Annotated in this window: 53 protein-coding genes, 4 tRNA genes and 1 riboswitch (2 of these 58 cut by a window edge); of the genes, 29 read left to right on the plus strand and 28 right to left on the minus strand. The window is 62.2% G+C overall.

Features of this window, described 5'->3' with window-relative positions; translation table 11 throughout:
- The 5 genes in view from D1820_RS00305 to thiC are tightly spaced (at most 23 nt apart) and all read right to left on the minus strand, a layout consistent with a single transcriptional unit that may run on beyond the window.
- A protein-coding gene (locus tag D1820_RS00305) for a thiamine phosphate synthase (RefSeq protein ID WP_118067496.1) crosses the window boundary here: on the minus strand, positions 1-546 show its 5' portion. 48 nt of this gene lie to the left of the window's left edge; the window shows 546 of its 594 coding nt (coding positions 1-546); its start codon is at positions 544-546; the stop codon falls past the left edge of the window.
- A 23-nt stretch (positions 547-569) separates the two neighbouring features.
- Complete coding sequence (locus D1820_RS00310) at positions 570-1,337, minus strand: thiazole synthase (protein ID WP_118067497.1); 768 nt, start codon at positions 1,335-1,337, stop codon at positions 570-572.
- A gap of 3 nt (positions 1,338-1,340) precedes the next feature.
- Positions 1,341-1,538 (minus strand): sulfur carrier protein ThiS, encoded by a 198-nt coding sequence (thiS, locus tag D1820_RS00315; RefSeq protein ID WP_040174277.1) that lies wholly within the window; start codon positions 1,536-1,538, stop codon positions 1,341-1,343.
- On the minus strand, positions 1,516-2,481 hold the full coding sequence (locus D1820_RS00320; RefSeq protein WP_118067498.1) for an FAD-dependent oxidoreductase: 966 nt from the start codon (positions 2,479-2,481) through the stop codon (positions 1,516-1,518). Before D1820_RS00320 ends, thiS begins: the two co-directional genes overlap by 23 nt.
- Positions 2,478-4,286: a phosphomethylpyrimidine synthase ThiC gene (gene thiC, locus D1820_RS00325; protein WP_118067499.1), complete on the minus strand. Its 1,809-nt coding sequence runs from the start codon at positions 4,284-4,286 to the stop codon at positions 2,478-2,480. Before thiC ends, D1820_RS00320 begins: the two co-directional genes overlap by 4 nt.
- Before the next feature lie 122 nt (positions 4,287-4,408).
- Positions 4,409-4,538, minus strand: a riboswitch (TPP riboswitch).
- A 209-nt stretch (positions 4,539-4,747) separates the two neighbouring features.
- Between thiC and bioB the strand changes: the two genes are divergently transcribed.
- The 7 genes from bioB to D1820_RS00360 all read left to right on the plus strand — a co-directional run bounded on the left by bioB (position 4,748) and on the right by D1820_RS00360 (position 10,851).
- A complete protein-coding gene (gene bioB, locus D1820_RS00330) occupies positions 4,748-5,725 on the plus strand; it encodes a biotin synthase BioB (RefSeq protein WP_118067500.1) in 978 nt (325 codons plus the stop codon).
- Positions 5,725-6,864, plus strand: coding sequence for an 8-amino-7-oxononanoate synthase (locus D1820_RS00335; RefSeq protein ID WP_118067501.1), 1,140 nt, complete (start codon positions 5,725-5,727; stop codon positions 6,862-6,864). The genes bioB and D1820_RS00335 overlap by 1 nt, the downstream gene beginning before the upstream one ends.
- Positions 6,861-7,502: a dethiobiotin synthase gene (gene bioD, locus D1820_RS00340; RefSeq protein WP_118067502.1), complete on the plus strand. Its 642-nt coding sequence runs from the start codon at positions 6,861-6,863 to the stop codon at positions 7,500-7,502. The genes D1820_RS00335 and bioD overlap by 4 nt, the downstream gene beginning before the upstream one ends.
- Positions 7,499-8,812, plus strand: a complete 1,314-nt coding sequence (bioA, locus tag D1820_RS00345) for an adenosylmethionine--8-amino-7-oxononanoate transaminase (RefSeq protein WP_118067503.1) — start codon at positions 7,499-7,501, stop codon at positions 8,810-8,812. Before bioD ends, bioA begins: the two co-directional genes overlap by 4 nt.
- Positions 8,813-9,433: a pimeloyl-ACP methyl esterase BioG family protein gene (locus D1820_RS00350; RefSeq protein WP_118067504.1), complete on the plus strand. Its 621-nt coding sequence runs from the start codon at positions 8,813-8,815 to the stop codon at positions 9,431-9,433.
- Positions 9,430-10,218, plus strand: a complete 789-nt coding sequence (locus D1820_RS00355; protein WP_118067505.1) for a methyltransferase — start codon at positions 9,430-9,432, stop codon at positions 10,216-10,218. The genes D1820_RS00350 and D1820_RS00355 overlap by 4 nt, the downstream gene beginning before the upstream one ends.
- Positions 10,219-10,323: 105 nt before the next feature.
- The gene (locus D1820_RS00360; RefSeq protein ID WP_118067506.1) at positions 10,324-10,851 is read left to right on the plus strand and encodes a DUF2478 domain-containing protein; all 528 of its coding nucleotides are present in this window, start codon (positions 10,324-10,326) and stop codon (positions 10,849-10,851) included.
- Between the two features lie 226 nt (positions 10,852-11,077).
- On the opposite strand, the gene D1820_RS19000 is transcribed toward D1820_RS00360, so the two are convergent.
- A tRNA-Tyr gene (locus D1820_RS19000) sits at positions 11,078-11,161 on the minus strand.
- 120 nt (positions 11,162-11,281) lie between these two features.
- On the opposite strand from D1820_RS19000, the gene rlmB reads away from it, so the two are divergent.
- The 3 genes from rlmB to D1820_RS00375 all read left to right on the plus strand — a co-directional run bounded on the left by rlmB (position 11,282) and on the right by D1820_RS00375 (position 13,663).
- On the plus strand, positions 11,282-12,058 hold the full coding sequence (gene rlmB / locus D1820_RS00365; protein WP_118069931.1) for a 23S rRNA (guanosine(2251)-2'-O)-methyltransferase RlmB: 777 nt from the start codon (positions 11,282-11,284) through the stop codon (positions 12,056-12,058).
- Positions 12,059-12,254: 196 nt separating this feature from the next.
- On the plus strand, positions 12,255-12,818 hold the full coding sequence (locus D1820_RS00370) for a YHS domain-containing (seleno)protein (protein ID WP_254683338.1): 564 nt from the start codon (positions 12,255-12,257) through the stop codon (positions 12,816-12,818).
- 371 nt (positions 12,819-13,189) lie between these two features.
- Positions 13,190-13,663: a CoA-binding protein gene (locus tag D1820_RS00375; RefSeq protein WP_118067507.1), complete on the plus strand. Its 474-nt coding sequence runs from the start codon at positions 13,190-13,192 to the stop codon at positions 13,661-13,663.
- A gap of 45 nt (positions 13,664-13,708) precedes the next feature.
- Here D1820_RS00375 and D1820_RS00380 read toward each other — a convergent pair whose 3' ends face one another.
- The 3 genes from D1820_RS00380 to D1820_RS00390 are packed head-to-tail and all read right to left on the minus strand — an operon-like array spanning position 13,709 to position 15,301.
- Entirely contained in the window at positions 13,709-14,026 is a 318-nt protein-coding gene (locus tag D1820_RS00380; RefSeq protein ID WP_014874045.1) for a phosphoribosyl-ATP diphosphatase, read from the minus strand.
- Positions 14,023-14,784 (minus strand): imidazole glycerol phosphate synthase subunit HisF, encoded by a 762-nt coding sequence (gene hisF, locus D1820_RS00385; RefSeq protein WP_040174253.1) that lies wholly within the window; start codon positions 14,782-14,784, stop codon positions 14,023-14,025. The genes D1820_RS00380 and hisF overlap by 4 nt, the downstream gene beginning before the upstream one ends.
- Before the next feature lie 34 nt (positions 14,785-14,818).
- Positions 14,819-15,301, minus strand: a complete 483-nt coding sequence (locus tag D1820_RS00390; protein ID WP_118067508.1) for a DUF2867 domain-containing protein — start codon at positions 15,299-15,301, stop codon at positions 14,819-14,821.
- Positions 15,302-15,571: 270 nt separating this feature from the next.
- On the opposite strand from D1820_RS00390, the gene D1820_RS00395 reads away from it, so the two are divergent.
- A complete protein-coding gene (locus D1820_RS00395) occupies positions 15,572-16,018 on the plus strand; it encodes a DUF302 domain-containing protein (RefSeq protein ID WP_118067509.1) in 447 nt (148 codons plus the stop codon).
- A 94-nt stretch (positions 16,019-16,112) separates the two neighbouring features.
- Here the strand turns inward: D1820_RS00395 and hisA are convergent, their stop codons facing one another.
- Positions 16,113-16,835 (minus strand): 1-(5-phosphoribosyl)-5-[(5-phosphoribosylamino)methylideneamino]imidazole-4-carboxamide isomerase, encoded by a 723-nt coding sequence (gene hisA / locus D1820_RS00400; protein ID WP_096870899.1) that lies wholly within the window; start codon positions 16,833-16,835, stop codon positions 16,113-16,115.
- Positions 16,836-16,967: 132 nt separating this feature from the next.
- Here hisA and D1820_RS00405 point away from each other — a divergent pair, with 132 nt between their 5' ends.
- On the plus strand, positions 16,968-17,354 hold the full coding sequence (locus tag D1820_RS00405; protein WP_014874050.1) for a DUF2147 domain-containing protein: 387 nt from the start codon (positions 16,968-16,970) through the stop codon (positions 17,352-17,354).
- Positions 17,355-17,457: 103 nt separating this feature from the next.
- On the opposite strand, the gene D1820_RS00410 is transcribed toward D1820_RS00405, so the two are convergent.
- Positions 17,458-17,709 (minus strand): WGR domain-containing protein, encoded by a 252-nt coding sequence (locus tag D1820_RS00410; RefSeq protein ID WP_014874051.1) that lies wholly within the window; start codon positions 17,707-17,709, stop codon positions 17,458-17,460.
- A gap of 176 nt (positions 17,710-17,885) precedes the next feature.
- Positions 17,886-18,422 (minus strand): peroxiredoxin-like family protein, encoded by a 537-nt coding sequence (locus tag D1820_RS00415; protein WP_014874052.1) that lies wholly within the window; start codon positions 18,420-18,422, stop codon positions 17,886-17,888.
- Between the two features lie 101 nt (positions 18,423-18,523).
- Between D1820_RS00415 and D1820_RS00420 the strand changes: the two genes are divergently transcribed.
- A complete protein-coding gene (locus tag D1820_RS00420; RefSeq protein WP_014874053.1) occupies positions 18,524-19,255 on the plus strand; it encodes an AraC family transcriptional regulator in 732 nt (243 codons plus the stop codon).
- A gap of 98 nt (positions 19,256-19,353) precedes the next feature.
- On the opposite strand, the gene hisH is transcribed toward D1820_RS00420, so the two are convergent.
- Together hisH and hisB are read right to left on the minus strand one after the other, a co-directional pair.
- Positions 19,354-19,992, minus strand: a complete 639-nt coding sequence (gene hisH / locus D1820_RS00425; protein WP_118067510.1) for an imidazole glycerol phosphate synthase subunit HisH — start codon at positions 19,990-19,992, stop codon at positions 19,354-19,356.
- Position 19,993: 1 nt separating this feature from the next.
- Positions 19,994-20,581 (minus strand): imidazoleglycerol-phosphate dehydratase HisB, encoded by a 588-nt coding sequence (gene hisB, locus D1820_RS00430; protein ID WP_118069935.1) that lies wholly within the window; start codon positions 20,579-20,581, stop codon positions 19,994-19,996.
- A gap of 202 nt (positions 20,582-20,783) precedes the next feature.
- On the opposite strand from hisB, the gene D1820_RS00435 reads away from it, so the two are divergent.
- Complete coding sequence (locus D1820_RS00435) at positions 20,784-21,023, plus strand: Lrp/AsnC family transcriptional regulator (RefSeq protein WP_040174309.1); 240 nt, start codon at positions 20,784-20,786, stop codon at positions 21,021-21,023.
- 413 nt (positions 21,024-21,436) lie between these two features.
- Here D1820_RS00435 and D1820_RS00440 read toward each other — a convergent pair whose 3' ends face one another.
- From D1820_RS00440 to D1820_RS00465, 6 genes are all read right to left on the minus strand, one after another.
- Positions 21,437-22,789 carry an aminotransferase gene (locus D1820_RS00440; protein WP_118067511.1) on the minus strand — a complete coding sequence of 451 codons (1,353 nt, stop codon included), beginning with the start codon at positions 22,787-22,789 and terminating at the stop codon, positions 21,437-21,439.
- Positions 22,790-23,002: 213 nt separating this feature from the next.
- Positions 23,003-23,077, minus strand: a tRNA-Gly gene (locus D1820_RS00445).
- Between the two features lie 215 nt (positions 23,078-23,292).
- Positions 23,293-23,367 (minus strand) — tRNA-Gly (locus D1820_RS00450).
- Positions 23,368-23,434: 67 nt separating this feature from the next.
- Positions 23,435-24,346: a NaeI family type II restriction endonuclease gene (locus D1820_RS00455; protein ID WP_118067512.1), complete on the minus strand. Its 912-nt coding sequence runs from the start codon at positions 24,344-24,346 to the stop codon at positions 23,435-23,437.
- Between the two features lie 112 nt (positions 24,347-24,458).
- Positions 24,459-25,433, minus strand: a complete 975-nt coding sequence (locus D1820_RS00460; protein WP_118067513.1) for a DNA cytosine methyltransferase — start codon at positions 25,431-25,433, stop codon at positions 24,459-24,461.
- A gap of 156 nt (positions 25,434-25,589) precedes the next feature.
- Positions 25,590-25,664, minus strand: a tRNA-Gly gene (locus D1820_RS00465).
- A gap of 235 nt (positions 25,665-25,899) precedes the next feature.
- On the opposite strand from D1820_RS00465, the gene D1820_RS00470 reads away from it, so the two are divergent.
- The gene (locus D1820_RS00470) at positions 25,900-26,106 is read left to right on the plus strand and encodes a hypothetical protein (RefSeq protein WP_040174307.1); all 207 of its coding nucleotides are present in this window, start codon (positions 25,900-25,902) and stop codon (positions 26,104-26,106) included.
- Positions 26,107-26,222: 116 nt separating this feature from the next.
- On the opposite strand, the gene D1820_RS00475 is transcribed toward D1820_RS00470, so the two are convergent.
- The 3 genes from D1820_RS00475 to D1820_RS00485 all read right to left on the minus strand — a co-directional run bounded on the left by D1820_RS00475 (position 26,223) and on the right by D1820_RS00485 (position 33,310).
- Positions 26,223-29,663, minus strand: coding sequence for a pyruvate carboxylase (locus D1820_RS00475; protein ID WP_118067514.1), 3,441 nt, complete (start codon positions 29,661-29,663; stop codon positions 26,223-26,225).
- A gap of 126 nt (positions 29,664-29,789) precedes the next feature.
- Entirely contained in the window at positions 29,790-30,995 is a 1,206-nt protein-coding gene (locus tag D1820_RS00480; protein WP_118067515.1) for an alpha-hydroxy acid oxidase, read from the minus strand.
- Between the two features lie 521 nt (positions 30,996-31,516).
- Positions 31,517-33,310 (minus strand): sensor domain-containing diguanylate cyclase, encoded by a 1,794-nt coding sequence (locus D1820_RS00485; RefSeq protein WP_118067516.1) that lies wholly within the window; start codon positions 33,308-33,310, stop codon positions 31,517-31,519.
- A gap of 234 nt (positions 33,311-33,544) precedes the next feature.
- Between D1820_RS00485 and D1820_RS00490 the strand changes: the two genes are divergently transcribed.
- Complete coding sequence (locus tag D1820_RS00490) at positions 33,545-35,908, plus strand: ATP-dependent helicase (RefSeq protein WP_118069937.1); 2,364 nt, start codon at positions 33,545-33,547, stop codon at positions 35,906-35,908.
- Positions 35,909-36,263: 355 nt separating this feature from the next.
- On the opposite strand, the gene D1820_RS00495 is transcribed toward D1820_RS00490, so the two are convergent.
- Positions 36,264-36,482 carry a DUF1127 domain-containing protein gene (locus tag D1820_RS00495; protein WP_014874065.1) on the minus strand — a complete coding sequence of 73 codons (219 nt, stop codon included), beginning with the start codon at positions 36,480-36,482 and terminating at the stop codon, positions 36,264-36,266.
- Positions 36,483-36,801: 319 nt separating this feature from the next.
- On the opposite strand from D1820_RS00495, the gene D1820_RS00500 reads away from it, so the two are divergent.
- The 8 genes from D1820_RS00500 (at position 36,802) to mraY (ending at position 46,350) form a co-directional block, all read left to right on the plus strand.
- The gene (locus D1820_RS00500; protein WP_118069939.1) at positions 36,802-37,872 is read left to right on the plus strand and encodes an Mrp/NBP35 family ATP-binding protein; all 1,071 of its coding nucleotides are present in this window, start codon (positions 36,802-36,804) and stop codon (positions 37,870-37,872) included.
- A gap of 825 nt (positions 37,873-38,697) precedes the next feature.
- Positions 38,698-39,165 carry a division/cell wall cluster transcriptional repressor MraZ gene (mraZ, locus tag D1820_RS00505; RefSeq protein ID WP_254683339.1) on the plus strand — a complete coding sequence of 156 codons (468 nt, stop codon included), beginning with the start codon at positions 38,698-38,700 and terminating at the stop codon, positions 39,163-39,165.
- Positions 39,166-39,168: 3 nt separating this feature from the next.
- Entirely contained in the window at positions 39,169-40,176 is a 1,008-nt protein-coding gene (gene rsmH, locus D1820_RS00510) for a 16S rRNA (cytosine(1402)-N(4))-methyltransferase RsmH (RefSeq protein ID WP_118067518.1), read from the plus strand.
- Positions 40,173-40,547 (plus strand): cell division protein FtsL, encoded by a 375-nt coding sequence (locus D1820_RS00515; RefSeq protein WP_096870910.1) that lies wholly within the window; start codon positions 40,173-40,175, stop codon positions 40,545-40,547. Before rsmH ends, D1820_RS00515 begins: the two co-directional genes overlap by 4 nt.
- Positions 40,544-42,331 (plus strand): penicillin-binding protein 2, encoded by a 1,788-nt coding sequence (locus D1820_RS00520; protein WP_118067519.1) that lies wholly within the window; start codon positions 40,544-40,546, stop codon positions 42,329-42,331. Before D1820_RS00515 ends, D1820_RS00520 begins: the two co-directional genes overlap by 4 nt.
- Before the next feature lie 15 nt (positions 42,332-42,346).
- Positions 42,347-43,831 (plus strand): UDP-N-acetylmuramoyl-L-alanyl-D-glutamate--2,6-diaminopimelate ligase, encoded by a 1,485-nt coding sequence (locus tag D1820_RS00525; RefSeq protein ID WP_118067520.1) that lies wholly within the window; start codon positions 42,347-42,349, stop codon positions 43,829-43,831.
- On the plus strand, positions 43,828-45,240 hold the full coding sequence (murF, locus tag D1820_RS00530) for a UDP-N-acetylmuramoyl-tripeptide--D-alanyl-D-alanine ligase (RefSeq protein ID WP_118067521.1): 1,413 nt from the start codon (positions 43,828-43,830) through the stop codon (positions 45,238-45,240). Before D1820_RS00525 ends, murF begins: the two co-directional genes overlap by 4 nt.
- Positions 45,241-45,267: 27 nt before the next feature.
- Positions 45,268-46,350, plus strand: a complete 1,083-nt coding sequence (mraY, locus tag D1820_RS00535) for a phospho-N-acetylmuramoyl-pentapeptide-transferase (protein WP_024097922.1) — start codon at positions 45,268-45,270, stop codon at positions 46,348-46,350.
- 316 nt (positions 46,351-46,666) lie between these two features.
- On the opposite strand, the gene D1820_RS00540 is transcribed toward mraY, so the two are convergent.
- Positions 46,667-47,581, minus strand: a complete 915-nt coding sequence (locus D1820_RS00540; RefSeq protein ID WP_118067522.1) for a glutaminase — start codon at positions 47,579-47,581, stop codon at positions 46,667-46,669.
- Between the two features lie 129 nt (positions 47,582-47,710).
- On the opposite strand from D1820_RS00540, the gene murD reads away from it, so the two are divergent.
- Complete coding sequence (murD, locus tag D1820_RS00545) at positions 47,711-49,108, plus strand: UDP-N-acetylmuramoyl-L-alanine--D-glutamate ligase (protein ID WP_118067523.1); 1,398 nt, start codon at positions 47,711-47,713, stop codon at positions 49,106-49,108.
- A 3-nt stretch (positions 49,109-49,111) separates the two neighbouring features.
- Here the strand turns inward: murD and D1820_RS00550 are convergent, their stop codons facing one another.
- From D1820_RS00550 to D1820_RS00560, 3 genes are all read right to left on the minus strand, one after another.
- Positions 49,112-49,555, minus strand: a complete 444-nt coding sequence (locus D1820_RS00550) for a MarR family winged helix-turn-helix transcriptional regulator (protein ID WP_118067524.1) — start codon at positions 49,553-49,555, stop codon at positions 49,112-49,114.
- A gap of 4 nt (positions 49,556-49,559) precedes the next feature.
- The gene (locus tag D1820_RS00555) at positions 49,560-49,853 is read right to left on the minus strand and encodes a putative quinol monooxygenase (protein WP_096868483.1); all 294 of its coding nucleotides are present in this window, start codon (positions 49,851-49,853) and stop codon (positions 49,560-49,562) included.
- An 81-nt stretch (positions 49,854-49,934) separates the two neighbouring features.
- The gene (locus D1820_RS00560; RefSeq protein WP_118067525.1) at positions 49,935-51,116 is read right to left on the minus strand and encodes an NAD(P)/FAD-dependent oxidoreductase; all 1,182 of its coding nucleotides are present in this window, start codon (positions 51,114-51,116) and stop codon (positions 49,935-49,937) included.
- Between the two features lie 132 nt (positions 51,117-51,248).
- On the opposite strand from D1820_RS00560, the gene ftsW reads away from it, so the two are divergent.
- The 4 genes in view from ftsW to D1820_RS00580 are tightly spaced (at most 58 nt apart) and all read left to right on the plus strand, a layout consistent with a single transcriptional unit that may run on beyond the window.
- Positions 51,249-52,460 (plus strand): putative lipid II flippase FtsW, encoded by a 1,212-nt coding sequence (gene ftsW / locus D1820_RS00565; protein ID WP_052463923.1) that lies wholly within the window; start codon positions 51,249-51,251, stop codon positions 52,458-52,460.
- A 19-nt stretch (positions 52,461-52,479) separates the two neighbouring features.
- A complete protein-coding gene (locus D1820_RS00570) occupies positions 52,480-53,577 on the plus strand; it encodes a UDP-N-acetylglucosamine--N-acetylmuramyl-(pentapeptide) pyrophosphoryl-undecaprenol N-acetylglucosamine transferase (RefSeq protein ID WP_118067526.1) in 1,098 nt (365 codons plus the stop codon).
- Entirely contained in the window at positions 53,574-54,971 is a 1,398-nt protein-coding gene (gene murC / locus D1820_RS00575; RefSeq protein WP_118067527.1) for a UDP-N-acetylmuramate--L-alanine ligase, read from the plus strand. Before D1820_RS00570 ends, murC begins: the two co-directional genes overlap by 4 nt.
- Positions 54,972-55,029: 58 nt before the next feature.
- Positions 55,030-55,124, plus strand: the 5' end (the start) of a protein-coding gene (locus D1820_RS00580) for a DUF2484 family protein (RefSeq protein WP_024097913.1). 160 nt of this gene lie beyond the right edge of the window; the window shows 95 of its 255 coding nt (coding positions 1-95); the start codon lies at positions 55,030-55,032; its stop codon lies beyond the right edge, outside the window.

Genomic DNA, 55,124 nt, shown 5'->3' on the forward strand with positions numbered 1-55,124 from the left:
AGGGGCCTGCTGGATATCGGTGACCACCGCGGCGCTGTCTGCGCCCGCAGCAAAGACACCCGGCAGGCGTTCGGGCGTCAGCCCGCCAATGGCGACCAGAGGTGTGTCGCCCGCCATTTCCTTCCAGCGCCGCAGGCGATCCAATCCTTGTGGCGCCCATTTCATCTTCTTCAGCAGGGTTTCATACACCGGGCCAAGGGCGATATAGTCCGGCTCGAACGCCAAGGCGCGCTCCAGTTCCGCCTCGTCATGGGTCGACAGGCCAAATTGCACGCCCTTGCGGCGCAGCGCGGCAAAATCGGCGCTGTCCATGTCTTCCTGCCCCAGATGGACAGATCGGCAATTCAGGTCCAGCGCGGCCTGCCAATGGTCATTGACCACCAGCTGTGCGCCATGCACCGCACAGAAATCCCGCGCCCGCGCGATCTGGCGGCGGATCTCCTGCTCTGGCAGGCCCTTCAGCCGCAGCTGCACCAGTCGGACCCCATGCGGCACCAGCAGTTCCAGTTGGCTGACATGGCCAACGATCAGGTAAAAACGCTCCATTGTCGTCTCCAAATTGAGGGGGCTCAGCTCAGCGCGGCGAGGCCAAGAACAGGGGTGGAGGGCACGGCCATATCGCGGCGTTCCATCGGGTCAGCCAGATACCCTTCACGGCCGGCCTCAATCGCGAGTGCGATGGCACGGGCCATGCCGACAGGGTCTCCGGCCTTTGCCACTGCGGTATTCAGCAGCACCGCATCCATTCCCAGTTCCATTGCCTGAGTGGCATCAGAGGGGCGGCCGATGCCCGCATCGACGATCAACGGAATATCGGGAAAATGCGCCCGCATTGCGCGCAGCGCATCGGGGTTGCGCAGGCCCTGACCGGATCCAATCGGCGCGCCCCAGGGCATCAATACCTCGCAGCCTGCCTCCAGCAGCTTTTCACCCACCACCAGATCATCGGTCGTGTAGGGAAACACCTGAAACCCGTCATCAGACAGCACGCGCGCGGCCTCCACCAGCGCAAACACATCCGGCTGCAGCGTGTCGGAGTGGCCGATCACCTCCAGTTTGATCCACGGGGTGTCAAACAGTTCGCGCGCCATATGGGCGGTGGTCACGGCCTCCTGCACAGAATGGCACCCGGCTGTGTTGGGTAGGATGCGACAGTTCAATGTCCGCAGCTGATCCCAAAACCCGGCACCGGTGCCTTCCGCCGTTTCCCGCCGCAGCGACACTGTGATGATCTCGCTGGCGCTGCTTTTGATTGCCGCGTTCAGAACGCTGGGTGAGGGGTATTGCGCGGTCCCCAGCAACAGGCGTGAGGTGATGTCCTGACCATAGAGTTGCATGGTTCAGCCCCCTTGCATCGGCGTGAGGATCTCCAGCCGATCCCCCTCCGCCAGTTGAGTTTTGGGGCGGGCAGCGCGGGCCACGAAGTGTCCGTTGACGGCGGTTGCAACTGCGGACTGGGCATAGCCGAGCTGGTGCAGCGCCTCGTCGAGAGTGCCCGCGCGGACCTCATGCGGTTTAGCGTTGACGGTGATTTTCATCCTGTGTCTCCGGTCTCAGGCGGTTTGCCACCTGCTGCGCCATGGCGGGCGCCAGCAGAAATCCGTGGCGGTACAGCCCATTGAGGAAAAGCGTCCCGCCGTCCTGATTAAGGCGGGGCAGATTATCGGGGAAGGCGGGGCGCAGACCTGCGCCGGTTTCCACCACGCTGGCCTCGGCAAACCCGGGGTGCAGGGTGAAGGCGGCGTTCAGCAACTCACTGAGGGAACGCAGGGTGATTGCGCGCGTCGATGTGCTCTCAATCATCGTGCCACCGATCATGAACAGGCTGTCGCCCCGCGGCACAAGGTAGAGCGGCAGGCGCGGATGGAGCAGCCGTAGCGTGCGACTGATCTCCACCTCCGGGCAATGCAGGATCGCCATCTCGCCGCGCACGGGGCGCAGATCTGGCAGTTGTCCTGCGGCGGCGATGCCCCTGCAATCCAGATCAACAGAGCCGGGGGCATCCGTGCCAAGGCAGATTTTCGCCCCCAGCGCGGCGGCCGCAGCCGCCAGATCCCGGATTGCGCGACGCGGGTCCAGATGCGCCTCCTGTTCGAAGAATAGACCTTGCGCAAAGCGCCCTGTGAGGGCTGGTTCCAGTGCCGCGATCTCTGCCCCGTCCACCCCCCGATAGCCGGTCGTGCGACGGGCAAAGCGGGTCAGCTCTGCCCGGTCGCGGGCGGGCGCCACCACCAGCGTGCCGCGCCTGTGAACGGCTGTGACCTTGGCCCACCAGTCGATGGCGCGGCCACCGAGGGTGATCACCTCCTCCTCGGCGCTTTCGCGTTCACACCAGGGCGCCAGCATGCCGCCTGCATAGCGCGAAACACTGCCCGCGCCGATCTCTGTCGCGCGCTCATAGACCCGCACCGCCGCCCCGCGCTGCGCCAGTTCATAGGCGCAGGCGAGGCCCGCGAGGCCTGCGCCTGCGATGGTGATCATTCCGCCGGTTCCGCAGCCTCGGGCGCTGGCACATAGAGTTCGCCGCCTTCGCGAAACTTGGCGGCCATCGCCTCCATGCCTTCCTTCTGCGCCTCGGCGCGGATGTCGTGGCTGATCCGCATTGAGCAGAACTTCGGACCGCACATGGAGCAGAAATGCGCCACCTTATGCGCCTGCTTGGGCAGGGTCTGGTCGTGGAACTCGCGCGCAGTATCCGGATCCAGCGAGAGGTTGAACTGATCCTCCCAGCGGAACTCGAACCGCGCGCGGCTGAGGGCGTCGTCACGGCGCTGCGCCCCCGGCAGACCCTTGGCGAGGTCGGCCGCATGGGCGGCGATCTTATAGGTGATCACGCCTGTTTTCACGTCGTCGCGATCCGGCAGGCCGAGATGTTCCTTGGGCGTCACGTAGCAGAGCATGGCACAGCCGAACCAGCCGATCATCGCCGCCCCGATACCGCTGGTGATGTGGTCATAGCCCGGCGCAATGTCAGTGGTCAGCGGCCCCAGCGTATAGAACGGCGCCTCGTGGCAGCACTCCAACTGCTTGTCCATGTTCTCCTTGATCTTGTGCATGGCGACATGGCCCGGCCCTTCGATCATCACCTGGCAATCCTTGGCCCAGGCGATCTTGGTCAACTCGCCCAGGGTTTCCAACTCGGCAAACTGCGCCTCGTCATTGGCGTCCGCAATCGAGCCGGGGCGCAGCCCGTCGCCCAAGGAGAACGAAACATCATACTGGCGGCAGATGTCGCAGATCTCCTCGAAATGTTCATAGAGGAAGCTCTCCTTGTGGTGATGCAGGCACCACTTGGCCATGATCGAGCCGCCGCGTGACACGATCCCGGTCACCCGCTCCACCGTCATCGGCACCATATGCAGCCGCACGCCGGCATGGATCGTGAAGTAATCCACGCCCTGTTCCGCCTGTTCGATCAGCGTGTCGCGGAATACCTCCCAGGTCAGGTCCTCAGCGATGCCGTTCACCTTCTCCAGCGCCTGATAGATCGGCACGGTGCCGATCGGGACGGGGGAATTGCGCACGATCCATTCGCGGGTGTTGTGGATGTTGCGCCCCGTCGACAGATCCATCACCGTGTCGGCGCCCCAGCGGATCGCCCAGACCAGTTTGTCCACTTCCTCCTCCATCGAGGAGGTGACCGCGGAGGTGCCCATATTGGCGTTGATCTTCACCAGAAAATTGCGACCGATGATCATTGGTTCAATTTCGGGGTGGTTGATGTTGGCGGGGATGATGGCGCGGCCTGCCGCGATTTCGGACCGGACAAACTCCGGCGTCACATAGTCGGGGATATTGGCGCCCCAGTCATGGCCGTCGCGGTGACAGGGGGACAGGTCGCGCAGCTGATTTTCGCGGATCGCAACATATTCCATCTCCGGCGTGATGATGCCGGCGCGCGCATAGGCCAGCTGGGTCGGCGCTGTGCCGTCCTTGCCGCGCAAGGGGGCGGGCTTCACCGGGAATTCCGGCGTCAGCCGGTCGCCCTCGACAAACCCGTTGTCCTCCGGCTTCACATCGCGGCCTTGATAGCTTTCGACGTCGCCGCGGGCTTCGATCCACTGACGGCGCATTTGTGGCAGACCTTCGCGAATATCGGTCAGCACATCCGGGTCGGTATAGGGGCCAGAGCTGTCATAGACCGGCAGCGGCGCCTCGCCTGCGGTGGGGTGGGTGGCGATTTCGCGCATGGGCACGCGGATGTCCGGGTGGACTTCGCCGCTGACATAGATCTTGCGCGATGCAGGCAATGCGCCCGTGGTGATTTTCGGGTTGGGGACGTTCATTATGGTGCTCCTCGAAGCCTAGACTTGGAAAAGACACCAGATGAGGTTTGGCTCGGGAAACAGAGGGCGTAGGGCCCCCTTGTTCAGTCATCGCAAGACATCCGGGAGTGTACAAGTCCCGCAACCATGCGCGCCTAGCTTCCTACGCCAGTATCAACTGGGTCAGGTTCAAAGGGTCGCGCCGCCGGTTCGGGAATGCCCCGCACCTAAACGCCTCTCAGTCCCCTTGGCGGGACTCCCCTGCGTGCTTTAGGGGTAGGGGAGATGGGGTCTCTCCGTCAATATGTTATTTTATAGATTATTTTTAGTGTTTTATTTTAGGGTGTTGTGAGGGTTTTGGTTGGAGGTCTGAGCGAATTCGCCGCAGCGCAGCTTTGCACTTGATCGCTGCACGTCAAGTTATCTATAAAACACCAACGCCATCCGCGTATGGCCATCAGGTAGAGAGAACAGGAGACAGCATGCTGGACGCTGCACCCATCCGCACCGATTGGACCCGCGAGGAAGCGGAGGCAATTTACAACACGCCTTTCATGGATCTGCTGTTTCAGGCGCATTCGGTGCATCGGCAGTATTTCGACCCCAATCAGGTGCAGAAATCCAAGCTTCTCAGCATCAAGACCGGCGGCTGCGCCGAGGACTGTGCCTATTGCTCCCAGTCGGCGCGCAACGGCGCGCAGCTGTCGGCCTCAAAGCTGATCGAGGTGCAGCGGGTGATTGCCGAGGCGCGCAAGGCCAAGGAAGGCGGCGCCACGCGCTATTGCATGGGCGCCGCCTGGCGCTCGCCCAAGGACCGTGACATGGCCGCATTGGAGGCGATGGTGCAGGGGGTCAAGGATCTCGGGATGGAGACCTGCATGACCCTGGGCATGCTGGAGGAAGACCAGGTGTTCCGCCTGCGCGACGCCGGTCTGGATTACTACAACCACAACATCGACACCTCGGAGCGCTACTACTCCGAGATCATCACCACCCGCACATTCGCTGACCGGATCGACACCCTGAACCGGGTGCGTGAGGCGGGCATCAAGGTCTGCTCCGGCGGTATTGTCGGCATGGGCGAACAGCAGCTGGACCGCATCGACATGATGCTGGCGCTGGCCACGCTGGAGGTGCATCCGGATTCGGTGCCCGTGAACATGCTGATCCCGATTGCCGATACGCCGCTGGCCAATGTCGAGAAGCTGGATCCGATTGAATTTGTCCGCTCGGTGGCGCTGGCCCGCATCCTGATGCCGAAATCCCACGTGCGCCTGTCCGCAGGCCGCACCGATATGTCGGACGAGATGCAGGCGATGTGCTTCTTTGCCGGCGCCAACTCGATCTTTGTGGGTGACACGCTGCTGACCGCGGACAACCCGGAAGAGGACAAGGACCAGCAGCTGTTCGACCGTCTGGGCATCACCGCAATGGCGGTGGGATGTGACGGCAGCCGCTGATGGCGGGCGCCTTCCCGAGGCATGAGACATCGCTGGAAGCGCTGCGCAATCGCGGGCGCTACCGGCAGCTGATGCCGCGGGACGGGCATGACTTTGCCTCCAACGACTACCTTGGGCTGGCGGGCAGCGATGTGCTGCGCGCCGCCGCCGCCGATGCGCTGGCGCGTGGCGTTCCGGTGGGGGCAGGCGGGTCGCGCCTTTTGCGCGGCAATGATGCAGAGCATCAGCTGCTGGAGGCTGAAGCTGCGGCGTTTTTCGGGACTGAGGCCACGCTGTTTATGGGCGGCGGCTTCAACGCCAATCAGGCGATTTTCTCCACCCTTCCACAGCATGGCGACCTGGTGCTGTATGATGCTCTGATCCATGCCAGTACCCATGACGGGATGCGGCTGGGCCGGGCAGAGACGCGCAGCTTTGCCCATGGCGATGCGGAAGACGCTTCGCGGGTGCTGTCGGACTGGCGCGCCGCTGGTGGCACCGGCCAGGTCTGGATTGCGGTTGAGGCGGTCTATTCGATGGACGGCGACCTCGCGCCGCTGGATGCGCTGATGGCGCTGTGTGATACGGACGGCGCGGTGCTGGTGGTGGATGAGGCGCATTCCACAGGTGTGTTTGGCGATTTGGGGCGCGGGCTGGCGCACGACTTTGCCCACCGGCCGAATGTCCTGTCCTTGCACACCTGCGGCAAGGCGCTGGGGGCCTCAGGCGCGCTGATCTGCGGTCCGAGTGTGCTGATTGAGACGCTGATCAACAAGGCACGCGGGTTTATCTTTGCAACCGCACCTTCGCCGCTGAACGCCGCTCTGGTGCGGGCGGCCCTGCAGGAGCTGCAGCAGAACCCGACCCGTCGCGAACAGGCATGGCAGGGGATCACCCATGCCCAAGGCGAGGCCAAACGCCTCTGCGGGCTGGACGGGTTCCAAAGCCAGATCTTGCCCGTGATCATTGGCGACGACAAGCGCACCATGGCACTGGCCTCGGCCATGCAGGCGCAGGGCTATGATATTCGCGGTATCCGCCCGCCGACGGTGCCGCGCGGTACCTCGCGGCTGCGGCTGTCGATCACGTTGAATACGGCGGCAGGGGTCATCACCCAGATGTTCGAAGACCTCGCCCGGGAAATGGAGACTACCCCATGAGCGCGCTGATCGTCACCGGGACCGATACCGGCATCGGCAAGACCGTTTTTTCGGCGGGCTTGGTGCAGGCGTTGGGTGGAACCTATTGGAAGCCGGTGCAATCGGGGCTGGAAGAGGAAACCGACAGCCAGATCGTCTCCCGCCTGTCGGGCCGTCCGGTGCTGCCTGAAGGGTATCTGCTGCAACTGCCAGCCTCGCCGCATCTATCGGCGGAGGCCGAGGGCGTGGAGATCGACCCCGATACGCTGGCCTTGCCGCAAGTGGACGGCGTGCTGGTGGCCGAAGGGGCCGGCGGGCTGATGGTGCCCTTGAACCGCAAGGATCTGTACCTTGATCTGTTCGCCCGCTGGGGCGCGCCGGTGATCCTCTGCGCGCGGACGCAGCTGGGAACTATCAATCACACGCTGTTGTCACTGAAAGCGCTGCGCGATGCGGGCTGCTCGGTGGTTGGCGTGGCCTTCGTCGGCGATGCGGAGCCTGCGGTGGAAGAAACCATCTGCCAGTTCGGTCAGGTGGCGCATCTGGGCCGTCTGCCGGTACTGGGCGAGCTGACCTCTGACGCGCTGGCCGTGGCCTTTCAGGCCAGTATCCGGGTGGACCTGATCACGGAGGCCCTGGCCCAAGGAGATATGGTATGAGCGCTGCTGATCTCACCCAGCTGGAGTTCGACCAGCAGCACCTCTGGCACCCTTACACCAATGTCGCCAGACCCGGCCCGACCTTTGTGGTTAAGGAAAGCGAGGGCGTCCACATCACGCTCGACGATGGCACCCGGCTGATCGACGCTATGTCCTCGTGGTGGTGCATGATGCATGGGCATAAAAACCCGGCGATCACATCGGCTATCCACTCCCAGCTCGACACCCTGCCGCATGTGATGTTCGGCGGGCTGACGCACGATCCGGCCATCGACCTGGGCCGCAAGCTGCTGGAGATCACCCCCGACAGCCTAACGCGGATCTTCTACTGCGATAGCGGGTCGGTCTCGGTCGAGGTGGCGATGAAAATGGCGGTGCAATACCAGCACGCCATCGGCCAGCCTGAGCGCAAAGAGTTTGCCACCATCCGCTCCGGTTATCACGGCGACACCTGGAAGGCGATGAGCGTCTGCGACCCGGACACCGGCATGCATCACCTGTTTCAGGGCGCGCTGAGCGTGCAGCATTTCGTTTCGCGCCCGCCCATCCGTATCAATGAAGAATGGGTGGAGGACCCGACGCTGAACGGGCTGGGTGAGCTGCGCAGCGTGCTGGAGGTCGGGCGGGACAAGATCGCTGCCTTTATTCTGGAACCCGTGGTGCAGGGTACCGGCGGCATGTATTTCTACCACCCGGAATACCTGAACCAAGCCCGTGCCTTGTGCGATGAGCTGGGTGTCCTGCTGATTTTCGACGAGATCGCCACTGGGTTCGGCCGCACCGGTGAGTTGTTTGCCACCAATTTCTGCACGGTCCAACCGGATATCATCTGCCTCGGCAAGGGGCTGACCGGCGGCCATATCTCATTCGCCTGCACCATGACCAATGACCGCGTCGCGGAGGGCATCGGTGGCGGCAACCCGGGCATCTTCATGCATGGGCCGACCTATATGGCCAATCCGCTGGCCTGTGCGGCGGCCAAGGCCTCGCTGGATTTGCTGACCGGGCAGGCCCCCGAAACTCAAGACTGGCGCGGCACCGTGTCTGCGATTGCAGAGCAGATGCAGGCGGAACTGGCCCCGGCCCGCGATCTGCCCAATGTGGCGGATGTGCGGGTGCTGGGCGCGATTGGCGTTATCGAGATGAAACACGCGGTGTCTGCGGATGAGGCCCACGCCCGTGCGCATGAGATGGGCGTGTTTCTGCGTCCCTTTGGCAAGAACATCTATACCATGCCGCCGTTCATCACCTCGCCGGATCAGCTGAGCCGGATCACCGCAGGCATGCTGCGGCTGGCGCGGGAGTTGTAAATGGACTTCCGCTGGCTCAAACAGAACAATGCAGCCGAGGCCATCGTGGTCTTTGGCGGCTGGGCTGTGGGGCCGGATGTGTTTGATCATCTCACAGGCCCTCAGGACATCCTTTTCGTCAGCGATTACCGCAGCCTTGATGCAGACCTTCCCGATATGTCGGGTTACGACCATATCACCCTTCTGGCGTGGTCCTTTGGCGTTGCAGCCTATGCCCATTGGCAGGAGGGGCGCACCGATCCCTTTGACCGCAAGGTTGCAGTCAACGGAACCCTTGCGCCAGTGGACGCAGGGCACGGTATCCCGCCAGACGTGATGGACAAAACGGCGGAAGGGCTGAGCGAGGCGAGCTTTGCCCAGTTCCTGCGCCGGACCTTCAATGCGCCGCAACCCCCCAGGGTGATCGACATCGAGGCCCGCCGCGCTGAACTGCATGCGGTTGCTGTGCGCGGCGCGGCCCCCGCCGTGGCCTTCGATCAGATCTGGATCGCGGGGCGGGATCGAATTTTCCCGCCTGCCAATCAGCACCGGGCCTGGGAAGGTGCTCCACTTCGGGAACTGCCCACAGCGGCCCATGCCCCCTTTGATCACTTCGACAGCTGGCAGGTCCTGATCTCATGAAAGACCTGACACCCCCAGCTGTTGATGCCGCCCGCGTGGCGCGCGCCTTTCGCCGGGGGCTGGGCAGCTATCACGGTGCGGCGTCTGCGCAGGCGCAGATTGCAGCCGAGCTTTCGGCGCTTTTGGCCAAACACGTGGGTCAGACACCGCTTTCGCATCTGTTTGAATTTGGGGCCGGGACTGGCCATCTGACCGATGCGCTGCTGCGGGATCTCTCGGTCTCGCGCCTCACGCTCAACGATCTGCTGCCTGAGGCGGAGGCCGGTTTGCAGCCGATCCTGAAGGCACGGGGGAAATCCGCAAGTTTCCTGCCAGGGCGAATTGAGGACATCTGCCTGCCCGAGCCGCTAGACCTGATCGCAGCGGCCTCTGTTGTGCAGTGGGTCAGCGACCTGCCAGGCCTGCTGCGCCGATTTGAGGCCGCGCTGTGCCCCGGTGGCTGGCTTGCGCTCTCCGGTTTCGGCTCGGCACATTTTCACGAATTGGTCGCACTCGGCTCTGATGCAGCAGCCCCAAACTATATGGACCACCACCAATGGGCGGGGGTGCTGCCTCAGGGTCTACGGCTGATCGAACTGCGACAGGCGCCGATTGTCCTCAGGTTTGACACTCCGCGGGCGGTGCTGCGCCATCTGCGGGACACCGGTGTGAACGGCCAGTCGCGCGGTGGCTGGAGCCGTGGCAGGCTTCGGGCGTTTGAAGACGGTTATTGCAGCCGTTTTTCCCATCAAGGCGGTGTACGTCTCACCTATGATCCGGTGCTGATGCTGGCGCGGCGCGTCTGAACAGCACTGCGGCCAAAGTCGCAGGCTGCGCGACGATTGCGCCTCTGGCAGTTGCGCGGCTTTGGCGCTAGCCTGTGGCCGGAAATCACCAAATAAGAGGCCACAATGCATCTGTCCTACGTCATGACCCAGGAGCGCGGTGCCACCGACAAGCTGCTCAGTGCATTGGCAGAGCGGTTGCAGGCCGATGGGCTGCGACTGGCCGGGATCGTCCAGACCAACACCGAATGCTATGACAACGCGCTGTGCGACATGGATGTGCGCGTCCTGCCTGCGGGCGAGACCATCCGTATTTCGCAATCTCTCGGCCCAGAGGCGCGGGGATGCCGTCTCAACCCGGAGGCGTTGGAGCGCGCGGTGGGGCAGGTCACGGCAGCGCTGGGGCAGGACCCAGCACCGCAGGTTCTACTGGTGAACAAATTCGGCAAACACGAGGCGGACGGGCGCGGAATGCGCCCTGTCATCGGCGAGGCGCTGGCGCGCGGAGCGGTGGTAGTTTCTGGCGTCAACCGGATGAATGTTGAGGCGTTTCAGAACTTCTCTGACGGGCTGGCGCAGGAGGCTGAACCAGATCTTGATGCGCTCGTAAACTGGGTCCACTCCGCCGTTGAAGAGGCCGCGAAAGAGAGCTGATAATCCCTGTAGTCGCACAGCTGATCTAACAAACCGGTGGGAGATATCACGCCGGTTTGTTTGGCGTACCTGCCGCCGATGATATCAGAGAGCGGAGTGTATAGGCGCAGAGGTGGTCTGTGCGAGAAGTCGGGAATAATGATATAAATCAGCTGGTTAGATTAAGATATTCGCCCGGCGGCAAGTGCCACCATCTTCTTGCTTCATGCTGCTGAAAGAGAGAAGATGGTGGGCGACCCTGGAATCGAACCAGGCGTGCGTCTCCGCGAGGGAGTTACAGTCCCCTGCCACACCTTGCGGCCTGTCGCCCACAATCAGTTGCATGTTGCACCTGATGTGGAGGCGTGATTACAAGCAGGCCAAAGGGGCGTCAACCGGAAAAACGCAAGTTTTTCACACGGGTCCTGATTTCTTTCTGCTGGAGAGCAATATGTCCAAAAAACCCAAGTGGGTCGTCGAAAAAGAGCAGGCCAAAAAGGCGGCTTCTGCGGAAACCGTATGGCTGTTTGGCCTGCATGCGGTGCGCGATGCGCTGCTCAATCCTGAGCGTGAAAAACTGCGCCTCATGGTGACCCAGAACGCCGAGGCAAAACTGGCCGACGCCATTGCCCGGTCGGGGGTTGAGGCGGAGGTGATTGACCCGCGCAAATTCAACCCGCCGATTGACAAGCAGTCGGTCCATCAGGGCGCCGTTCTCGAAGTGAAGCCGCTGAACTGGGGCGGGCTGGACGAGAACTGCATCGGCGCGGAGGTCCCGCGCGTGTTGCTGCTGGACCGGGTGACAGATCCCCACAACGTTGGCGCAATCCTGCGCTCGGCAGAGGTGCTGGGCGCCAGCGCGGTCATCGGCACACGACACAACTCCGCGCCAGAGACCGGCGCGCTTGCCAAAACCGCCAGCGGTGCGCTGGAGCGTCAACCTTATCTGCGGATGCGCAACCTTGCGGACACGATCGTCGAACTGCAACGGATGGGCTTTCTGGTGCTGGGCCTTGATGGCGAGGCGGAGCAAACCATCGAAACGGTTCTGGACGGGCGCAAGGGCGATCCTGTGGCATTGGTCCTCGGGGCAGAGGGGCCGGGCCTGCGTCAAAAGACGAAGGAAACTGTGGATCATCTGGTCAAGATTGATGCTGCCGGTGGCTTTGGGTCGCTGAATGTCTCCAATGCGGCGGCGATTGCGCTCTACGCCTCGCTGCCTCGCTAATTGGTGCCAGCGATCCCGATCAGGCCTGTGAGGCGCTCTCGTGACAATGTCAGCGCGCCCTCACAGGCCTATCACAAATGCGTATCCTCTCTTTGCAGACGCCGGTCTGCCGGGCAGACTTGTCGTGATACTGTCGCGGGCATTTAATCGTCTGCGCGCCAAGATTGACCAACTCGACGAAGGACCCCGCCTGCCCGTGACCCGCCGCCCTGCCATGCCCAGTCCGCAATCCCACCCGATCCCGACGCCGCGCATTCCGCGCCTGCGGGAAGGGAAAGTCCGGCATCTGGGTGATGTTGTTAGGTCGATGATGGCCGTGCTGGCGGTCGGCAGTGTGGTCGCACTGGCGGCGACGCTGACGCCTGAGACAGCCCGCGCTGACCCGGCGCTGGTCTCCGCGCCAAAGGGCGTGGCCGCAGGTGGCCATGATGTGGTGGCGTTTTTTCAGGATGGGACGGCTGTGCTGGGCCAGCAGACTCATGCGATCCTGTGGCATGGGGCCGTCTGGCGCTTTGCCTCCTCGCAGAATCAGGAGCGGTTTGAGCTGAACCCCCGTGCCTATGCGCCCCGGTTTGGGGGCTATTGTGCCTATGCGCTCTCCAAAGGGTATCTGGCGCCCGGCAATCCGTCGCTTTGGGTGATTGCAGACGGTCGGCTTTATCTGCTGAACAATCCCAGCGCGCTGGCCGCCTGGCAGGCCGAGCGGCAAGCGCTGATCGCCGCCGCAGAAGGGCGGTGGCCCAAAATCCTGCGGAAGTGACCAGCAGGCACCGCCTCTTGCCTGAGTTGCGAAAGCCCCGCGACAGGTCCCTATGTGACTGGCCGCGCGAGAGAAATGTCACGAATTTGAGAGGTTCCCTTTCAAATTCGACAACCCACCCCATATTATTAACAGACTGCGAACTGGAACCTTCGCAGATCTTTTTCACTGTCCCTCGTTCCATACCTTGCGCCCGGGCCTGATCCCGGGCGCTTTTTTCTTGCGCTGCAGGGGGCGTGCGATTTCTGACAGGGGAAGAAGCACGCAATTGACCTTGCACCCAATGCATCAGGCGATACGGTCAGGATTGACGCAACGCTCATTCGACGAATTTGGCGGGGCGATGTGAGACCAGTGCAGACGGGGGAGCGATGCCACCAGACTATACCGACCAGCATCTGAAAGATGTGCTGACACGCACCAAGACCATCGCGGTGGTTGGCGTCTCCACGAATTCGGTCCGTCCCAGCTACTATGTGGCGCGGTATCTCGGCCTCAAGGGCTATCGCGTGCTGCCGGTGAACCCGGGCCATGCGGGAAAGTCCCTGTTTGGTCAGACCATTCACGCCAGCCTGAGTGATATTCAGGAGCCGGTCGATATGGTCGACATCTTTCGCCGCTCCGAGGCGGTGCCCGCCATCGTGGAGGAGGCGCTGGAGGTCTGCGAAGGGGTGCGGACGATCTGGATGCAGATCGGCGTAGAGCATGCCGAGGCCGCCGCAAAAGCGGAGGCGCGTGGTGTCACAGTGATCCAGAACCGCTGTCCGAAGATCGAATACCAGCGCCTGTTCGGAGAGCTGCGCATGGGTGGATTTGCCACCGGGATCATTTCCTCGAAGCTCTGAGGCGGCTGGTCAAATCAGTGCTCCCGCCAGCGCCAGATCCTTATGTCAGCCCTTGGGTCGCGCGGCCTTCTCAGCAATGCCACTCAGACCCTGACGATCTGCCAGCACCTGAAGCACATCATCCAGCGCCACATCACGCGCCGCCAGCATCACCAGAAAATGATAAAGCACATCCGCCCCCTCGGAGGCGAGGCCGGTCTTGTTGTCCTTCACCGCCTCAATGATGGCTTCAATGGCCTCCTCGCCGAATTTCTCGGCACATTTTTCTGGCCCCTTGGCAAGCAGTTTGGCGGTCCAGCTGCTGTCCGGATCAGCCCCCTTGCGGGACAGAATGGTGGTCTCAAGATCGTGCAGCAGGGTCATGTCAGCCTCATCGGGATGCCAGCAGCGGCCATATGTTGCTTGGCTTCCTGCACAGTGAATTCACCAAAGTGAAAGATGGAGGCCGCCAGAACCGCGCTGGCACCGCCCTTGGTGACGCCCTCCACCAAATGGTCCAGCGTGCCGACACCACCAGAGGCAATCACCGGCACATCGACGGCATCGGATATCGCGCGGGTCAGCGGCAGGTTGAAACCTGATTTGGTGCCGTCACGGTCCATTGAGGTCAGCAGGATTTCTCCCGCACCTTTGGCCACCACGAGCCGGGCGAATTCAACCGCATCAATTCCGGTTTCGCGGCGACCGCCATGGGTGAAGATCTCCCATTTTCCGGGCGCCACCGTCTTGGCGTCAATGGCGCAGACGATGCACTGGCTGCCGAACTGATCCGCAGCCTCGCGAATGACATCCGGATTGGCCACTGCTGCGGAATTGAACGAGACCTTATCGGCCCCGGCCAGGAGCAAGGCACGCACGTCTTCTTTTGTGCGGACCCCACCGCCCACGGTGAGCGGTACGAAACATTGCTCCGCCGTGCGCCGCACCATATCAAACATGGTGCCACGGTTTTCATGGGTCGCGTGGATGTCGAGAAAGCAGATCTCATCCGCGCCGGCCGCATCATAGGCCTTGGCGGCCTCAACAGGATCGCCAGCGTCGCGCAGGCCAACGAAATTTACACCTTTGACCACGCGGCCATCAGCCACGTCGAGACAGGGGATAATGCGGGTTTTCAGCATGGAGGATCCCTTTGCCGCTGCGGATGGGCCTGTCTTACTGCGCGGGTGGTTGGGATGCAATCACGGGGCTGTGCCGCGCGATGCGGCGCATGCTGTCCCGGACAATCAGGATGTGAAACGGCATCACCAGCGCCAGATAGATCCGCCCCAGCAGGTTATGCCGGTGTACCCAGGTGGCCATATAAATCTGCCCGTCATGGCGTAAAACGGTGATGCGGAAATCCAGATGACTGTCATCGGCACCCAGGATCAATTCGCGGCTGTCCTCAAAGGTGACGGGAAAGATCGCGCCTTCGCCGGTGTCACTCACCTCGGTTTTTAATCCCAGCGGGCGCACAATCGCGTTGCGCAGGCGCAAAAGCGCGGAGGCCCATCCCGGCATCGACAGGCCAATATCGGCAGCCTCCCGCGGGGACAATGGGCTTTCAACCGCATAGCCGTCGATGAAATCGCCGGGCGAGACCATCTGCCACAAACGGGCACTGTCGGGAAGGCGGGTCTTGCGGACGCGGGGCATGGGCTGAGTTCCGTTTCTGTCTTCGCACCGGAGAGATCAACGGCACTATTGCGGCGCAATAAACGTCAATTTGCGACAGATGGGAAGCGGGCGCGGTGCCGCAGGGGGCGCGGCACCTGCCTCGGCGCCATTTCTGACTGGGTTTGCTGTGGTCAAATGATCGGACCCGGCCCTGTGGCATGGGTTTGCCGATGCCAAAGATGTGAATTGTACACAGGGCTGTGCTGGCTTGTTCTTAGCGCAGTCATTCCCCAATTCGGAGCTGCCGTTATGATCAAATCCCTTGCCCTTGCCGGAGCCATTGCTGTTATGTCTGCCCTTCCTGCCGCTGCTGACCTGATCAAAATACCAAGCCAGAAACCCGTGGCCGAAACCATGGATGCGCTGCAGGCCGCCGTTGAGGGGGCAGGCGCCACGGTGTTTGCCCGTGTGGATCACGCCGCTGGGGCGCAGAAAGTGGATCTGTCGCTTGGTGACGCGCAGCTGCTGATCTTTGGCAATCCGAAACTGGGCACCCCGGTGATGCAGGCGGATCCGCGCGCGGGGTTGTTCCTGCCCCTGAAAATCCTCGCGTATCAGGACGCGGAGGGGCAGGTCTGGCTGACCTATGAAGATCCGGCCGAGATGCTCTCAGGGTTGGATGTTCCGGCCGATGCGGAGGCCGTGGCCAAGATGCAGGGCGCGCTTGGCAAGCTGACGGGTGCCGCGGTCAAATAACGCCGGCGGTTTCAGCACAGGCGGAGGGGGCGCTGCCCCCTCTGGGCCTCTGGTCCCTTCACCCCGGGGATAGTTCCAGCCAGAAGAGGGGCGATCAGCTCTTGAGGATCTTCAGCGCCTCGCCGAGATCAATCGCGCCATCATAGAGCGCGCGACCGGAGATGGCGCCGTTCAAAGGCGCGCCGCAGGATTTGAGCGCCCGCAGATCGTCCAGCGAAGAAACACCGCCCGAGGCAATTACCGGAATGCTCACGGCATCGGCCAGCGCGGCTGTGGCCTCAACGTTCGGACCTTTCATGGCACCATCGCGCAGAATATCAGTGTAGATGATCGCGGCCACACCGGCATCCTCAAAGGATTTTGCTAGATCGGTCACCATGACATCGGTCTCTTCGGCCCAGCCCTTGGTGGCAACGCGGCCATTGCGGGCATCAATGCCGACGGCGACCTTGCCGGGGAAGGCGCGCGCCGCTTCGCGGACCAGATCGGGGTTCTCCACCGCAACGGTGCCGAGGATCACCCGCGCCAGACCTTTGTCGATCCAACGCTCGATGGTGGCCATGTCGCGAATGCCGCCGCCCAGCTGGGCCGGGACCTTGCAGCGCTTCAGGATCTCTTCGACCGGGGCCGCGTTGACCGGCTCACCCGCAAAGGCCCCGTTCAGATCCACTAGATGCAGCCAATCACAGCCTGCCTCGACAAACTCCAGCGCCTGCGCTGCCGGGTCGTCGTTGAAGACGGTGGTCTTTTCCATATCGCCATGCAACAGGCGAACGGCCTGGCCATCCTTGAGGTCGATTGCGGGGTAGAGGATCATCCGGCCGGTCCTTCATAAAACTAAGCTGGCCTCTTTTGCACAAGGCCGCGCCGGATTGCAACGCGACCCGAGGTCAAGCTTGCCTGAATTGCCCCTTGGCGGCCAGACTGGATGCAAAAGGGAGGATGACACATGAAAAAACTGGCACTTGGTATCGCCTGTGCATTGGGACTGGCGGGCATGGCCTCAGCGGATCCGGTGCTGGGCACCTGGAAAACCCAGCCTGATGACGGCTCATATGCCCATGTCACCATGGCGCCCTGTGGCGCAGCCGTTTGCGGCAAGATCAGCCGGACGTTCAATGCTGAGGGGGAGTATAAATCGCCCAATATCGGCAAAACGCTGGTGATTGACATGGTGGCGAATGGCGATGGGTCTTACGCGGGCAAGGTCTGGCGCCCCTCCAACAACAAGATCTATACAGGCAAGATGAACCTGTCCGGCAAATCGCTGGCCTTGCGGGGCTGCGTGGCAGGCGGTCTGATCTGCTCCAAACAGACCTGGAGCCGGGTGAAGTAAGCGCGCTTTTCAAGATCACACGAGATGATCGGGACATCAGGGGCGGCGACATCAGGTCGGCGCCCTTTTTTGTGATCGGTGCGCGGACACTGGGGGCAGGGCCCTAGAACAGCCCCAGCTGCACAGGGATCGGCACGAAGCCGCGTTTGATCTGGCGATCGCGATGTTTCTCGGCAGCTGCCAGGGCGGTTTCCTGGGATGTGTAGTAGCTGCGCCGCTGTTGACCCCCGGCCTCTCCCAGCGGGCCGTTGGTCTGTTCGACACACCACTCCCCGAACAGGGTCTGGCTCAGGTTCAGCACGCAATAGCGGTGTTGACCTTCAATATAGTCGAATTTTTCGAGACGGATCTGCACCGGGCCGCGACCTGCAAAAGACTGGGGATATCTGGGTTTGCGGTGTATGCCCGTGTGCGTCCCCACTGTCCATCCATTCTCGCGCGGATTTCACATTGCCATGTGGCGTCCGGTTGCCATCTGGCCACAGCCCCCTGCGGCCAGATGCTTTCCCTTTATCGGTCTGAGGCTCACGTTCAGACGTCGCCGTCGTATTCGCCGCGTGCGGGGTAGTCATTGGCGATGGCAAAATCCAGCGCCGAGACCAGTTCCGAGAAATGCGGGCGCACGAACGGCATGGTCTGCACCGATCCGTAATAGAGCGTCTGCTCAGGCGTCACCATGAACAGCCCGGGTTCGGAAAACAGCGCTGGTTCCTCAATCCCGATGGAGGTCTTCCCGCGCGACGTGGACAGATACAGCCCCCACTGGCGGGCGACATTCAGCGACAAGTCATAGCCGAACCGCAGCGCCTCAGCGCCGATCTTGTCAGCCATTGCACGGGTCCGCTCCTCGCCGTCACTGCTGACGGCGATACAGGCCACGCCCCGGCTGGCAAAATCACCAACCCGCTTTTCCAGTTCGGTCAGATAGTTGGCACAGATCGGGCAGTGCAATCCGCGATAAAAGCAGATCACGGTGCCCCGTGTCGCATCCTCTGACGAGAGGTCGAAGGTGCCGTGGTCCAGTGTCGGTAGGGTCAGATCTGGTGTCTTTTGGCGTGGCATTAGCATGATCAGGGTCCTTGTCAGCTAGCAATGTGGTGACTTGTTTTCCACCTTTGCGCATATTATGATCATCTAAATCCGAAAAACATGATGGTAAATCCGATTTCATGGACCGACTGACCACATTGATGGATCGTTTTCAGCTCAGCGTGTGCGCCGCAGAGCCGGGGGAGGCGAACCTTATCGCCCTTGCGGGTCCCGAGCGGGAGCCTGTGCGTATCCGCTATTATACGACTGAGAGTTCGCCGATGCGCACCTCTGCTGCGGTGATGTGGGCGGCGCGGGTGGAGTGGTCTGGCCGCCGCAACCCGTTTCTGGCCGCGCTTCCGGCGCAGGTTGATTATGACATCTCCGGCGCCCCGGAGGTGCAGGCCCTGGTGCGTGCAATGCGGGGGGAGGCAGAGGCCGGGCGCTGTGGGGCGCAATCGGTGATCAACCGGCTGGGGGAGGTGCTGATGGTGCATCTGCTGCGCAATCAGCTTCAGAATGGTGCGACCGAGCCGGGGCTGCTGGCCGGGCTGGCGGACCCACGGCTCAGCCGGGCGATTGTCGCCATGCATGATCACCCGGGCCGCCTCTGGAGCAATGCCGATCTGGCGGAGGTCGCGGGACTATCGCTGTCGCGTTTTGCCGAAGTTTTCGCCGCGGAGGTAGGAGAAACCCCCATCGGATACCTGCGCCGCTGGCGGCTGATTCTCGCGCATCAGGATCTGTCGCGCGGTGATCGGGTCGATGCCGTGGCCCGCCGCTACGCCTATAACAGCCCCGAAGGTTTCAGCCGTGCCTTTCGCAAGGCCTATGGCGTGGCACCGATGTCCTTGCGCATGGCCGCTGCCTGACCGTCGCCGCGCCTGTCATCTTTCCATAAATACTCAAATACAAAAGCCACCTGCGCAGCAGGCGGCTTTCCAGATGTCGTGATATGCCGATGGCTGCGTTACGGTGTCCAGGTCAGGAAGTTCCCGATCATCCGCAGGCCGATATCCTGGCTTTTCTCCGGGTGGAACTGCATCCCCACCATGGTGTCACGGCCAATGACAGCGGTGACATCGCCGCCGTAATCCACATGCGCCAGCCGTTCGGCCGGGTCGTTCACCCGAAAATGGTAGGAATGCACGAAATAGCAGTGATCACCGGATGTGATGCCGTCAAAGATCGCGTGGTCATGGTCGATCACCAGATTGTTCCAACCCATATGCGGCACCTTCAGGGTGCTGTCGCTGGGCGTGATCTTGACCACATCCCCCTGAACCCAGCCAAGGCCTGGAGTGTCGCGGTATTCGTGGCCGGTGGTGGCCATCAGCTGCATACCGACACAGATCCCCAGAAAGGGGCGACCGTTCTGTTCGACCGCCTCCACCATGGCCTCATAGATGCCGCGATGGCCGCGCAGCTCCTCCGCGCAGGCCGGGAAGGCGCCATCGCCGGGCAGCACCAGCCGGTCGGCCCGCGCCACAACGTCAGCATCCGAGGTCACCACAACCTCGCCGCCATCCACCTCCCGCGCCATGCGCTGAAAGGCTTTTTCGGCCGAGTGCAGATTGCCGGATTCGTAGTCGATGATCGCGGTCAGCATGTTAGAGCGCACCTTTGGTCGACGGGATGGCATCGCCTTTGCGCGGATCGGTTTCTACCGCCGTGCGCAGGGCGCGGGCCACGGCCTTGAATGCCGCTTCGGCGATGTGGTGACTGTTGAAGCCGTGCAGCTGGTCAATATGCAGGGTGATGCCGCCGTGCGTGCTCAGCGCCTGAAAGAACTCGCGCACCAGTTCGGTGTCGAAAGTGCCGATCTTCTGGGTCGGAAGGTCCACATTCCAGATCAGGAAGGGGCGCGCCGACAGATCCAGCGCACAGCGCACCAGCGCGTCATCCATCGGCAGGTGGCACTCGCCATAGCGGTTGATGCCTTTCTTGTCGCCAAGGGCCGCAACCAGTGCCTGCCCCAGCGCGATGCCGGTATCCTCGACGGTGTGGTGATCATCAATGTGATAATCTCCCTTGGCGCGGATGGTCATATCAATCAGCGAATGGCGGGATAGCTGGTCCAGCATATGGTCGAAAAAGCCGACGCCGGTCTGGTTGTCATAGGCACCGGTCCCGTCGAGGTTGATCTCAACAGTGATCTCGGTTTCGGCGGTCTTGCGGGTGATCTGAGCGCTACGCATGGTCGGCATGTCCTTGATATCCTGCGCCGCTTATAGGGGCAAGGCGGGGGCGCGCTCAAGCCTGCCGCAGCAATTGGCGCAAAACTGTTGCGCCATTCGACCGCGCAGCCTCCACGGGAGGCCGCGCCGGGGATTGCCACCGCCGCGCCTGCGTGTCAGCTTGGCGGCCAAACCACGCATTCCCAAACAGTTGAGGGGCACCATGTCCACCTGCGTCTTTATCCAGATCCGCTGCAAGCCCGGCACCACCTACAAGGTCGCCGAAGAGATTGCTTTGCGAGAAATCCACTCCGAACTGTACTCCACCAGCGGGGACTATGATCTGTTGATGAAACTATATATTCCCAGCGATCAGGATGTTGGCAAATATATCAATGACCAGCTCTTGGTCATCGACGGGATTGAACGCTCACTCACCACCATGACCTTCAAGGTGTTCTGATCCGCGGCAGTCTTCGGGGCAGCGGGGGAGCGGCGCGGGTCCATGCCACGCCACCTCCCTTGCCCCGGTTTCCCGGACCTACCGGATACAGTGGTCCCCGGATCCACTGGCGCTCTGTACCCCGCAAGTCCCGGACCGTCTGGTTCCCCCCGAAACCATCTGACCGCAGGGCTATGCAGGATCACATAATCAACTGGTGCTGAAATGCTGGTTTGGAACACCTTTGGAATAGGATAAGCCTTGCAGCATTTTATGGTCCATTCACGGGGAAAAACCGCAGGTTTGTGACATTGCTGATTTGGGACGCCATGCTGCGCCCCAGAGTGATAAGCCACCTGACCAAGAAAAAGCGGCGCCATAATCTGACGCCGCTGCCGTGGATTTTGCAGTCTTAATTGCCGCGCTTTTTCGCGTTAGTGGGCCAGGTGACCACCGGCCTTCAGCTCCGCGTAGCTGGCGTCAATCGCGGTCTTCAGGCGGATCAGCATCTCGTCAACTTCCTCGCGGGTGATGATCAGCGGTGGGCATAGCGCGACGGCATTCCCGGCCACCGCCCGCAAGATCAGCCCATTGTCCTGACACAGCCGTTGCGCGGTTGCGCCGGCACGCCCTTTTTCAAAACTCGCGCCGGTGGTTTTGTTCGACACCAGCTCTAGCGCCGCAATCAATCCCTTGCCGCGCACCTCGCCCACCAGCGGATGATCGGTGAAAATCTCCCGCAGCTGCGCCTGCAAATAGCTGCCCACCTCGGCGGCATGCGCAAACAGGTTATCGCGCTCGTAAATCTCCAGCGTCTTCAGCGCTGCCGCACAGGCGGCGGGGTGGCCGGAGTAGGTATAGCCGTGACCGAAGACGCCCACCTCATTGGTCTGATCCACCATCGCCTCATACATCCAGCCCGGAATGACCGAGGCGGAGATCGGGAAATAGGCGGACGAGAGCTGCTTGGCGAAGGTCATCAGATCCGGCGTGATACCCATGGTGGTGCAACCGAAATCGGCGCCGGTGCGGCCAAAACCGCAGATCACCTCATCCGCCCAGATCAGAATGCCGTATTTGCGCAGCAGCGCCTGCAGCCCCTCATAATACCCATCCGGCGGCACGATCACGCCCGAGGCACCGGTGATCGGCTCCACGATCATCGCGGCAATCGTGTCGGGATCCTCAGCAAGGATCTGATCCTCAAGGTTTTGCAGAATCCGCTCGACAAACTGCGCCTCGGTCTCATTGCCCTGCCGGGCGGTGTAGTAATGCGGCGAGTCGGCGCGCAGGATGCTCAGCGCCTCCAGCGGCGCGTCGAAATGCGCCAGATTCGCGGGCAGGGACGTCAGTGAGCCGGCCGCCACCGTGACCCCGTGATAGCCGCGTTCGCGGGTGATGATCTTGCGTTTTTCCGGCTTGCCGATGGCGTTGAAGTAATACCGCAGCATCTTGTAATGGGTGTCATTGGCATCCGAGCCGGAGTTGCCGAAGAAGATATAGGCATCCTCCACCGGCACCATTGCCGCCAGCTTGTCGGCAAGATCCTGGATCGGCTGATGCGTCTTGCCGCCAAAGGTGTGGGAAAAGGGCAGCTTGTGCAGCTGTTCGGTGATCGCATCCATCACCTCGGTGTTGCTGTAGCCCAGCGAGGTACACCAAAGACCCGCCAGCCCTTCGATATATTTGCGCCCGTCGCTGTCGAACACATAAATGCCTTCGCCGCGCTCAAGGCAAAGCTGTTCAGTGGCGGTGAAATTGGTGGTGGGATAGATGACCGGGGCCATGGGCTGTTGTCCTCCTGAGCTGGCGCGCCGCCGTGGCGGCATATCGGCGATGGGGCTTGCGCCCCCTTTGGCCACAGCATTGGCGGGTTTTGAGAGTCGGGTCAAAGGAATTTGATCAAATCTTCACGCCAATTCCGCACAGGCCATATGTGGCGCGCAGCAAAAGGCAGAAACGCAAAAGGCCGCTCAAAAGAGCGGCCTTTGCAATCCAAATGGAGCGGGCGAGGCGATTCGAACGCCCGACCCTAACCTTGGCAAGGTTATGCTCTACCCCTGAGCTACGCCCGCGCTGCCATTTGGTGAGGCGGTATTTAGGAAATTGCTGCAGCCCCCGCAAGAGGGAAAATGACCTACCATAGCAGAAAATAGCAAAACCCACGCTGGCACCGCACACTCGCGGGCCTGCGCTTTACCGCCCGCGCTGATCCGGCAAATATCCTCTAGTGCAATGTTTTCATTGGACAAAGAAAAAGCCGCTCAATTGAGCGGCCTTTCTGTCCTGATGGAGCGGGCGAGGCGATTCGAACGCCCGACCCTAACCTTGGCAAGGTTATGCTCTACCCCTGAGCTACGCCCGCGCTGCCATCTGGTGAGCCGGTGAATAGGCAATTGCGCGCAGGGCTGCAATAGGAAAACAGCGGCTTTTTACGCCTTGTCGAAAAAATCTTCGCAGCCCGCGTGGCCGGCGCTCGCCGCCAGCCGGGCCTCTGCCAGGGTGGTCAGCTGCGCGGAGATGAATTCGGATCCACTGCAATGGGGCAGGGCGAGCGCGCGGATCAGCTGTGCATCCTTGCGCCCCTCAAGGATCACGATGCCATCGCGGGCCAGAAGGTCGCGGGTGCCATGGCCGCCGTCCGAACGGATCCGCCGCATAAAATCCTTCTGCGCTGCCACGGCCTCCACCACATCCCGCGGAATCGGCTGGCGCTGTACCGCCCGGAACAGGGTCGCCATCCGGGCATTGCCGCTGTCCCCGGCGAAAATCTCCTCCACTACGGCCTCCGGCAGCAGACGCCAGAAGTTGGCGGGGTAGGGCTGGTCGCACAGCAGCCAGAGGATATGCTCAAACCCCTGCGCAGAGATCGACCGTTTGGCGTCCTTGTTCTGCCCGGCGGTCAGGTAATCGCGCCGTGCCACAATGAGCCCCAGATAACAGCGCGCCCGTGGCTCATCAGCGGCCACCAGAATGCAGGGCTGATCGACCGCCTCTGTCGGGATCATCCAGTTGCTGCCCATCGTGTGTTTGATATCCACGTCATGGCCGAGGATTTCGGTATCCAGCCGCCCCTTCGGCAGCCGCAGCAGCGCGCGCAGCTCAATCTCCACCCGCGTACCAATATAGGTCTTTTCGGTCTTCTCCAGATCCTCATAGGCGCGCCGACCGGTTTTGGCGGTCAGGATCACATCGTCAATGCAATCGCGCAGCATTGCGGGGACGCTGCGGGTCAGCTCCATCAGCCCGCCCGCACGGGTGGTGATGTCCTGCGCCAATGCAGACAGCAGGGCGTGATCGGCGTGACCGGGGCTGACCTGGCTGGGCGGCAGTTTCTGTTTCATCGCACGCCCTGTGCTGATCCGCAGCGGCGGGATGAGTATTTTTGGAAAGGTGACGGGGCAGGGTGTGGCCTATCGGAGCAGGCGGGAATCAGACCCGGCATCTCAACGCGCCTCAGCGTCCGGCGGCAGGCGTGGTGACAACCTTCAGGCTGGGGCGTGCAATGGCCAGGCGGATCTGGCGCGCCACAGCCTCCGCCACCGGGGGCGGGAAGGCATTGCCGACCTGGCGATAGGCGTTGGTCTTGGCACCGGTGAAATGCCAGCTGTCGGGGAAGCCCTGGATGCGCGCCACCATCCGCACGGTGAGGCGCGGCATATCGTTGTGGAACGGATCCGGTGCCTCATAGGCGATCGTGCGCCCCTCAACGCCCAAGGCCGCCCAGGCGCGCCGCGCCCGTGTCGGACCCAGATCCGGTCCGCCGTGTTTCTTGGAGCCGCCAACAATGGTCGGGGCGATTTCGTCGGCCTTGGCGGCCCAGTCGTCCGCCCCGCGCCAGCCGCGTTCCTTCATCAGGTCGAGCAGCGTCTCACCCACGGTGCGCGGATTATGCGGCAGGGGGTCGGGCCAGTTGAACTGGCCAGAAAATTCCTTGCGCAGGGCAACAATCGCCACGCGGGGGCGCAGCTGCGGCACGCCGTAGTCAGAGGCATTGAGCAGCCGCCAGTCGGTCTCATAGCCAAGCTTGGCGAGCTGTTTCTTCAGCTTCTCGCGGTAATCATGGAACACCGCATCGAGGAAGCCACGTACGTTTTCGATCATCACCGCGCGCGGGCGGGTGGCGGCGACGATTTCGATGGCGTCATCAAAGAGATTGCGCTCGTCTTTCTCGCCAAGCTGTTTGCCCGCAACGGAAAATGGCGGGCAGGGCAGGCCGCCAGCCAAGAGATCAATACCGCGATAGGCGTCGGCATCCGCCTTGAAGGCGCGCACGTCCTCCTCCAGTACGTTCCACTGGGGACGATTGTGGCGCAGGGTGGCGCAGCAGTGTTTGTCGATTTCGACCAGCGCGGTGTGGTCAAATCCGGCCTTCTCAAGCCCCAGCGCCTGACCGCCTGCCCCTGCGCAGAGTTCTACCGATGTGAGCATGCTGCCGTATTACCTGTTCTCGTGCTGCGGATGCAGCTGTTCCCGCTCTGTTCTTAGGCGCTGAAGTGATTCCGCGCAAGCCAGAGGCTACGCTGGATTTCAGAAACACAAAAGGCCACCGTTGCGCCTGCAGCGGTGGCCTTTTTGCTGTCCAAATGGAGCGGGCGAGGCGATTCGAACGCCCGACCCTAACCTTGGCAAGGTTATGCTCTACCCCTGAGCTACGCCCGCGCTGCCATTCGGTGAGGGGGATTTAGTCATTCGCTGGCAGGGCTGCAAGCGAAAAACGCAAAGTGGTCGGCAAAAAATGACCGTCACGGCGATTTGAGCGACGGAACCCGCTGGTTGCTGCGTTTTACCTCTATGATGACACCATGAGCCCGGCCGAAACGACCTCGGGCACAGCGTACCGACGAGCCGGGCCAACCCGCAGACAGATCTGCGAAACCGAAAAGGGAGCCGCTTGATGACACTGCTAAGCACACCGCTGCGTGACCGGCTGGGCACATCCTTGGACGACCGGCTGGATACCCTGCGTATTCTGGGTCTGACCGTTGCCATTTGTCTGGCGATCGGCGTCAAACTCACCGCCGGTGGACAGGCCGCGGGTCTTCATTCCGCCGAGGCCCCGGTGATGCAGCCGCCCGCGATTGAGACACAGGCACTGATCTGACCATCACGCATCTGGCAGCACGCACCATCTGACGAGAAAAAGGCGCCCCCGATCTGAGGGGACGCCTTCATATGATATTCGCAGCGCCCGCCATCCGTGACAGGCGTTGGTGGCGATCATTCCAGCTCGATCAGCAGATCCTTGGCGTCAATCTGATCACCGGGTTGGACATGCACGGCCTTCACCACCGCATCACGTTCGGCGTGGATGCCGGTCTCCATCTTCATCGCCTCGATTGTCAAGAGCATGTCGCCCTCATGCACTGGCTGACCAACCTGCACCGCAACGGAGGCCACAACACCCGGCATCGGCGCACCGATGTGATTGGGGTTGCCCTGCTCGGCCTTCGGGTTGGCCTGGGTGGTGGCCTTGACGAGACGGTTCGGGACGCGAATGACGCGGGGCTGACCGTTCAGTTCAAAGAAGACTTTGACCTCCCCCTTGTCGTCAGTGTCGCCAATCGCCTGCAGGCGGATTTCCAGCGTCTTGCCGGGATCGATTTCTGCCGTGATCTCCTCGCCCGGTTCCATCCCGTAGAAGAAGGTGCGGGTGGGCAGGCTGCGGACTGGGCCATAGGTCCGGTGGCGGCCCATGTAATCAAGGAAGACCTTGGGATACATCAGGTAGCCGTTCAGATCCTCGTCATCGACCTCTTTGCCTTCCAGCTCCTTGGAGAGTTCGGCACGGGTCGCTTCCAGATCCACGGGGGCGAGATGGGCGCCGGGGCGTTCCAGATTGGGGGCATCGCCTTTCAGCACCTTGGACACGATCCCCTCAGGGAAGCCGCCCGGAGGCTGGCCCAGATTGCCACGCATCATGTCGACCACCGAGTCGGGGAAGGCCACATCACTCTTCGGATCCTCGACATCGTCACGGGTCAGTCCTTGGGACACCATCATCAGTGCCATATCGCCAACCACCTTGGACGATGGCGTCACCTTCACAATGTCGCCAAACATCTGGTTCACATCGGCATAGGTCTGCGCCACATCCGACCATTTCTCTTCCAGACCCAGCGACCGGGCCTGTGCTTTCAGGTTGGTGAACTGACCACCGGGCATCTCGTGCAGGTAAACCTCGGACGCAGGCGCGGCGAGACCGCTTTCGAAGGCCACATAATGGGCCCGCACCTGCTCCCAGTAACCGGAGATTTCGCGCACGGCGGCGATGTCGATGCCGGTGTCGCGGTCGGTGTTGCGCAGCGCTTCAACGATGGAGCCGAGGCAGGGCTGCGAGGTGCCGCCACTGAAGGCATCCATAGCTGCATCCACAGCATCTACACCCGCGTCCGCTGCTGCCAGAATGGTGGCGCCGGCCACACCAGAGGTGTCATGGGTGTGGAAATGGACCGGCAGGCCGACCTCTTCCTTCAGCGCCTTGACCAGCTGGCGGGCGGCCGCTGGCTTCAACAGGCCCGCCATGTCTTTCAGGCCCAGAATATGCGCGCCTGCGGCTTCCAGCTCCTTGGCCATGCCGACATAATACTTGAGGTCGTATTTGGCCCGGTTCGGATCGAGGATATCGCCGGTGTAGCAGATGGTGCCTTCGCAGATCTTGCCGCTCTCGACGACTGCATCCATCGCAACACGCATGTTTTCAACCCAGTTCAGCGAGTCAAAGACCCGGAACACATCAACGCCGGTGGCGGCCTGCTTCACAAAGCTCTGCACCACATTGTCGGGATAGTTGGTGTAGCCAACGCCGTTGGAGGCGCGCAGCAGCATCTGGGTCATCAGGTTCGGCATCCGCTCGCGCAGATCGCGCAGGCGCTGCCAGGGGCATTCCTGCAGGAAGCGATAGGCCACGTCGAATGTCGCGCCGCCCCAGCACTCAACCGAGAACAGCTGGCTGAGGTTCTGCGCATAGGCCGGGGCCACCTTGATCATGTCATGGCTGCGCATCCGGGTGGCCAGCAGTGACTGGTGGCCGTCGCGCATGGTGGTGTCTGTCAGCAGCAGCTGGCGCTGTGCTTTCATCCAGTCGGCCACCGCCTGAGCGCCCTTTTGCTCCAGCAGGTTGCGGGTGCCATAGGGCTGCGTTGCGGCATCCGCCTTGGGGGCGCGCGGCTCTTTCAGATCGGCATGGGGCGCAGCGCGGCCTTCGGTCTCCGGATGACCATTGACCGAGATATCGGCGATATAGGTCAGCACTTTGGTGCCCCGGTCGCGGCGCTTGGCGAACTGGAACAGCTCCGGCGTCTCGTCGATGAATTTGGTGGTGTATTCATTCGACAGGAAGGTCGGGTGTTTCAGCAGGTTCTCGACAAAGGCGATATTGGTGCTGACACCGCGCACCCGGAATTCGCGCAGCGCGCGATCCATCCGCGCAATCGCCTTCTCCGGGGTGGGGGCTTTGGCCGTTACTTTGGTCAGCAGTGAATCGTAGTAGCGCGTGATCACCCCGCCCGCATAAGCGGTGCCACCATCCAGACGGATGCCCATGCCGGTGGCTGAGCGATAGGCGGTGATGCGGCCATAGTCGGGAATGAAGTTGTTGAGCGGATCCTCGGTGGTGACCCGTGTTTGCAGCGCATGGCCGTTGAGGCGGATTTCGTCCTGCGATGCCTTTCCGGTGGCCTCGGCAATGGTCTTGCCCTCGGCGATCAGGATTTGTGCCTGCACGATGTCGATACCGGTGACTTCCTCGGTGACCGTATGTTCCACCTGGACCCGCGGGTTTACCTCAATGAAGTAGAATTTGCCGTCGTTCATATCCATCAGGAATTCGACGGTGCCCGCGCATTCATAGTTCACATGCTGGCAGATCTTGCGGCCCAGATCGCAGATCTCGGCGCGCTGCTCCTCCGTCAGATAGGGGGCAGGCGCGCGCTCAACCACTTTCTGATTGCGGCGCTGGACGGAGCAGTCCCGCTCATAAAGATGGTAGATTTCACCGTGTTTGTCGCCAAGGATCTGCACCTCAACGTGACGGGCGCGGGTGATCATCTTCTCCAGATAGCCCTCGCCATTGCCGAATGCGGCTTCTGCCTCACGGCGGCCTTCCAGCACTTTTTCTTCCAGCTCATCTTCGCTGTGAATGGGGCGCATGCCACGACCACCACCACCCCAGGAGGCCTTCAGCATCAGCGGGTAGCCGACCTCAGCCGCTTCCTTGCGGATCGCGTCCATATCATTGCCCAGCACTTCGGTGGCCGGAATCACAGGCACATCGGCCTCAATCGCGACGCGGCGCGCCGAAGCCTTGTCGCCAAGGGCGCGCATAGTTTCCGCCTTCGGCCCGATGAAGGTAATGCCGTTGCGCGCGCAGGCATCCACAAAGTCCGGGTTTTCGGACAGCAGGCCGTAGCCGGGATGGATCGCATCGGCGCCACATTCCTTGGCCACACGGATAATCTCGTCAATCGAGAGATAGGCCGCAACCGGCCCCATGCCTTCGCCGATCCGATAGGCTTCATCCGCCTTAAACCGGTGCAGGCCCAGCTTGTCCTCTTCGGCATAGACGGCCACCGTCTTCTTGCCCATCTCATTGGCTGCCCGCATGACGCGGATGGCGATCTCGCCGCGGTTGGCGATCAGGATTTTCTTGAAGTCGGTCATGGCGTCCTCGGGGTCGTGCAGTTTGGCGAAGTGATAAGCGCAAATTAGGGTCCGGTATAGACGTAGTTCTGGGTATGACCAGCGTGATAGCGCTGACCTGAGGCCAGAAACCGGCATAATTCGCATTTATGGCGGTGCATTTATGTCCGTATCGGACCTACTTGTCGTGAACAGGGTGGCAAACGACGCAAGTGCCAGCGGTTGGGGCAGCGCAGACAGTGTCTCAAGGCCCAGTTGTCCCATATTGGCCTCCAGATCTTTGCGCAGAATATCCACCAGATGATCCGGCCCCCGTGGCCCAAGTGCGGCGAGCGCAAAGTGGAAGGCACGGCCCAGCATCACATAGTCGGCCCCCAGCGCCAGCGCGCGCAAAATATCCAGCCCGCTCTCGATCCCGCTGTCGAATATCAGCGGCAGGCGGGTGGCGGCGCGAATGCCCGGCAGGGCCTCGATCGTAGAGGGTGCGGCGTCGAATTGGCGACCCGCATGGTTGGACACCCACAGCGCATCGGCGCCGATTGCCTCCAGCGGCGCTGCATCCTCGGCGCGCATCACCCCCTTGATGATCAGCGGGCCATCCCAATGGTCGCGCAGCCACTGCACATAATCCCAGTCCGGTGAGGTGCGCAGCAGGTAGCCGACATGGGCTGTGGATGACAGGCTTGCGCCTGCTCCGCTCACATATTTGTCCAGTGTCCTCATATGTGGCAGGCCACGCCGCGCCATGCCCATTGCCCAGGCCGGTCGCATGGCAACCTGCGCCAGCAGCCGGGGTGTCAGCCGCAGTGGTTGCGTCAGTCCGGAGCGGGTCTGCCGCTCCCGCCGGGAAGCGACAGGCACATCCACGGTCAGCACCAGCCCGGCAAATCCGGCGGCCTTGGCGCGCGCCAGCAGATCGCGGCGGATGTCAGGGTCCTTCGGCGGGTAGAGCTGGAACCACGGCGCGGCCCCCAGATCATTCACCAGATCCTCGGGTGACTGGCTGGCGACGGTGGACAGGCAATAGGGCAGGCCCTGTGCCGCAGCGCAGCGCGCCAGCAACCGTTCCGCATCCGGCCAGATCAGCCCGGACATGCCAACCGGTGCCACACCAAACGGCAGCGGGCGGTCAACGCCCAGAAAGCGACGGCTCAGATTGGTCTGCTGAGGCCCATGCAGGATAGACGGCGAAAACCCCAGCTGATCCAGCGCAGCACGGTTGCGGGCCTTGGTTGCCTCGATCCCGGTGCCGCTGTCCAGATACTCCCAAACGAACCGCGGCAGGCGCCGCCGGGCGCGCTGGCGAAGGTCACTGAGAGCGGGATAACGCTGGTGCAGATCCATGCCGCGCATTTGTCGCTGCCTTGCAGCAAAAGTCTAGTGCCGAGTGCGGGTTTGAAGCAATTTTGTAACTATTCGTGCTGGGCCTGTTCCGTCTGGTTCCCTCTCATGCGGCTGCGCGAGGCCATGCGGCCATGCGCTCATCCAGGCCCGCCGCCGCCCGCGTTTCGCTATTTGTGACATGATACCGGTCGCGTGCGGCAGGTGCCGGGCCAGAGCATTGGGCATACTGACCTGTATGCTTGCAGGGGCCGAGTCAGCTGCGCAAGAAAACCATCTGAGTGTTGCAGGCGTCTCCTTTGCCTCAGCGGCCCTTGCGGATCTTTGCTCGCTGCTGCCGTGTCACTCAATGGTGGAACATATGTCTCAGGCGCAAGGGAGGCACACGACCGCCGCGCGCATTGAACGGTAGAGGCTGGGCAGCGGGGCAGGGGTTAGGTCGCGAGATCGCGGCGGCTGAGCTTGCGCGGTAGATCGCAGCTGGCCGGGTCAAGGGGCGCGATGGCCCGACTCCTTGGTCACGCGCAATCGCCTCATTCGGCGGCGATCGGACCGTCGGGTTTTGGAGATGTGGACAGGCCTTTTTGCGCGCCGGGGTCGCGCGGGGCCTGTTCGGCTGAGGAGGCGACACAGACCTGATTGCGCCCCTTTGCCTTCGCCTCATAGAGTGCCTCATCCGAGGCCCGCAGCAGGTCCTGTGGCATGGTGCCGTGACGCGGGTAATGCGCCACCCCAAGGGAGATCGAAATTCCTGGCAGCGCCTTTTCCCCGTAGCGCACCACAATGGCCTCCACCGCCTGGCGCAGCAGCTCGGCCTTGGTCATGACGTCTTCCTGGCTGGCGCCGGGCAGGATCAGGGTGAATTCCTCGCCGCCCGGACGGCAGGCCACCTCCTCGCCGTCGCAGGCCTGCTCGAGCACCGAGCCGACGGCGCGCAGAACCATATCCCCGGCATCGTGACCATGGTTGTCATTGAATTTCTTGAAGTGATCCACATCCACCGCGATCAGGCTGAGTGGGATGCCCGATTTCTGGCTGGCATTGATGCACTTGCGCAGGGTTTCGGTCATATGGCGTCGATTGAACAGGCCCGTCAGCGGGTCACGCACGGATTGATCATGCAGTTGATCGCGCATCCGCACATTGGCGATGGCCATGGAAATCTGTTCCGCACACATCTGGGCCAGTTTCTTGCTCTGTGTGAATTCTTCAGTGACGTCACTCAGGGCGCGCAGATGCATCAGGCCAACAGTTTCGCCATGCGCAAGGATCGGGAAGCAGTAATAGGCGCGACCATCATGGGGTTCGGCATGTTCGCAGACAAAATCAATCTCCGAGGCGCCAAATTCATAGGTGCGGCCACGGCGCAACCCCCAGCATTCTTCCGGGTGAATGTGATCTTTGTGGGTGCCGCCATTCCAGCTGGCGCAGCCGTCCAGTACATCGCGTGAGTTGGAGTAGACATAAACGCTGCCTTCGGCCGTTGGCAGAATATGGGTCATGAAACGCGCAACCATGTCAAACAGCTCATCCAGCGAGCGGCTGGATTGCAGCCATTCGTTCAGCTCCCCCAGCAGCTGGACCTCGCGGGCCAACCGCAGCTGTTCGTCCAGAATTTCACGTTCGGTTTCGCTGCGCTGACGCAGCTGGTTCATGCGGAAACGGTTCGATTTGAAAATAACATAGACGGCAATTGTCATTGCCAGCAGCGCAACGCCGGTCAACAGGGCAACCGAAAGCCGGGCCAGCTGTATGAAGGTGTCTCGCAGGTCGGTGATATCCGTATGGAAATCAATCGCGCCGTCGAAATGACCATTGTGCATAAGCGGTACGTAGATGCGGGCAACCTCTCGGGTGATCCCCTCGTCGTAGCTGTCGCTGAGCGGGGAATCGTCGATCTCAAACGCGGGAACCGTTCTACTGTTGTAGTAGACTTCACCGCGGGACACCTGGGTCGAAAAGAAGACGTTGGCCTCAAATTCCCCGATTTCATCACTGCGCGATGACCAGAAAATCTCTCCCGCGCTGGTCAGGAGGCGATAGCGATAGACATCCGTCTCCTCGGTGAACAAGGTCAGCAACGCGGCATCCTGAGGCTGGATGATCCCCTCTTCAAAGGCTTTTTCGGCGTTGGCCATATGTAGGGTCACGCGGCGTTGCCACAGTTCGGCCTGCTTGCGGATGTCCGCCTCCAGCATTTTATCGACAACCGGGCCGGGCACCGCCAGCACTGCCCAGATCGATACCACAGCGGCTGCAATCAGCATGAGCAGCAGGGACAGGCTGCGGATTTTCTCCGCAATGCTTGAGGTCAATGCAGTGTTCATAATATGCTGGTCTGCCCCACTGGTACTTGGTCAATCAATAACAACCCATAGGTGAATCAACATGGCTGACGGTGTTTTAGAAAACGTTAACGCCTCAGTGTCTGGCCGTCTTAAGGGGGCCAGAGTGCCCACAGATAACGCCGCAAAGCGGACATGACCTGCCATGATATTAGGGTGGAACAGACTGTGAACGCCCTCTTTCCGCCGGGATTGAATCGCGCTAATGTCCCGCTCATGAGCAGTTTTGACGATATCGACCCCTATGAGGGGATCTCGCTGTCCGCGCGCGCCATGGCAGCGCGGCCGATGCCGTATCTCGACGGGCTGAACCCGGCACAGCGGGCCGCCGTTGAATGCCTGGAGGGACCTGTGCTGATGCTGGCCGGGGCCGGCACCGGCAAGACCAAGGCGCTGACTGCGCGCATCGTGCATCTTCTAACCACGGGCACCGCCAAACCAAACGAGATCCTTGCCGTGACCTTTACCAACAAGGCCGCGCGCGAGATGAAGGAGCGGGTTGCAGGCATGTTGGGGCAGGCGGTTGAGGGGATGCCCTGGCTTGGCACCTTCCACTCGATCTGCGTGAAACTGCTGCGCCGCCATGCCGAATTGGTCGGGCTCAAATCCAATTTCACCATTCTGGATACCGATGATCAGATCCGCCTGCTGAAACAGCTGATCAAGGCGGAAGGCATTGATGACAAACGCTGGCCCGCGCGGATGCTGGCGGGCGTCATTGACGATTGGAAAAACCGGGCGCTGACGCCGTCTAAGGTGCCGGTCTCCGATGCCAGTGCCTACAACCATCGCGGCGTGGATTTCTATGCTCAGTATCAGGCGCGGCTAAAGGATCTGAACGCGGTCGATTTTGGCGACCTACTGCTGCATATGGTCACCATCTTTCAGGATAATCCGGATGTGCTGGAGCAGTACCAACGCTGGTTCCGCTTTATCATGGTGGACGAGTATCAGGATACCAACGTGGCGCAGTATCTCTGGCTGCGGCTGCTGGCGGGCGCGCATAAGAACATCTGCTGCGTCGGTGACGATGATCAGTCGATCTATGGCTGGCGCGGTGCAGAGGTGGGCAATATCCTGCGGTTTGAAAAGGATTTTCCCGGCGCCAATGTGGTGCGGCTGGAACAAAACTACCGCTCGACCGAACATATTCTCAGCGCGGCCTCCGGTGTGATCCGTGGCAATTCCGGCCGTCTGGGCAAGGAGCTGTGGACTGAGGCGCGCGGCGGCGAGAAGGTCCGGCTGATCGGTCATTGGGACGGCGAAGAGGAAGCCCGCTGGATCGGCGAGGAGATTGAGGCGATGCAGCGCGGCACCCGTGGTCTGGCGCCGGTCGATCTTAACAATATGGCCATCCTCGTGCGGGCCTCGCATCAGATGCGCGCCTTTGAGGACCGCTTTCTGACCATCGGCCTGCCGTACCGGGTCATTGGCGGGCCACGCTTTTATGAGCGGCTCGAAATTCGCGATGCCATGGCCTATTTCCGGCTGGTGGTCAGTGCTGACGATGACCTTGCCTTTGAGCGGATCGTCAACACGCCGAAGCGGGGCCTTGGCGATAAGGCGCAGCAGACCATTCAGACCATGGCGCGCAGCAATGGCGTCTCCCTGGTGGAGGGCGCGCGGCTTGCGGTCGAATCCGGCCAGATCAAGGGCAAGGGTGGCAATGCGCTGCGCCAGCTGGTCACTGACCTTGCCCGCTGGGGGCGTCTGGCGGGGGATGCGGATATGACCCATATGGAGCTGGCCGAAACCATTCTGGATGAAAGCGGCTACACCACCATGTGGCAGACCGACAAAAACCCGGATTCGCCGGGGCGTCTGGAAAACCTCAAGGAACTGGTGAAGGCGCTGGAGGCGTTTGAAAACCTGCAAGGCTTCCTCGAACATGTCAGTCTGATCATGGATAATGACAAACAGGACGCCGCCCAAAAGGTGTCGATCATGACGCTACACGCCGCCAAAGGGTTGGAATTTCCGGCTGTGTTCTTGCCCGGCTGGGAGGATGGCCTGTTTCCCTCGCAGCGCTCCATGGATGAAAGCGGCCTGAAGGGCCTCGAGGAGGAGCGCCGCCTGGCCTATGTCGGCATCACCCGGGCCGAGGAAATCTGCACGATCTCCTTTGCCGGCAATCGCCGCGTCTTTGGGCAATGGCAGTCACAGCTGCCCTCCCGCTTCATTGATGAGCTGCCGGAAGAACATGTGGAGGTGCTGACCCCGCCCGGTCTTTATGGTGGCGGCTACGGGGCTGCGGCCCCCGGCGGTGGTGGTGGGGCGGTGCGCCCCACGATTGAGGATCGCATGGCAGCCGCCGACGGGTACAACTCGCCCGGCTGGAAGCGCATGCAGTCCCGCGCCGGTGAGCGTGGTCTGTCACAGCCCAAGGAAAGCAAATCCAGCGTCATCGACCTCACCGCGACATCCGCCTTCATGGTCGGGGAGCGGGTGTTTCACCAGAAGTTTGGCTATGGGGCGATCACCGGGATCGAAGGCGACAAGCTGGAGGTGGATTTCGAGAAGGCTGGCACCAAGAAAGTCGTCGCCCGCTTTGTCTCCGCAGCGGAGGACGTGCCCTTTTAATCCACGCCTCGGTGGGCCTTGCCGTGATGGATCACATCTATTGGTCGTCGCAGTGAAGAGGGCCGACATAGCAGTCACAACAGATCAGGCGTCGACATTCTGTCGGCGCCTTTTTTGCGGCCCGTGATCAATGGGAGGGACTGCGGTGCAGGCCATAAGGCACAAAAAAACGGCGGTGCCAGGGAGGAGGAGGGCACCGCCGTTCTGTGCAACACCATACCATCAGGGAGGAGGAGGCATGGTGTATCAGGATCCGGCTATGACGCCGGTATAGGGTGCGGTGACATCAGGGAGGAGGAGGATGTCACCGCGATTACAGGCCCTCAAGGGAGGAGGAGAAGAGAGCCTGAACTCTTTATTTCGTGCCGTAGGCGGCCTCATAGGCAACGCTGCGCAGCATGGAGCGGCTCAGCCCCAGATCTGCCAGTTCGCGACCAGAGAGCGTCGACAGCTCATTCATGGTCTGGCGGTACAGGCGGTAGCGTGCAATCTTGCCTTTCAGTTCGTCAAACACGGCGCGCGGGCTGAAGGCCAGAGCGCCTTTACGGGTTGTCATATTATCAACAGCGGCCATCGGTGTTGTCCTTAACGTCTATGTGTGTGTCTGGCCGTTCCCGGCCTCGCTTGACCCCATAAATATGATAATGCTGCGAGCGCACAATCCCTGAAAGGGGCATTTCTGCTATGCAGCAAATGCATGGGTTTCCTAAGGGAAACGGGGTTGATCCTGCTGAGTTATGCATCAAGGAGCGGTCAGGCGCTCAAAAACCGGGCAGGGCGTGAACCGGCGTGCCATGGCGCCTGCCTTGATCGGCGCGGTCTCTCATCGCAATGCGGCCTTGGGCTTGGTCGCGGCAGGTCTTATATGGCTGGAAACCATGAGGAGACCGGCCATGACCCCCACCCAGGAAGAGATTCGCGACGCCCTTGCGCGGCTGCAGCTGCCAGATGGCGGCTCGCTGGTCTCACGTGACATGCTGCGCGCGGTGATGGTCGATGGCGGGCGCGTCAGTTTCGTGATCGAGGCCCCCAATCCGCAGATCGCCGCCCAGATGGAGCCGCTGCGCCGCGCTGCGGAGGCCACTGTTCTGGCCTTGCCGGGGGTGGACAGCGTGTCCGCTGCACTGACCGCTCATGCGGACGCGGTCGCCAAACCGGCGCCGACCCTGAAACTGGGCGGCCATCCCAAACCGCAGCAGGGGCCGCTGAAACCCAGTGGTGTCAAACGCATTCTCGCGATTGGTTCGGGCAAGGGCGGCGTGGGCAAATCCACCGTCAGCGCCAATCTCGCCGTGGCTCTGACGCGGCAGGGCCGCAAGGTGGGGTTGCTGGATGCGGATATATATGGACCGAGCCAGCCGCGCATGATGGGCGCCAGTGGCCGCCCCGCCAGCCCGGATGGCAAAATCATTGAACCGCTGCACGCCCATGGCGTCACTTTGATGTCCATCGGCTTCATGGTGGATGAGGCCAAGGCCGTTGTCTGGCGCGGCCCGATGCTGATGGGCGCGTTGCAGCAGATGCTGGGGCAGGTGAACTGGGGTGAACTCGACGTGCTGATCGTGGACCTACCGCCTGGCACCGGCGATGTGCAGCTGACCCTCTGCACCAAGGCGGAGCTGTCCGGCGCCATCGTGGTTTCCACGCCGCAAGATGTGGCGCTCCTGGATGCCCGCAAAGCGCTCGACATGTTTAACACCCTAAAGACCCCCGTGCTGGGCCTGATTGAGAATATGTCCTTCTTCGCCTGCCCGGACTGCGGTGGCGAGCATCACATCTTTGGCCATGGTGGGGTCGCTGCGGAGGCGGAGCGCCTTGGCGTGCCGCTGTTGGGCGCGCTGCCGATTGATCTTGAAACCCGGTTGGCAGGCGACAATGGCACGCCGATTGCGGCCGGTGACGGTGCGATGGCGCAGGCCTACGCCAAAATGGCCGAAGGGCTGATCCGCGGCGGTATGGCCTGACACACTATCTGATCGCCAATCGACCGGCCTGCTGAAGGCCGGTCTCACCTGCAAGCCCTGTTGTCGGGTCTCACAGTAGCCCGACCGCCGGGCTGGCTTTGGGCGATCAGGGGCTATCTGGGAAATTATGGGAGCCATGGGAATTCATGGGGCCGGTGGGGAATTATGGGCGCGCGTGAGCGCGTTTTGCCGCCGCTGTTCCGAATCACTGTGCCATTACGGTGCGATTATTCGGGGATATAGGCCAAATTAGGCCGTTTTGAGTGTCCCGCAAGGACGGAGTTATGCGAACGAAGGGAGAACGCATTGATTCTCCTGATCTGTTTGCAGAATATCTGGGAAATCATGGCACTTTTTTCGCATCCGGGACCGCACCTATATGTAGTGGGTTTTGCGATGTCTTAATCTATCAGTGGGGATATCATCGATTTCTCTCCGTAGAATCGGCGCGGCATTATCTACATGCGACGGGAGGGTCCACAGAAAACAGTTGTGGCCCACGTTTTCCCATAGTATCCCTAGTTTATCGAATGAGACGAAGAGCAGGGGCACCAAACGACCCCAACCAAGACTACTAAGAAGCAGGTTTCATACAGGCCTTCGCTTTCATCGAAAATAGAGAGATCCGGCGCGCGAGCGAGCAGACATCCCCCCAGGTGGCGCGCGCAGTCGGACACCCCGCATGTCGGGATTAGGGAGGCGGGTTGATCAGTGGCAGCAGATCAGCCCGCCCCTTTTGCTTCTGGGGATCGCTTCGGCACGAGGGACGCTGAAAAAAGGGACGATAGATTGGGCCGTAGGTTCAGAGGTGAAAGCCACCATAAGGTGGATACAAAGGGGCGGGTCTCGATTCCGGCCTCCTTTCGCCGTGTTCTGGAGGCGGGCGATCCCAACTGGCAGTCCGGCGGCAACCCCGAACTGGTGATCGTCTACGGCGACCAGCGCCGCAATTTTCTCGAATGTTACACGATGGAGGCGATCGCGGAAGTCGACGCCAAAATCGACGCCTTGCCGCGGGGCTCAATGCCGCGCAAAATGTTGCAGCGCATGTTCCATGGTCAGTCCTTCCCGACCAATGTGGATGAAACCGGGCGCCTGGTGCTGCCTGCGAAGCTGCGCAACAAGATTGATCTGGAGGCCGAAGCGTTCTTTATCGCGGCCGGCGACACATTCCAGATCTGGAAGCCTGAAACCTATGAAGAGGAAGAGCTGGCGAAATCTGAGGAGTGGATGGATGATCTGCCCGAGGACTTCGACCCGATGGAACTCCTCGACGGCGCCGGAGGCGCTTGATCCATGACAACGGACCGCCCAACCTCAACCGGTCCTCACGTACCGGTTCTTCTGCGTTCGCTGCTGAAAGCGGTGGCGCCGGTCACCGGGCGCTGGCTTGATGGCACCTTTGGGGCCGGGGGCTACAGCCGTGGCCTGCTGGAGGCGGGCGCGGATCATGTCATTGGCGTCGACCGCGATCCGCTGGCCTTTGAAATGGCCGAAAGCTGGATCGGCGACTATGCTGGCCGCCTGACCCTGCAACAGGGTGTGTTCTCCCGCATGGACGACTATGCGCAGGATCTCGACGGCGTCGTCCTCGATCTTGGTGTTTCCTCCATGCAGCTGGATCTGGCCGAACGTGGTTTTTCCTTCATGCGTGACGGGCCGCTGGATATGCGGATGTCGCAGGATGGCCCCTCCGCCGCCGATCTCGTCGCGGAACTAGATGAGGCGGCGCTGGCCGATATTCTGTTTCTCTTCGGTGAAGAACGCGCCAGCCGTCGTATTGCCCGCGCCATCGTCAAGGCCCGCACCGAGGCGCCGATCACCACGACGCTGCAACTGGCTGGCATTATCGAAGGCTGCCTGCCGCGCTCCAAACCCGGCCAGTCACATCCCGCCACCCGCAGCTTTCAGGGGCTGCGCATCGCGGTGAACGCCGAATACGAGGAGTTGTTCGAGGGGCTTCTGGCTGCCGAGCGCGCGCTGAAGCCTGGCGGATTGCTGGCCGTGGTGACGTTTCATTCGATCGAAGATCGCATGGTCAAACGCTTCTTCCAGCATCGCGCGGGCAAGACCGGCCGCGCCAACCGTTATGCGCCCGAGGTGGAGGAAACCCCCTCGCAGTTCACACTGGTCACCCGCAAGGCGGTGGGCCCCGATGACGAGGAACTGGCCGAAAACCCGCGCTCCCGCTCTGCACGCCTGCGGGTTGGACGCCGCACCGAGGCCGCGCCGATTGCAATCAGCGCCAAGGACATCGGCATGCCCCAGCTGAAGCAGGCGCAGGGGAGAGACAAACGCTCATGAAGACGCTGCTTTATATCGCCACCTGCCTGGCTGTCTTTGGGTTGGCGTTCTGGGCTTACCGCGAGAATTACACCACTCAGCAGGTGCTGAAGGAAACCCGCAGCCTGCAACGCCAGATCGGTGCCTCGCAGGTCCGACTTAGTGTGTTGCGCGCCGAATGGGCCTATCTCAACCGCCCGGATCGCCTGCGCGAACTGGCGGAGCTGAACTTTGATCGCCTCAGCCTGCTGCCGCTGCGCCCGGAGCAATTTGGCCGCGTGGATGAGGTTGCCTATCCCCCGCAGGAGGATGAACTGCTGGATTTCACCAACGGGGTTGAGGTTTCCGCGCTTGGGGCCAATGGCCAGACAGCAACGGGGACGCAGCCATGATCCGCACGCCGCTGCGCCCCTTGGCCCGGATCCTGACCGCGCGCGCGCGCGGCGAAAACCCGGATGCCATCGAACGGGAAAACCTGCGCCAGCGCCATGCGGAAATGCAGACCCAATCCCGCCAGCGCGCCGAGGGGCGGCTGCTGGTGCTGGGGATGTTTTTCCTCTGCGCCTTCACCGCGATTGGCGCGCGGATGGCGACACTGGCCACCTCCGAACCGGTTGAGCCAATCGCCAGCGCGCCCGGCAGCGCCATCGCCATGCAACGCGCCGATATCGTCGACCGCAAGGGCCGCATTCTGGCGACCAACTTTGAAACCCATTCGCTCTATGCACAACCGCCGCAGATGGTGGACCCGGAAGGGGCCGCGCGGCGTCTGGTTGAAATCTTCCCTGACCTGGAGCTGGAGCGGCTGGTCGGTGACTTCACCGGTAAGCGTAAGTTTATCTGGATCAAGAAGAAAATCAGCCCCGAGCAAAAACAGGCGGTGCATGATATCGGTGATCCCGGCCTGCTGTTTGGCCCCCGCGAGATGCGGCTTTATCCCAATGGCAGCGTCGCGGCGCATGTGCTGGGCGGGGCCGGTTTCGGCAAGGAAGGCGTCAGCGCCGCCGAGGTGATCGGTGTCGCGGGTGTCGAGAAGCAGTTTGACGATTATCTGCGCGATCCGGCCAATGGCGGGCGTCCCCTGCAGTTGTCGCTGGATCTGACGGTACAGGCCGCCTCCGAACGGGTGCTTTATGGTGGCATGAAGCTGATGAACGCCAAGGGGGCGACCTCGATCCTGATGGACGTCCACACCGGCGAGGTGATCTCTGTCGTGTCGCTGCCGGATTTTGATCCCAATGACCGCCCGCGTCCGCCCACCTCCGGCTTTGATCCCTCCACCAGCCCGCTGTTCAACCGCGCGGTGCAGGGCGTCTATGAACTCGGCTCCACCTTCAAGATTTTCACGGCGGCACAGGCGGTTGATCTGGGGATTGTGAATTCCGAGACTATTATCGACACCTCCGGTCCAATGCGGATCGGGCGTTTCCCGATTGGTGAGTTTCACAACAAGAACTATGGCAAGCTGAGTGTCGCCGACATTATCGTCAACAGCTCCAACCGGGGCACCGGGCGGCTGGCCTTGCAGATTGGCGCGCAGCGTCAGCAGGATTTCCTGCGCGCGATGGGCATGTTTGAGCCCACCCCGATTGAGATCGCCGAGGCGGCAGGCGGCAAACCGCTGAAACCCCGCAAATGGGGGGAGCTGAGCACGGTGACGATTTCCTATGGCCATGGGCTGTCCACCAGCCCGATGCATCTGGCGGCGGGTTATGCGGCGATTGCCAATGGCGGCCAATATGTTGCCCCCACTATCCTGCGCCAGAAGGGGCCACAGCTGGGCCACAGGGTGATGTCACCGGAGGCTGCCGGTCAGGCCCGCGCGATGCTGCGCAAGGTCGTGACCAGCGGGACCGCCAGTTTTGGCGAGGTGCCCGGCTATCAGGTCGGCGGCAAGACCGGCACCGCTGATAAGCCCAAACCCCGTGGCGGCTACTACGAGAGCAAGGTCATCGCCACCTTTGCTGCCATGTTCCCGGCCCATGATCCGAAATATGTGCTGGTTGTGACGCTGGATGAACCGTCGGTCATTGCCCATGGTGAGGAGCGCCGCACCGCAGGCTGGACAGCTGTGCCGGTTGCGGGTGAAATGATCGGCCGCGTTGCGCCGCTTCTGGGGCTCAGACCACAAGTTGAACCCGATGGGCTTGCTGCTATAACCCTCACCTCAAACTGAACAGGTGGGGTTGCTATGAGCACCATTGAAAACCGTCCTCTCAGCCAGTTGGGGCTGACCGCGCGTGGCGGCGTCGATCCGATGATCCGGGGCATTGCCGTGGACAGCCGCAAGGTGGTCGAGGGCGGGCTGTTTGCGGCCCTTCCCGGCAGTCAGGTGCATGGGGCGAAATTCACCCCCGCAGCACTTGGCAATGGGGCGGCGGCAATCCTGACCGACGCAGCCGGGGCGCAGATCGTTGCGGAGCTTTTGCGCGAGTCGACCGTAGCGCTGGTGGTTGTCGAAGACCCGCGTCAGGCGCTGGCCTATGCGGCCGCCCTGTGGTTTGGCGCGCAGCCTGAAACCATGGTGGCGGTCACCGGCACCAATGGCAAAACCTCGGTGGCGAGCTTCGTGCGCCAGATCTGGGTTGAGCTGGGCCATCAGGCGGTGAACCTTGGCACCACCGGTGTGGAGGGCGCCTGGAGCCACCCGCTCAATCACACCACACCGGAACCGGTCACCTTGCATGATGCGCTGTCGCAGGCGGCAGCTGCCGGTGTCACCCATGCCGCGATGGAGGCCTCGTCTCACGGGTTGGAGCAACGGCGTCTGGACGGCGTGCATCTGGCGGCGGCGGGTTTTACCAATTTTACCCAGGATCATCTGGACTATCACGAAACATTTGAGGCGTATTTCACTGCCAAGGCGGGTCTGTTCCGCCGGGTCCTGCCGGATGACGGCGTGGCGGTGATCAATATGGATGACCCCCGCGGGGCGCAGATGCGGGCTGTCGCTGCCGCTCGCGGGCAGGAGGTGATCTCCGTCGGGCGTGGCGTGGGTGATCTGAGCCTTGTGGGCGCGCGCTATGATGCCTCCGGGCAGGACATGCGCTTCACCTGGCACGACAAACCCTATCAGGCGCGGCTGAACCTGATTGGTGGGTTTCAGGCGGAGAATATCCTGCTGGCCTGCGGTCTGGTGATTGCCAGCGGAGAGGATCCGCAGGCGGTGTTTGACACGCTGCCGCATCTTCAGACCGTGCGGGGGCGGATGCAACTGGCCGCCACGCGGGAAAACGGCGCGACGGTGTTTGTCGACTACGCCCATACCCCCGATGCCGTGGCCACCGCGATCAAGGCGCTGCGCCCGCATGTGTTGGGTCGGTTGGTGGCCATTGTCGGCGCAGGTGGTGACCGTGACGCCGCCAAACGCCCGCTGATGGGGCAGGCGGCGCAGAATAACGCCGATCTGGTGATCGTCACCGATGACAACCCCCGCAGCGAGGACCCGGCGGTGATCCGCGCCGCTGTCAAAGGCGGTGCACCGGATGCCATGGAGGTCGGCGACCGGGCTGAGGCGATCCTGCGCGGCGTTGATGCGCTTGGGACGGGCGATGCCCTGCTGATCTGCGGCAAGGGGCATGAGACCGGCCAGATCGTCGGCAGCGATGTTCTGCCTTTTGATGATGTGGAGCAGGCCAGCATGGCCGTCGCCGCTTTGGACGGGAGATTGGTATGAGCCTTTGGACAGCTAAGGAGGCCGCCGCCGCAACTGGCGGTCAGGCCATTGGCAACTGGCATGTGAACGGTATTTCCATCGACACCCGCAGTATTGCCAAGGGCGATCTGTTTGTGGCGCTAAAGGCCGCGCGTGATGGCCATGACTTTGTGGCGCAAGCGCTGGAGAAAGGCGCGGGTGCCGCGCTGGTCTCGCGCAGGCCCGAAGGCGTTGCCGAAGATGCGCCATTGTTGCTGGTTGACGATGTGCAGACCGCACTTGAGGCCCTGGGCCGAGCAGGCCGCGCGCGCACAGGTGCGCGGGTGATTGCGGTCACCGGATCCGTTGGGAAGACCTCGACCAAGGAGATGCTGGCGCGGATGCTGTCGGATCAGGGCCGCACCCATGCGGCCGTCGCCAGCTACAACAACCACTGGGGCGTGCCGCTGACATTGGCGCGGATGCCGCGTGACACCGAATTTGCCGTGATCGAGATCGGCATGAACCACCCCGGTGAGATCAGCCCGCTTGCGAAACAGACGCGCCCGCATGTGGCGATGGTGACAACTGTGGCCCCTGTGCATCTGGAGGCCTTTGACGGGATCGACGGCATCGCCGCCGAGAAGGCCGCCATCATGGAGGGGCTGGAGCCGGGCGGCGTCGCGGTTCTGAACGCCGATATCGACGAGGCGCCGATCCTGCAGGTGGTTGCCGAGGGCGCGGCTGGCGATGTGTTGTGGTTCGGCGCCGGGCAGGGGTCGATTGCTCCCAAATACCGGCTGACCGCAACCACCCTGCGCGGGGATGAGACACTGGCCTTGATCACGCTGCCGGATGGACAGACGCATCGTCTGCATATCCAGTCCCTTGGCGCGCACTTCGCGATGAACGCGCTAGGGGCGCTGGCCTGTCTGGCGGCCTTGGATCTGGATCTGACCAAGGCGGTGCAGAGCCTGTCGCTCTGGTCGCCGGTCACCGGTCGTGGCGCGCGGGAAACCGTGTCGCTGGGCGAAGGGAAGGGGGACATCCTGCTGCTGGATGACAGTTATAACGCCAATCCCACGTCTGTGGCGGCGGCGCTGACGGTGCTGGCGGCAACCCCCTGCGACGGGCGGCGGATTGCCTATCTTGGCGATATGAAGGAACTCGGCCCGCAGGAGGTTGAGTTGCATGTGGCGCTGGCTGAGCTGCCCGCGATGGCAGATCTGGAGGCGGTGCATTGCATTGGCCCCCTGATGGGCGCGCTCCATGCCGCGCTGCCAGCTGAGAAACGCGGCGGTCATTATGCCAGCAGCGCTGATGTGCTGGCGGATCTGGCGGGTCAGATCGGTGCGGGGGACGTGGTGCTGGCAAAAGGCTCGCTCAGCATGGCATTGGCCAAGATCGTTGACGGCATCCGTGAATTGAGTCATGGCGAGACCACTTTCTGAACTTTGATGAACTGAGGACCGGCTGACATGCTCTATTGGTTAACCGCGCTGTCGGATGGGGGGGATCTCTTCAACCTCTTCCGCTACATCACCTTCCGCGCGGGCGGGGCGTTTCTGACGGCGCTTCTGTTTGGGTTTCTGTTTGGGCCGCCGCTAATCAACGTGCTGCGCCGCAAGCAGGGCAAGGGCCAGCCGATCCGCGACGATGGACCTGAGGGGCATCTGGCAAAGGCGGGCACCCCGACCATGGGGGGCTTGCTGATTGTCGGTGCGCTGGTGACCGCGACGCTTTTGTGGGCGCGTTGGGACAACCCCTTTGTCTGGCTGGTGCTGTTTGTCACGCTGTCCTTCGCGCTGATCGGCTTTGCGGATGATTATGCCAAGGTCTCCAAGCAGAACACCGCAGGCGTTCCGGGCAAGCTGCGGCTGGCGCTGGGGATCACCATCGCGGTGATCGCAGCGCTTTGGGCCTCCGCCTATCATCCGGTGGAGCTGCAAAACCAGCTGGCGCTGCCGGTGTTCAAGGATACGCTGATCAATCTGGGCCTGTTCTATGTGCCGTTTTCGATCTGCGTGATCGTTGGCGCGGCCAATGCGGTGAACCTGACTGACGGTCTGGACGGGCTGGCGATTATGCCGGTGATGATTGCGACCTCCACGCTGGGCGTGATCGCCTATGCGGTGGGGCGCGTTGACTTCACCGAATATCTGGATGTGCATTACGTGCCTGGCACCGGGGAAATCCTGATCTTTGCCGCGGCGCTGTTTGGCGGTGGCCTGGGGTTCCTGTGGTACAACGCGCCGCCGGCTGCTGTGTTTATGGGCGATACCGGGTCGTTGGCGCTGGGTGGCGCGCTTGGGGCCATTGCGGTGGTCACCAAACACGAGCTGGTTCTGGCGATTGTTGGCGGGCTCTTTGTGGTGGAGGCGCTGTCGGTGATCATTCAGGTGCTCTATTTCAAACGCACCGGCAAGCGGGTGTTCCTGATGGCGCCGATCCATCACCACTATGAGAAAAAGGGCTGGGCGGAGCCGACCATCGTGATCCGCTTCTGGATCATCTCGCTGATCCTCGCGATGATTGGTCTGGCGACCCTGAAAGTGCGCTAAGTCACGGCCGATTGCCGCCGCGCAGGCTGTCCTGCGGGGCCGGTGGGCCGGTCTAGTCTGATATCTGGAACCGCTCTGGGCAGGGATGCCTTGGGCGGTTTTTCAGTACGAAGAAGGCGGCGCCGCTGGAGGGGCGGAGGGTGGATGACCTTTGCTAGGGGTCATCTCCGTCTGTCGGCCTGTGCGGATCCCCCGACAGCCTTGGTGGGACTGGGAATGGGGGACGGTCTCCTGGTCTTCGTGTTGCAACGTCTTCAGAGTAGCGGTGGCGCCTGAACGGAGGATAACCGCTGCGTGCGCAGGGCTGGCAACGCGCCTAAAACACCGACCAGTCCATTTCCCGGGCAAGACGTTCCATCGCCTCAGTGCCCAGTTTGGAATTGCCATTGCGGTCCAGCCCCGGCGACCAAACGGCGATGCAGGCCTGTCCCGGCACAACACCGAGGATGCCGCCGCCTACTCCGCTTTTGGCGGGCAGGCCGACGCGATAGGCAAATTCACCTGACCCGTCATAATGCCCGCAGGTCAGCATCAGCGCATTGAGCCGTCGCACCCGGTCCAGCGAGACCATGCGCGGATGGCAGTCGGCGCCAATCAAAAACCGCCCCGCGCGTGCCAGCTGCGTGTTGGTCAGTTCGGTGGCGCAATGGTGGAAATAGGTGCCCAGCACCTTCTCTGGCGGGTTCTTGAGATTGCCGAAAGAGGCGAGAAAATGCGCGTGGGCAAAGTTGCGGTGCCCATGGGCGGTTTCCGAGCGGGCCACATCGGCGTTGATGTGAATGTCGTCATCCTCCGCCGCGGCGCGGATAAAGCTGAGGAACTCGGCCAGCGCTTCGCGCGGTTCTCGTCCGGCCAGCACCTCATCTGTGGTGACAATCGCGCCTGCGTTCACAAATGGATTGCGGGGGCGGCCACGTTCGTGTTCCAGCTGGACAATGGAATTGAACGCGGTGCCCGAAGGCTCCCGCCCGACCCGCCGCCACAGCTGATCGCCAGAGCGACCGAGCGCGATGGCGAGGGTGAAGACCTTGGTGATGCTTTGGGCCGAAAACCGGGTGGCGGCATCCCCCGCGCTGTAGATCTGCCCGTCGGCGGTTGCCACTGTGATGGCAAATTGGTCGGGATCGACCTGACCCAGCTCCGGGATATAGCTGGCGACCTCGCCCCGGTCGGGGTCATCGCGAAGATCGCTGTTGATGGCGTCGAGGATCTGCTGCAAGCGCGCGTCCATGGCTACGGGGCCTCCCAATTTATGGCCGACGTTAGCCGGATGCTGGTGCGGTGACAAACGCAACGGGACTGGCATTGGTTCCATGGATCAGGTAGCGATTTGATCAAAGGTTTTGCGGGAGGTTGGGCGATGATCCCTGTCACAGGTTTTGAGGGCGCAAAAGTCGCCGTGTTGGGGCTGGGCCGGTCGGGATTTGCCACCGCACGGGCGCTGCGCGAAGGTGGAGCGGAGCCGATCTGCTGGGACGACAATCCCGGCGCACGGGCGCGGGCCGAGGTTGAGGGGCTCACCTGCCGCGATCTGCTGAAATCCGGGGCATTTGATGACATCGCCTCATTGATTGTCTCGCCGGGGATCCCGCATCTTTATCCCAAACCCAACCCGGTGATCCGCGCGGCGATGGTCGCGGGCGTGCCGGTGGACAATGATATCGGGCTGTTCTTCCGCTCGGTTGCGACACGGGGCTGGGAACGGTTCGATCAGGCGCCGCGCATCGTGGCCGTCACAGGGTCCAACGGCAAATCCACCACGGTGGCGTTGCTGCACCACATCCTGCAGGAGGCCGGACGTGAGAGCCAGCTGGCGGGCAATATCGGTCGGGGTGTGCTGGACATTGATCCGCCGGGATCCGGCGGCATCGTGGTGCTGGAGTTGTCGAGCTATCAGACCGATCTGGCCCGCGCGCTGACGCCGGACGTGGCGGTGTTCACCAACCTCAGCCCCGACCATCTGGACCGGCACGCGGGCATGGGCGGCTATTTCGCGGCCAAGCGACGGCTGTTTGCCGAAGGCGGACCGGATCGCGCTATCATCGGCGTGGATGAGGATGAGGGGCTGTATCTGGCCGGTCAGCTCTCTGAGGCCGCCAGCGACGACCGGGTGATCCGCATCTCAGCCAGCCGGAAACTGACCGGACCGGGCTGGCAGGTCTTTGCCCGCAAGGGGTTCCTCAGTGAATACCGCAAAGGGCGACAGGCGGCGTCGATCGATCTGCGCCAGATGCAGGGGCTGCCCGGCGCGCATAACCATCAGAATGCTTGTGCGGCCTATGCGGCGGCGCGTGCTTTGGGCCTCGCACCACGTCTGATCGAGGACGCGCTGGCCAGCTATCCGGGTCTGCCGCATCGCAGTCAGACCATCGCGACCCACGCAGGCGTGCGCTATGTGAATGACAGCAAGGCCACCAATCTGGACAGCGCGGTGAAGGCCTTGAGCGCCTTTGACAATATCCGCTGGATCTGCGGCGGGTTGGAGAAAGATGGCGGGCTGGAGGCCCTGCGCGGCCAGACCGGTAAGGTGCGCAAAGCCTATGTGATCGGGCGCGAGGCGGCGGGTTTTGCCATGCAGCTGGACGTCGAGGCTGAGGTCTGCATCACCATGGCCGAGGCCGTCGCCCGCGCCAGCGCCGAGGCGGAGGCGGGCGATACGGTTCTGCTGGCCCCTGCGGCGGCGAGCTTTGACCAATACGACAACTTCGAACAGCGCGGCGAGGACTTCATCGCCGAGGTGGCGAAGCTGCAGAGTTGACGCCTACTGAGCTGCGGATTGCGCCATCTCTCTGGATAGGATCTCGTAATATTCGGGCAGGGTGGCCTGTAACCGGGCATGGCCCTCGGGGGTCAGTGTCACCTCCTTGGAGCGGCCATCGGTCTCGCTTGCGGTGATGCGAACCAGCCCGTCGGCCTGCAGCGCGTGCAGCGTGCGGGTCATCACCGGTTTCGAGACATCAATCCGCTGCGCGATCTCATTCGGGCTGAGCCATTGGCGATCCGGTTCCCGGTCAATCACGATCAATACCAGAAACCGCAGCTGCGACAGGCCATGCCCTGCAAAATAGGTTTCCAACTTGCGGATCAGCAGGCTGGCCCGGCGCATCATCAGCAGGGCATCGCTGATAAGCGCCGGGTCACTGCCATAAGCCTCCACGTAGCGTTCGACCATCTGGCGGGAGGGCAGCTCCTTGAGGAAGAACATGCGGTCAGGCCAGCGCGGTCATCTTGTGGATTTCAGCCGGGGCCGCCAGCCAGTTTTCATATTTGGCAAAGATCGGTTTGATGTAATCCATATCGTAATGGGCAGCGAGGGCGTCGTCGCTGGTCCATTCCTCATCCAAGTAGAAACAATCGCCGCTGCGGCCTTCAAGCAGGTTGAACTTCAGGCAGCCGGGTTCGGCGCGGGTGGGGGCCAGGATGCTGGTGAGGCTGTCGCGGACATCCTGCATATGCTCGGGCTTCGGGGTGATTTTGGCGATCAGCTGAAATTGCGTTGTCATGAAAAGGCTCCTTAATGAGTTATCATGGTAACTAAATAGAGGTGCGGGCGCGGATGTCAAGCCACAGGCGGGCGGCTTGGCTCAGCTGCGGGCGGCGATGGCGCTGCCTGCGGCCACGCCTGAGGCCCAGGCCCATTGGAAATTATAGCCGCCAAGCCAGCCGGTCACATCAACCGCTTCACCAATGGCATACAGGCCGGGAACGGTTTTGGCTTCCATGGTTTTTGACGACAGCGCATCGGTGTCGATGCCGCCCAGCGTGACCTCTGCCGTGCGGTAGCCTTCGCTGCCGGAGGGGGTGAGGTGCCAGTTTTCCAAACGGTCGCTGAGATCGCGCAAGGCGGCGTCGGATTGATCTGCCAGCCGTCCGTTGAGGCCGAATTCCGGGGCGAGGAAATCCACCAACCGACTAGGCAGGTGGCGGGCGAGTTCGGTGGTCAGTGCCTTGCGTCCGGCCTCCTGACGTTGGCTGCGCAACAGGTCAAATAGTGGCGTTTCAGGGATCAGATTGACGCTGATCTGCTCCCCCTCATGCCAGTAGGACGACAGTTGCAACACCGACGGGCCAGACAGGCCGCGATGGGTGAACAACAGGGCCTCGTCAAAACTGGTGCGCTCATTCGACAGCCGCGCGGGCAGGGCAACGCCCGCCAGCGGTTTGAAGCGCTCTTCGGAAAAGGTGAAAGGCACCAGACCGGGGCGGGTGTCCGTCAGGGGCAGATCAAACTGACGTGCCAAATCAAAGGCGAGGCCGGTGGCCCCCATCTTGGGGATGGATTTGCCGCCCGTGGCAATCACCAGATTGCGGGTTGTCAGCACCTGCGGCTGGCCCTCGCGCGCCACTTCGACGCGGAACCCATCGGCGCTGCGCGCAACGGAGGTCACGCTGGTTTGCAGCCACAGATCGGCGCCCGCTGCCTTCAGTTCCTCCACCAGCATCGCGACAATCTGCTTGGCCGAGCCATCGCAGAACAGCTGGCCGAGGGTTTTTTCATGCCAGGCGATGCCGTGACGGTCCACCAGCTCGATGAAATCCCACTGGGTGTAGCGCGCCATGGCGGATTTGCAGAAATGCGGGTTCTGCGACAGGTAGTTTTCCGGGCTTGCGTACATATTGGTGAAATTGCAACGCCCGCCGCCAGAGATGCGGATTTTTTCACCCGGTGCCTTGGCGTGATCAATCACCAGCGTGCCGGGGCCGGAACGCGTTGCACACATCATGCCAGCTGCGCCGGCGCCAAGGATCAGGGTTTCATAAGCCATGCCCGGCCATAGGCGCGGATAACTGCCAAAGGCAAGAGGAAGAGGGTGGCCTGATGAAAACTTTCCGGGTACTGTTTGCCCAACGATCCCGAAAACGGGACGGATCACGAGGCAGATAGTGGCGGTTTACCCATGACTGAAATGGTCTATGGCGCGCTCCCCGTACAGGCGGGCGAGCCGATTCTACCCAAATGGTGGCGGACGCTGGACAAATGGACGATGTCCTGCGTCCTGATGCTGTTTGTCATCGGGCTTTTGCTGGGGCTTGCGGCCTCGGTCCCGCTGGCAGAGCGCAACGGATTTGACAATTTCCACTATGTTGAGCGGCAGGCGGTGTTTGGTATCACGGCGCTGGTAGCGATGGTGATCACCTCGATGATGTCACCGACGCTGGTGCGGCGGCTGGCGGTCATCGGGTTTATCTGCGCCTTTGTGGCGCTGGCCCTGCTGCCGGTGTTTGGCACCGATTTTGGCAAGGGCGCGACGCGCTGGTACAGCCTTGGCTTTGCGTCGCTTCAGCCGTCAGAATTCCTGAAGCCCGGATTTATCGTGGTGGCGGCCTGGATGATTGCCGCAAGCCAGCAGATCAACGGGCCACCGGGCACGCTGATGTCCTTTGGCCTGTGTCTGACCGTGGTGCTGATGTTGGTGATGCAGCCCGACTTTGGTCAGGCCTGTCTGGTGCTGTTTGGCTGGGGCGTTATGTATTTCGTGGCTGGCGCGCCGATGCTGCTGTTGGTGATCATGGCGGCGGTGGTGGTGATGGGCGGCGTTGTCGCCTATTCCAGCTCAGAGCATTTTGCCCGCCGCATTGACGGCTTCCTGAACCCTGAAATCGATCCGACGACCCAGATGGGCTATGCCACCAACGCCATCCGCGAGGGTGGTCTGTTTGGCGTTGGTGTCGGCGAGGGCGAAGTGAAATGGTCGCTGCCGGATGCGCACACCGATTTCATCATTGCCGTCGCGGCCGAGGAATACGGGCTTGTCCTGGTGGTGATCCTGATCCTGCTCTACACCGCTGTTGTGGCGCGGACCCTGTTCCGCCTGATGCGGGAACGGGACACGTTCATCCGCCTTGCAGGCACCGGTCTGGTTTGCACCTTCGGGGTACAGGCGATGATCAACATGGGCGTTGCTGTACGGCTGCTACCAGCGAAGGGGATGACCTTGCCGTTTGTGAGCTATGGTGGTTCCTCCCTCATTGCGGGCGGCATTGCGGTTGGTATGCTGCTGGCGTTTTCGCGCTCGCGTCCGCAGGGCGAGATCGCGGATTTCCTGCGTGGACACGGACGGGGTCACGGGCATCAAACCGGGCCTGCGCGCGGCCACGGGCGCGGATAGAAGAAAGACCTGAATTACGATGGCGCAGAAATTGCTCTTGATGGCGGCGGGTGGCACCGGGGGGCATATGTTCCCCGCGCAGGCCCTGGCCGAAGCGATGCTGAGACGCGGCTGGCGGGTGAAGCTGTCCACCGATGCGCGCGGGGCCCGCTACACCGGCGGCTATCCTCATACAACGGAGATCACCGAGGTGTCCTCGGCCACCTTTGCCCGTGGCGGGCTGCTGGCGAAGGCGATGGTGGCACCGAAGATCGCGGCGGGTGTTACCCGGATGGCGCTGCAGATGCGGCGCGACCGGCCCGATGTGGTGGTGGGATTTGGCGGCTACCCGTCGATTCCGGCGCTGGGAGCGGCGACGCTGCTGAAACTGCCGCGCATGATCCATGAACAAAACGGCGTGCTGGGCCGGGTCAATCAGCTGTTTGCCACCCGGGTGGCCGGTGTGGCCTGTGGTGTCTGGCCGACGGATCTGCCGGAAGGGGTTGATGGCGTGCATGTCGGCAACCCGGTGCGCGGCGCTGTTCTTGAACGCGCTGGGGCCGGCTATATCCCCCCCGGTGATTACCCGATGTCGGTGCTGGTGATGGGCGGAAGCCAGGGCGCGCGGATCCTGTCGGATGTGGTGCCGGGGGCGATTGCGGCGCTGCCCGAGGCGCTGCGCAGCCGGTTGCGTGTCTCGCATCAGGCGCGCGATGAGGATGGCGCCCGGGTGACGCAATTTTATGCCGAACATGGGATCTCGGCGGATGTGCAGCCCTTCTTCAGTGATGTGCCTGCGCGCATGTCGGAAGCGCAGCTGGTGATTTCACGCTCTGGCGCCTCCTCGGTCGCGGATATCGCGGTGATTGGCCGCCCGTCGATCCTGATCCCCTTTGCCGCAGCGGCTGGCGATCATCAAAGCGCCAATGCCCGTGGGCTGGTGGATGCCGGTGCTGCGATCCTGATCCCGGAGAGCGCTCTTGACGTTTCGGCGCTGGCAGAGCAAATGAGCGCGGTTCTCAGCAATCCCGATGGTGCCAGCCAGATGGCGCGGGCCGCCTTGCAGGTGGGTATTCCCGACGCGACCGAGCGGTTGGTGGGGCTTGTTGAACAGCTGTCCGAGGAAGGAATGACATGACCCCTGCAACCAAACTCCCCGGCGACGTCGGCCCGATCCATTTTGTGGGTATCGGCGGCATCGGCATGTCCGGCATTGCCGAAGTGCTGCTGAACCTCGGCTATGTGGTGCAGGGTTCGGATCTGAAGGCGTCAAAGATCACCAACCGGCTGACAGAGCTGGGCGCGCGGATCTTTGTCGGGCAGGCGGCGGAAAACCTGGAGGAGGCCGCAGTTGTGGTCATTTCCTCAGCGATCAAACCGGGCAATCCCGAGCTGGACGAGGCGCGCTTGCGTGGTCTGCCGGTGGTGCGCCGGGCAGAGATGCTGGCAGAGCTGATGCGCCTGAAATCCAACATCGCCATTGCAGGCACCCATGGCAAGACAACCACCACCACCATGATGGCAGAGCTGATGGTGGCGGGGCATTTCGATCCGACGATTGTGAATGGTGGTATCATTCACGCCTATGGCTCCAACGCGCGGATGGGGCAGGGCGAGTGGATGGTGGTTGAGGCCGATGAGAGTGACGGCACATTCAACCGCCTGCCTGCGACCATCGCGGTGGTTACCAATATCGACCCGGAGCATATGGAGCATTGGGGGGATTTCGACACCCTGCGGGACGGGTTTTATGACTTTGTCTCCAACATCCCGTTTTATGGCGTCGCGGTCTGCTGCACCGATCACCCTGAGGTACAGGCGTTGGTGGGCCGGATCACCGACCGCCGGGTTGTGACCTATGGCTTCAACGCGCAGGCGGATGTGCGTGCGGTCAACCTGACCTACAAGGCCGGTGTGGCGCATTTCGACATTCACTTGCAGGCCGAAGACCGCGTGATCGAGGGCTGCACTCTGCCGATGCCGGGGGATCACAATGTCTCCAACGCATTGTCCGCCGTGGCCGTGGCGCGCCATCTGGGCATGAAGAGCAGTGAGATCCGCGAGGCGCTGGCCGCCTTTGGCGGGGTGAACCGCCGCTTTACCAAGGTGGGCGAAGTGGATGGTGTCACCATCATCGACGACTATGGCCACCATCCGGTTGAGATCACCGCCGTGCTGAAAGCGGCGCGTCAGGCCTGCGACGGGCGGGTGATTGCGGTACATCAGCCGCATCGTTACTCGCGCCTGTCCAGCCTGTTTGAAGATTTCTGTGCCTGTTTCAATGAGGCCGATGTAGTCGCCATCGCCGAGGTCTTTGCCGCCGGTGAAGACCCGATCGAGGGCGCCGGTCGCGATGATCTGGTGGCCGGTCTGATCCGCCATGGCCACCGCCACGCGCGCGCCCTGCTGGACGAATCGGATCTGGAACGCCTGGTGCGCGAACAGGCGCGCCCCGGTGATATGGTGGTCTGCCTTGGGGCGGGGACCATCAGCGCCTGGGCCAATGGCCTGCCCGAACGGTTGCGGGGCTGAGGGTGACGGGCGTGATCTCATATCTGCTGGCGGTTGGCCCGGTGGGTGAGGTGACGCCATGCTGAGCCTGCTTGCTGCCATCCTCTGGGTGTTCGTGGCCACCGGCGTCGCCGCATTGCCGCTGCGCTGGCAGCGGGGGCCGGGGATCGCACT

The sequence above is a fragment of the Phaeobacter sp. LSS9 genome (assembly GCF_003443595.1).
Taxonomy (GTDB): domain Bacteria; phylum Pseudomonadota; class Alphaproteobacteria; order Rhodobacterales; family Rhodobacteraceae; genus Phaeobacter; species Phaeobacter piscinae.

What these genes read in the sequence shown, in the direction of transcription:
- D1820_RS00310 (WP_118067497.1), bottom strand. Translation starts at nt 1,337, where the DNA reads ATGCAACTCTATGGTCAGGACATCACCTCACGCCTGTTGCTGGGGACC.
- thiS (WP_040174277.1), bottom strand. Translation starts at nt 1,538, where the DNA reads ATGAAAATCACCGTCAACGCTAAACCGCATGAGGTCCGCGCGGGCACT.
- D1820_RS00320 (WP_118067498.1), bottom strand. Translation starts at nt 2,481, where the DNA reads ATGATCACCATCGCAGGCGCAGGCCTCGCGGGCCTCGCCTGCGCCTAT.
- thiC (WP_118067499.1), bottom strand. Translation starts at nt 4,286, where the DNA reads ATGAACGTCCCCAACCCGAAAATCACCACGGGCGCATTGCCTGCATCG.
- bioB (WP_118067500.1), top strand. Translation starts at nt 4,748, where the DNA reads ATGCTGGACGCTGCACCCATCCGCACCGATTGGACCCGCGAGGAAGCG.
- D1820_RS00335 (WP_118067501.1), top strand. Translation starts at nt 5,725, where the DNA reads ATGGCGGGCGCCTTCCCGAGGCATGAGACATCGCTGGAAGCGCTGCGC.
- bioD (WP_118067502.1), top strand. Translation starts at nt 6,861, where the DNA reads ATGAGCGCGCTGATCGTCACCGGGACCGATACCGGCATCGGCAAGACC.
- bioA (WP_118067503.1), top strand. Translation starts at nt 7,499, where the DNA reads ATGAGCGCTGCTGATCTCACCCAGCTGGAGTTCGACCAGCAGCACCTC.
- D1820_RS00350 (WP_118067504.1), top strand. Translation starts at nt 8,813, where the DNA reads ATGGACTTCCGCTGGCTCAAACAGAACAATGCAGCCGAGGCCATCGTG.
- D1820_RS00355 (WP_118067505.1), top strand. Translation starts at nt 9,430, where the DNA reads ATGAAAGACCTGACACCCCCAGCTGTTGATGCCGCCCGCGTGGCGCGC.
- D1820_RS00360 (WP_118067506.1), top strand. Translation starts at nt 10,324, where the DNA reads ATGCATCTGTCCTACGTCATGACCCAGGAGCGCGGTGCCACCGACAAG.
- rlmB (WP_118069931.1), top strand. Translation starts at nt 11,282, where the DNA reads ATGTCCAAAAAACCCAAGTGGGTCGTCGAAAAAGAGCAGGCCAAAAAG.
- D1820_RS00375 (WP_118067507.1), top strand. Translation starts at nt 13,190, where the DNA reads ATGCCACCAGACTATACCGACCAGCATCTGAAAGATGTGCTGACACGC.
- D1820_RS00380 (WP_014874045.1), bottom strand. Translation starts at nt 14,026, where the DNA reads ATGACCCTGCTGCACGATCTTGAGACCACCATTCTGTCCCGCAAGGGG.
- hisF (WP_040174253.1), bottom strand. Translation starts at nt 14,784, where the DNA reads ATGCTGAAAACCCGCATTATCCCCTGTCTCGACGTGGCTGATGGCCGC.
- D1820_RS00390 (WP_118067508.1), bottom strand. Translation starts at nt 15,301, where the DNA reads ATGCCCCGCGTCCGCAAGACCCGCCTTCCCGACAGTGCCCGTTTGTGG.
- D1820_RS00395 (WP_118067509.1), top strand. Translation starts at nt 15,572, where the DNA reads ATGATCAAATCCCTTGCCCTTGCCGGAGCCATTGCTGTTATGTCTGCC.
- hisA (WP_096870899.1), bottom strand. Translation starts at nt 16,835, where the DNA reads ATGATCCTCTACCCCGCAATCGACCTCAAGGATGGCCAGGCCGTTCGC.
- D1820_RS00405 (WP_014874050.1), top strand. Translation starts at nt 16,968, where the DNA reads ATGAAAAAACTGGCACTTGGTATCGCCTGTGCATTGGGACTGGCGGGC.
- D1820_RS00415 (WP_014874052.1), bottom strand. Translation starts at nt 18,422, where the DNA reads ATGCTAATGCCACGCCAAAAGACACCAGATCTGACCCTACCGACACTG.
- D1820_RS00420 (WP_014874053.1), top strand. Translation starts at nt 18,524, where the DNA reads ATGGACCGACTGACCACATTGATGGATCGTTTTCAGCTCAGCGTGTGC.
- hisH (WP_118067510.1), bottom strand. Translation starts at nt 19,992, where the DNA reads ATGCTGACCGCGATCATCGACTACGAATCCGGCAATCTGCACTCGGCC.
- hisB (WP_118069935.1), bottom strand. Translation starts at nt 20,581, where the DNA reads ATGCGTAGCGCTCAGATCACCCGCAAGACCGCCGAAACCGAGATCACT.
- D1820_RS00435 (WP_040174309.1), top strand. Translation starts at nt 20,784, where the DNA reads ATGTCCACCTGCGTCTTTATCCAGATCCGCTGCAAGCCCGGCACCACC.
- D1820_RS00440 (WP_118067511.1), bottom strand. Translation starts at nt 22,789, where the DNA reads ATGGCCCCGGTCATCTATCCCACCACCAATTTCACCGCCACTGAACAG.
- D1820_RS00455 (WP_118067512.1), bottom strand. Translation starts at nt 24,346, where the DNA reads ATGAAACAGAAACTGCCGCCCAGCCAGGTCAGCCCCGGTCACGCCGAT.
- D1820_RS00460 (WP_118067513.1), bottom strand. Translation starts at nt 25,433, where the DNA reads ATGCTCACATCGGTAGAACTCTGCGCAGGGGCAGGCGGTCAGGCGCTG.
- D1820_RS00470 (WP_040174307.1), top strand. Translation starts at nt 25,900, where the DNA reads ATGACACTGCTAAGCACACCGCTGCGTGACCGGCTGGGCACATCCTTG.
- D1820_RS00475 (WP_118067514.1), bottom strand. Translation starts at nt 29,663, where the DNA reads ATGACCGACTTCAAGAAAATCCTGATCGCCAACCGCGGCGAGATCGCC.
- D1820_RS00480 (WP_118067515.1), bottom strand. Translation starts at nt 30,995, where the DNA reads ATGCGCGGCATGGATCTGCACCAGCGTTATCCCGCTCTCAGTGACCTT.
- D1820_RS00485 (WP_118067516.1), bottom strand. Translation starts at nt 33,310, where the DNA reads ATGAACACTGCATTGACCTCAAGCATTGCGGAGAAAATCCGCAGCCTG.
- D1820_RS00490 (WP_118069937.1), top strand. Translation starts at nt 33,545, where the DNA reads ATGAGCAGTTTTGACGATATCGACCCCTATGAGGGGATCTCGCTGTCC.
- D1820_RS00495 (WP_014874065.1), bottom strand. Translation starts at nt 36,482, where the DNA reads ATGGCCGCTGTTGATAATATGACAACCCGTAAAGGCGCTCTGGCCTTC.
- D1820_RS00500 (WP_118069939.1), top strand. Translation starts at nt 36,802, where the DNA reads ATGACCCCCACCCAGGAAGAGATTCGCGACGCCCTTGCGCGGCTGCAG.
- rsmH (WP_118067518.1), top strand. Translation starts at nt 39,169, where the DNA reads ATGACAACGGACCGCCCAACCTCAACCGGTCCTCACGTACCGGTTCTT.
- D1820_RS00515 (WP_096870910.1), top strand. Translation starts at nt 40,173, where the DNA reads ATGAAGACGCTGCTTTATATCGCCACCTGCCTGGCTGTCTTTGGGTTG.
- D1820_RS00520 (WP_118067519.1), top strand. Translation starts at nt 40,544, where the DNA reads ATGATCCGCACGCCGCTGCGCCCCTTGGCCCGGATCCTGACCGCGCGC.
- D1820_RS00525 (WP_118067520.1), top strand. Translation starts at nt 42,347, where the DNA reads ATGAGCACCATTGAAAACCGTCCTCTCAGCCAGTTGGGGCTGACCGCG.
- murF (WP_118067521.1), top strand. Translation starts at nt 43,828, where the DNA reads ATGAGCCTTTGGACAGCTAAGGAGGCCGCCGCCGCAACTGGCGGTCAG.
- mraY (WP_024097922.1), top strand. Translation starts at nt 45,268, where the DNA reads ATGCTCTATTGGTTAACCGCGCTGTCGGATGGGGGGGATCTCTTCAAC.
- D1820_RS00540 (WP_118067522.1), bottom strand. Translation starts at nt 47,581, where the DNA reads ATGGACGCGCGCTTGCAGCAGATCCTCGACGCCATCAACAGCGATCTT.
- murD (WP_118067523.1), top strand. Translation starts at nt 47,711, where the DNA reads ATGATCCCTGTCACAGGTTTTGAGGGCGCAAAAGTCGCCGTGTTGGGG.
- D1820_RS00550 (WP_118067524.1), bottom strand. Translation starts at nt 49,555, where the DNA reads ATGTTCTTCCTCAAGGAGCTGCCCTCCCGCCAGATGGTCGAACGCTAC.
- D1820_RS00555 (WP_096868483.1), bottom strand. Translation starts at nt 49,853, where the DNA reads ATGACAACGCAATTTCAGCTGATCGCCAAAATCACCCCGAAGCCCGAG.
- D1820_RS00560 (WP_118067525.1), bottom strand. Translation starts at nt 51,116, where the DNA reads ATGGCTTATGAAACCCTGATCCTTGGCGCCGGCGCAGCTGGCATGATG.
- ftsW (WP_052463923.1), top strand. Translation starts at nt 51,249, where the DNA reads ATGACTGAAATGGTCTATGGCGCGCTCCCCGTACAGGCGGGCGAGCCG.
- D1820_RS00570 (WP_118067526.1), top strand. Translation starts at nt 52,480, where the DNA reads ATGGCGCAGAAATTGCTCTTGATGGCGGCGGGTGGCACCGGGGGGCAT.
- murC (WP_118067527.1), top strand. Translation starts at nt 53,574, where the DNA reads ATGACCCCTGCAACCAAACTCCCCGGCGACGTCGGCCCGATCCATTTT.